The following is a 46,435-nucleotide window of genomic DNA, read 5'->3' on the forward strand; positions in this document are numbered from 1 at the left end:
TTGCTAAATCAAGGCGAATTAATTATTAAATGGCATCGCAAAGTCAAAAACAAAGGTAATGCTGTTATAGCAAGTTAAATGTGGAACAGCTTATCTGCTCAAAAATTAGAAGGTTTAGGAGAAGCGTTATTAGATTTTTCTAATATAACTGATTTAGAAGCATGGTTAAATCAGCAGGAAAGCGATTAACTTTTTTGTGAAAAATAACTTTTGATAACCAACCGCCCAGATGCAGAGAACGCAGAGAGAATAAAGAGAGTTGTACCTTCAATTGTGTATTGATTATCGCTAAATTCCCCTGCACAAAATATTCGCCAGCAACGATGCGGACAATAGGTGCAAGCGATCGCCCAATTATGATATCTACAGAACTAACCAGGGTTAAAAATAGGGCGTGGAGATATCTCCCTGTGAGAAACTATAGTGAAACGGGCGATTGAGGTAGCAAATTCAATCCTAAACTATGAGGCATACTTTCTCTTTTTGGTTGTAGACTGAGAGCTTCTTGACTCCACCGTAAACTCTGGAATTTCCTGGAGTTCAGCATCACTCAAACTATACTGTTCACAAACTAAACTTAAGCGATTTCCTGGGGTTTTCACAGCCTTAACCGAATGGGTTAAATCACCTTGAAAATAAAGTAAAGTATTGATTTGGGGCTTAATTTGCCCAAGTTGGCGTTTGTGCGATCGCAATACCAGTTCTCCCCCTTCCATATCTACTGGTACTCGCACATAAAGGACACTGACAACCGCAGGCGGTTCAATGGTTTTGGAGTAGGAACGTAAGGAGCGATCAATATGCGGATCGACACGCGAGCCTTCCTTTAGCTGTAAAGGATTGAGGTAAAAAGCATTACAATTTGGCTGGAGAGCCAAATCGAGGTAAGGCTTGAAGTACGGAAACTGCTGTTCTACTTTTGCTAATCCAGAACGTTGAAATACTACGGAGAATCCTTTAGTGGCGACAAAATCGCGGTTGAGGTTGTTGATAGCAAAGTAAGGACAAGCTTGGATTTCTCCCCACAAGTTGTTTAGGTAATCGTTGGGGAAGGCGTTGGTTTGTTGTTGATAGTGTTTCACAATGGATGTGGGGATGTGGGGAGCGTACAGAACTAATACCGTTTCACTTTAATAATGATACAAATACGTTGCTAGGGGCATAGAGATTGGGTACATCCTGGGGTTGCAGTGCTAAACCTGTAGGTGGGGGAAAAGAAACCCAAAGCGATCGCAGTAACACTAATGCTAACGCCAGCAAAAACATTATAGCTTTCACAGATGAGGCATGAATTGACTGAGCATTAAGCATCAAAAAGACAATACCTGCCAACAGAGCCAACGTTACAGCTAGAACCAAAAATATATATGCATAGCCCAAAGTAGCCAAAAAAGCAACGTGCAATTTATAAAGATGCGGTTGTTTATTAGCAAAAGCTTCTAACTTCTGAATTAGCGTATCAAAACGCTCTTGATTGAAAGTCATAGATATGTATTAGCGTCATCAACCTGTAATGTAATTGACACAATATATTTATGGGTTGCGTAAAAACTCGTAAGTCAATAGTCATTATTGAGAAGATGCGTCTTCTTTGGTAATGAGTGATTAAATTATTCGACCTGTCCCCTGATGCCAGAACCATGAGATAAAAAAATTCGATGCCTTAATTAAGTGCATATCAAGCTTCCATATAATAGTTGAAGAAGTGCAACAAAATGAAACATCAAATCAAATCCCTCTTCCCACAACCTTACTTTGGCTTGAGAAACAAGATAAATTGGGTCTAGTTGGCATCTGCGCGGTAGAATTCAATATTTTCACGAACGGAGAACACAAAATCTATGACCAGACTAGAAACCCGCACTGAACCAATGCTGCTAAACATGGGGCCACAACACCCCTCAATGCACGGGGTTCTGCGGCTAATTGTCACCCTGGATGGCGAGGATGTGGTTGACTGTGAACCGGTTATCGGCTACCTGCACCGGGGAATGGAAAAAATCGCCGAGAACCGGACTAATGTTATGTACGTCCCCTACGTCAGTCGCTGGGACTACGCTGCGGGAATGTTCAACGAAGCCGTCACTGTCAACGCCCCAGAAAAGCTTGCAGGTGTCGCTATTCCTAAACGCGCTAGCTACATCCGCGTTATCATGCTGGAGTTGAACCGCATCGCTAACCATTTATTGTGGTTTGGTCCTTTCCTCGCTGACGTGGGCGCTCAAACTCCCTTCTTCTACCAGTTCCGGGAACGGGAGATGATTTATGATTTGTGGGAAGCCGCTACAGGTTATCGGATGGTGAATAACAATTACTTCCGCGTTGGTGGAGTAGCAGCCGATTTGCCCTATGGTTGGGTAGATAAGTGTCTGGAATTCTGCGACTATTTCATACCCAAAGTTGATGAGTACGAACGCTTAGTAACCGATAACCCCATCTTCCGGCGACGTATTGAGGGTATTGGTACTATCACCCGTGAAGAAGCAATTAACTGGGGACTTTCTGGCCCAATGTTACGCGCATCTGGCGTGAAATGGGATTTGCGGAAAGTTGACCATTACGAATGCTATGACGATTTCGACTGGGATGTGCAGTGGGAAACTGCCGGTGATTGCTTTGCCCGTTACGTGGTGCGGATGCGGGAAATGCGCGAATCTGTGAAGATTCTTCGCCAAGCAATTAAAGGACTTCCTGGCGGCCCTTACGAAAATCTGGAAGCTAAACGTTTAGCCGCAGGTAAAAAATCAGAGTGGGACGCATTTGATTATCAATTCATCGGCAAAAAAGTTTCCCCTACATTCAAGATTCCCAAGGGTGAAATCTACTCTCGTGTAGAAAGTGGCAAAGGTGAATTGGGAATTTATTTGGTTGGCGATGATAATGTCTTCCCCTTAAGGTGGAAGATTCGCGCGGCGGATTTCAACAACCTTCAAATTCTCCCACATTTACTGCGCGGGATGAAGGTTGCAGATGTTGTGGTCATCCTGGGCAGTATTGACATAATCATGGGGTCTGTGGATAGGTAGATAATATCTATCCAAGTACTTTTTAGAGCAGTTGCACTGTCATACAACTGCTCTATTTTTTTAGCATTGGGTAAAACTGCTGATTTTATCACAATACGTTTGGGTTAAGGCTTTTTCCTTCCTAACCCTTCTTTTGAAGCTTGTTATTAGCAACATCTTTATAAATCTTCCGCTTCGTTGCCATCCAGCCTGGGAATAAATTCCCAGGCTAATAGCTAAAATCCTCTCAAGAGGACTAAATACAAGATTTTAAGCGATGTAGAATTTCAGTCCACGCTTAGTGGAGTTGAGCTATTAGCCCCGAACTTTAGTTCTGGGCGGGATTGCTTGTCTGTGCGACACTTTAACTGTTACAAAAATGTGGGTAAGAAGACGCCAGTAGGGACGCACAGCTAGCTGTGCGTCCCTACTGGCGTATCTGATTCAAATGAGAAACGCTATAACATAGGTACGAAATATTTAAAAATGTTCTCTTTTTAAGAGTTTTAAATAATGCCCCGGATTTTTGACAACATTGATTTACAACTGCTACCGATTTTGCGAGAAACTCTCAAAGTCTCTTATCGGGCAGATTTTTGCGTTGGCTACTTTAACCTTAGAGGTTGGCGAAAAATTGATGATTTGATTGAACAGTATGTTGGTAGTGAAAAGGCTTGTTGCCGTTTGCTAATCGGGATGTAAAGCTTACCCAGTGATGAAGTTCATGCGGCATTTACTCTTAGTAGTGGTGATAGAGGGATTGATAATAGTGCCATTGTGCGGTTGAAAAAACGCATGGCGGCGGAATTTCGCCAGCAGTTGACTATCGGTGCGCCGACTAATCAGGATGAAGCGGGGTTGCGGCGGTTAAGTCATCAGCTAAAAAGTCAGAAACTAATTATTAAACTGTTTCTGCGTCATGCTCTCCATGCTAAATTATATCTTGTGCATCGCAATGATGCCAATACTCCAACTGTGGGATTCTTGGGTAGTAGTAATTTAACTCTGCCAGGATTGGCGAAACAAGGGGAGTTAAATGTTGATATTTTAGACCATGATGCTTGCAATAAACTGCAAAAGTGGTTTAGCGATCGCTGGGAAGATTACGGTTGTGTAGATATATCTCAAGAATTGGCAGAGATTATTGATCGGAGTTGGGCTAGGCAAGAGTCAATCTCACCTTACTACATCTACCTGAAGATAGCTTATCACTTATCCCATGAAGCGATCGCAGGACTTTCAGAATTTCGTATCCCCCGCGAATTTAACAATTTATTTGAGTTCCAAAAAGCCGCCGTCCAGCTAGCAGCGCGTCATGTAACTAGGCGTGGTGGCGTGTTGGTGGGCGATGTGGTTGGTTTGGGTAAAACTTTAGTTGGAACCGCCCTTGCGAAGATATTACAAGAAGATTGTTATTTAGAAACATTGATTCTTTGCCCGAAAAACTTAGTACCAATGTGGCAAGAATATGTAAATAACTATCGGCTACTTGCCGAAGTTATGTCAATTAGTCAAGTACAATATAAGCTGCCAAAACTCCGCCGCTACCGAGTTGTGTTGATTGATGAAAGTCACAACTTACGCAACCGCGAAGGTAAACGTTATCGAGCCATTACCGAATATATTGCTGCTAACGAAAGCAAATGTATTTTATTATCTGCTACTCCTTACAATAAAAGTTATCTTGACCTTTCAGCCCAACTGCGGCTATTTGTTCCAGAAGACGAAGATTTGGGGTTAAGACCAGAAGCTTTAATTAATCAACTTGGTGGCAGTTCTATCGGCGAATTAGAGTTTATTAGAAAGCATCAATGTTCTGTGCGTTCTTTAGCTGCCTTTGAGAAAAGTGAACATCCTGATGACTGGCGAGAATTGATGAAGCGCTACATGGTGCGACGAACGCGCTCGTTTATTAAAGATAATTATGCCCACACAGATGAAACAGGGCGGAAATATTTAGAATTTGCTGATGGCAGGCATTCTTATTTTCCCCAGCGCATACCTCGGAGTCTCAAGTTTCCTTTACAAGCTTCTAACACTGACTCTTATTCTCATCTTTACTCGGAGTTAGTAGTAGGAGTCATTAATCAACTTAATTTACCTCGTTATGGGCTAGGAAATTATGTTGTTGCTAAACTAAAACAGCCGCCTACAGACACCGAACAACGTTTGATTAATAGTTTGTTTCGTGGCGGTAGGAGATTAATGGGTTTTTCTCGCACTAATTTGTTTAAACGTTTAGAAAGTAGTGGTGTTATTTTTATCCAATCAATTGAACGCCACATTTTACGGAACTTCATTTATTTATATGCTTTAGACCAGGGGCTTGATATTCCCATTGGAACTCAGGATGCTGAGTTATTAGATACAAGTAATAATGATGAAGATGCTGATTCTGTGGCAGAAATTTCATCATCAGATGAGTTGCGGGTTTTAATCGCCACTGATGTTTTGAGTGAAGGTCATAATTTGCAAGACTGTGCAATTATCGTCAATTGGGATTTACCTTGGGCGATTATTCGTTTAATTCAACGTGCCGGAAGAGTAGACCGCATTGGACAAAATGCTGACCAAATTCTTTGTTATTCTTTTTTACCAGCCGAGGGAGTAGAACGGATTATTAATTTGCGGGGACGACTCCGCAAACGACTGCAAGAAAATGCGGAAGTGGTGGGAACTGATGAAGCTTTTTTTGAAGATGATGATGCACGGGTAATTCTCGACCTCTACAACGAGAAATCTGGAGTTTTAGATGGTGAAGAAGATACAGAAGTTGATTTGACATCTGAAGCATTTCAAATCTGGAAAAAAGCCACTGATGGTAATCCGGGTTTGAAAAAAACGATTGAGGAAATGGAAAATGTAGTTTATTCTACTCGCGCCCATACTCCGCAACCTATGCAACCGGAGGGGGTATTGCTTTATATGAAAACCACTGAGGGGAATGATTCTTTGATTTATGTTGACCGTGATGGAAATAGCGTTACTCAATCACAATTAGCGGTTCTGCGGGTGGCGGCGTGTGAAGAATCTACCCCAGCGATATCCAAAGATAAACAGCATCACGAGTTAGTGCAAAAGGGTGCTGAATTGATTGCTGAAGAAGAGAAAAATGCCGGCGGTCAATTGGGGCGACCATCAGGGGCAAGGTTTCGCAGTTATGAACGACTTAAGGGTTATGTTCAAGATATGAAAGGAACAGTATTTGTTAGTGATGAACTTTTAAAAGCAATTGATGAAATTTACCGTTATCCTTTGCGACAGTCAGCTATTGATACTCTAAATCGTCAACTGAGAAGCGGCATTAATAATCAGCAGTTAGCTGAGTTAGTGGTGTCGCTACGGATAGATGACCGTTTGTGTATTGTGACTGAAGAAATGGATAAACGAGAACCTGAGATTATTTGTTCTTTGGGATTATTTCAAGGTTCGTAAGAGGATATTTTAAAAGTATTGGGCGAATAGAATTCGCTACTACTTTATCTCATTTATCTCGTTCCCATGCTCTGCATGGGAATGGCTTATTGGAGGCTCCGCCTCCAGTCAGACATTGAGCCAGAGACTCAATGAATGCATTCCCAGTCAGAGACTGGGAACGAGTCAAGGTTCGTAATTTGTCGTTAAGGCAATAGAAGCCATAAATCACCATCTCTACAATAATTAGCCTTTTGAAAAGACGCGATAAATCGCGTCTTTTGAGAAATATTTTACGTTGTTTGATTTGCTTCCAACCAATTAAGTAAATCCTCAATGGCTGTAAAATCCAATAAAGCCTCGCCAAGTGCTTCTAATTGCTCTAGGGAAAGAGTTTGAATGCGCTCCCGAAACTCTTGTGGTAACTCTCCTACCCGTTTTTGTAGTTGCCGTAACACGAGTGTTTGTCCTTGTTCTTGTTTTCCGCGCTCGTAACCAATGCGCTCGCCTGTGGTAATGTAGCTCATAGTCTGCTCCTGCTCAAATTGCTTAAACTCTTGCCAAAATTCTGCTTCCAAGGCTTTTGGTAAAATCATAACCCAATCAATAAATCGATAAAGATTACGAATATCTTTTTCTTGCAATCCTAATTCATACAATCGGCGAATCAAGCTAAATTTCCAAGCTTTACGTTCTCCTGGCTTTTTAGTTGTTTGCTGTGTCTTCAAATGCGCCATTACTACAGTTGCAAATGGGTTGTCGCTGGCTTCTAATTCTGTCCAACGATTTTGATAATCCAGCAGCTTGACAGTTCCAAATTCAAAGTTAAGTTTGGTATTGGGATAATTATAACTATATTGATTGGGTCGCCATTTCGGGTCTGTATCGCACAAAATTGCTAAACTTATGGCAGGTTTCCCAAATCTGTCAAAAATTCGCAGGTTGTAGGAAAACATTCTTTCTGCAAAGATGTCTTCTGATTTTGCTTGGATTTCTACATGGATTAATAGCCAAATTTCTTGTCCTTGGATTTGCCAGACTTTAACTAATTTATCTGCATATTTCCTACCAAGTTCTGCTGTGCGGGTTATTTGTTGAAATTCCTTATCGAGAAATTCGTGTGGACGTTCCCAATTAATTAGTTCTGCTGTTTGGGGAAAGAAAAATTGCATTGCTTGGGGAAAGTAAGCTTCTAAAATTTCTTTCCACGGGCTATCATTATCTACTCTTTCCAGTTCGTCGGTCATCAGTCTCAGATATAGTAGGTTGGGTGGAGCGGAGCGCAACCCAACATATATCAGGATGTTGGGTTACGCAAAGCCTCCACCCAACCTACAATTTTTTTACTGATTTTACTTGCGTAAAATACTCAAATGAGAAAGCAAAAGCTTCTTTTGAGTAAGTAAAAGCTTGTTTTGCTTGCGGAATATACCAAAATGAGTAAGCAAAAGCTTGTTTTGAATGAGCAAAAGCTTGTTTTGAATAAGCAAAAGCTTGTTTTGCTTGCGAAAAACACCAAAATGAGCAAGCAAAAACTTGTTTTGAGTAAGCAAAAGCTTGTTTTGCTTGTGGAAAACACTAAAATGAGCAAGCAAAAGCTTCTTTTGAATAAGCAAAAGCTTGTTTTGTGAAAGAATTTAAGTATTTTGAGAAAGTAATTAGGTAACGGATATTAACTTGTACAAACTTTTTTTAGAGCAATGTTTTAACTTATTAAAAACTGGTAGTGAATGCGGCATTGTTATTCCTAGTAGCTTTTATAATGACTTAGGAGCTAAACAATTACGTGAAATGTTGTTTAGTCAAAGTAAAATGACTGGGCTATTCTGCTTTGAAAACCGCAAAACAATTTTTGAAGGAGTTCATCGTAGTTTTAAATTTGTTGTTCTTACTTTTGAAAAAGGCGGTAACACTAAAAAATTTCCTGCTGCTTTTATGCGTCATGATGTTCTGGAATTACAAAGATTTCCAAATAGCGACAGTATATCAATAAGTCTTGAGCTTATACGCCGCCTATCACCTGATTCACTTTCAGTAGTGGAGTTTAAAAATGAAATAGACTTCCATATTTCTGAAAAAATGACAAAGTTCCCATTGTTGGGTGAAAAAATTGAGGATAAGTGGAATCTTTCTTTAAAGCGTGAATTCCACATGACTGATGATAAGAATTTATTTAAGTCATATTCAAAGAGTAGATTACCATTGTATGAAGGTAAAATGATTCATCAGTTCACTCATTTATATGCTAAACCTAAGTATTGGGTGGATGAACAAGAAGGAAGGAAAGCTTTATTAAAAAGGAATGAAAGCGATATTAGTCAATTATTAGACTATCAATGTTATCGGTTTTCATACCGTGCAATAGGAAGGAGTACGGATGCTAGAACTTTGATTGGAACAGTCCTACCCTCAAATGTTTTTTCTGGTAATTCTCTTAATATTGCATCACCAACTCAAGACAATAAATCTACAGTATTTATCAGTGCTGTGCTGAATAGCTTTTGTGTCGATTTTGCATTACGTCAACAGGTATCTGCAAACATTAATATGTTTTATATTTACCAACTACCAGTCCCACGTTTAACAAAAAACGATCGCTACTTCAATGATATTGTACAACGCGCTGCCAAACTCATCTGCACGACACCAGAATTTGACGAACTCGCGCAAGAAGTCGGTCTAGTTTCCCATCAACAAGGCGTTACCGATGAAACTGAACGCGCTAAGTTACGTGCTGAACTCGATGGGATGGTAGCACACCTTTACGGGTTAACTGAAGATGAATTTAGCTACATCCTCACTACTTTTCCGATTGTGAGTGCAACGGTTAAAGAAGCAGCTTTGTCAGCTTATCGTAACTTTGCGCCAATGTTTGGAGTCTCAGAAATATTAGCATCTATCTAATAGCGGAAGAAAACCTCACCCTGGTTATGCTACGCAAAACCTGTCCCTCTCCTTAGTAAGGAGAGGGATGTTTGTTAGGACGGGGTGAGGTTCAGTACTGCGTAGGTTTTGCCTCAACCCAACCTACGAATATTCTTAACCGAACAGTATTAGGGGCAATTCATGATATTACTGTATGAAAGAATCTCAACATATAGCAGTCTGCTTTGATTTTTGTTCGCGCAGCGTGGCGTAGCCATAATTATTTGCGTAGACAGGGAGTGGGGAGTAGGGAGTGGAGAAGAAGCCTTTTCGGGGTGTACTGATTTTTTTCAAAAATCAAATACGAGTCCTATAGTCCGATAACTACCATCAATGCTTGTCCAACGAGAAAGACCAAAATCCTCGATTAATGGAGATACCCATGAAAGAATTAATGAAACAGCCTTCATCTTGGCTACCAAATGGAATAAAACTTAATCTTTCTGATCAGTTTCGTCCTTTTTCTTTTACTGAAGAATTACAAATTCGTTTAGAGGAACTATTAGAAAAAAATAAAGAAAACTTACTCAATCCAGATGAACAAGCAGAATTAGCCGGTTTATTGGAATTAGAAAAAATCTTCAGTTTTATCAACGCTAAACTTGCTTCTTAATTGTGGTTATTAACAATTTTATTCGCTTAAACGTCCGTAAAAAGGCAAAATACTTGTGTGAATATTGTCACTCTCCAGAACGCTCAAATGCAACACCCTTTACCATTGATCACATTATTCCTCAATCTTTAGGAGGATCAGACGATCTCAATAATTTGGCTTTAGCTTGCCATCGTTGTAATCAAAGACGGTATAATTTTACAACCGGGATTGATCCAGAAACACAAACAGAAGTTGCATTATTTAATCCAAGAAATCAAAATTGGTCAGAGCATTGTATCTGGACAAAAAATGGGTTACAGATCATTGGAAGAACTCCTATAGGTCGTGCAACTTGCAGTCGTTTTGATTTTAATGATCAAGACCACGATGATGGGTTTATTCTAAATTCTCGTCAACTTTGGTTAACAGCAGGTTGGCATCCACCTACTGGTGATCTATGTCAATAATAAAGGAGAGGGATGTTTATTAGGACAAGGCAAGGTTTTAACGCCATAGTACTATGTTCCGTTAAAATGGAATTGCTGCTATGGATACAAGAATGTATTTAAATAAGGTCTAATAAATTAGTATATAAATTCAGCAGTATTTACTTAGTCGTAATTTAGAACCGTGCAAATTCATTCTCACTCAGATTTTAACCAGAACCGCGATCGCCACGAACAGGGTTTGCAACAATTGCTCGATCGCCTTGTTAGAACAATGCAGCGCGATGAGTTAGTCCGGGAAACAACGAATCAACTCCGAGAATCGCTTCAGGTTAATCGGGTGGTGTTGTATTATTTTTATGGACGGTGGCAAGGACAGGTAACTTTTGAATCTTTGAGTTCTAAAGAATTCTCAATACTTGGTTCCACTGGCCCAGATGATTGTTTTAATGATGAGTATGCTGCTTTATACTTGGCAGGACGGGCAAGAGCGATCGCGGATATTCAATTAGAGCCAATCGAGTCTTGTCACCGAGATTTTCTCAGCAATATGCAGGTTCGCGCTAACTTAGTTGTACCAATTTTGATTCCTAGAGGATTATGGGGATTGCTAGCAGCACATCACTGCCAAAGTCCTCATGATTGGTCGCCATCAGATATAGAAATGATGCAAATAGGGGCGCAAACTCTCGCAACAGCCCCTTACATATTAGAAAGCTAACCTGCTGTGTATTGAACTCGCATACAGCATAGAGTTTACAGCAATTTTCAGCTAAGTAGACCACGCGGTAGGGGCACAGCAATGCTGTGCCCCTACAATATATGTAGTTTAATTAAATGAAAGCTGCTGTAAGTAACTATTGTGCTTGTCTAATAAATAAGGAGAAAGAATTATGAAATTTGGTTACACGGTCATCTGGGTAGAGGATGTAGTTAAGACGGTTGAGTTTTATGAAAAAGCTTTTGGTTTGGTTCGTCGCACTCTCGAAGAACGGGGGCATTTTATCTGGGCGGAAATTGAAACCGGAAATACCACACTAGCTTTTTCCTCTAGTAGCGAAGCACAAAAGTTATTTCCTAGCGGCTTCCATGCTAACGAGGCTACACAACCACCAGCATTAATCCAGATATCATTTATCACTCCTGATGTTGGCAGCGCTTATATGAAAGCAATAGGAGCAGGCGCAAAAGCATTAGATGCCCCTAAAACTCAGCCTTGGGGACAAACAATTGCTCGTGTCCGCGATCATAATGGTGTGCTGGTGTCGTTGGTGAGTGGCTAGGTAGCAAATTGCTTTTTAGCAAATGTCTTGAGCTAGAGGACTGCTTCTAGATTTGGCTTCGGGACTCACAAATAAAAAAATACTCAACTACTTCTTGTGGGGCGGGCATCTTGCCCGCCCATAGCCAAAGGCGGGCAAGATGCCCACCCTACAAGATTGAATAATTTATTTGTTGGAAATCCCTTATCCTGAAGATAGGAAAACAGCACAGCCCAAATATTAAAATGCTACTTATTCCTACTGTTGCGCCGATTCCACTTGTAACTGATGCAAATGGCGTTGTTCGCATCAACAAAACTCGCGTCACTTTAGATACAGTCGTTACAGCTTTCCTTGAAGGGGCTACAGCAGAAGAGATTAAGGAACAGTACCCATCGCTTCATCTTTCTGATGTCTATTTCGTAATCGGTTATTACTTGCAACACCAAGCCGAAGTTAATGCCTACCTTCTAGAGCGTCAAAGACTTGCCACAGAGGTGCAACAGGAAGCTGAAAAGCGTTTTAACCCAATGGGAGTGCGCGATCGGCTATTAGCAAGACGCAACCCGCAAGGGTAAATTACTATGCTGCGTTTCTTGGCTGACGAAAACTTGAACAATCAGATTGTCCGTGGTGTTCTGCGTCGTAACAGTAATATTGATCTTGTCCGTGTTCAGGATGTTGGATTGACTGAAGTAGACGATGCAACTGTATTGGAATGGGCAGCGCAGAACGGGCGTGTGCTGCTAACTCATGATGTAGCAAAGATGACAAATTTTGCATACGAACGATTGCAAGGCAACCATCTTTTCCGCTTGAAAGAATTAAAAATAATTTTAAAGGTGATCCGGCAAAAAACCTCTCGTTTGATAATGACTTAATTGAAGTGTTATTAACAACACAAATGGATTTAGTAAACCGTTAGGGAAATTATGAATTTTGTTTTGCATCATTCATAATTCATTTATTTTCTCTACTCCCCAATTTCAAATTTTATGGATTCAAATCCAGCATTGTGTACAGCGATCGCAAATCACATTACCACCACTCCTCAACAACGAATTACTTTTGCCCAATTCATGGACATGGTATTATACCATCCTGAATACGGCTACTATTCCAGCGATGCAGTTAAAATTGGCTTTCAAGGTGGTGATTTTTTCACTTCTCCAAACCTCTGTGCTGACTTTGGTGAATTACTAGCAGAACAATTTTTGCAAATGTGGGAGATTTTAGGAAAACCTGTACCCTTTTCTCTGGTAGAAATGGGAGCAGGTCAAGGATTGCTGGCATTGCATATCCTCAAATATCATCAGCTACGCTACCCAGATTTTTTTACGGCGCTGGAGTACATCATTGTTGAAAAGTCTCCAACTTTAAGACAAGAACAACAGCAACGCTTGCAAGATTTCCCTGTACGTTGGTGCAATCTAGAGGATATACCACCGAATGCGATCGCAGGCTGCTTTTTTTCTAATGAGTTAGTAGATGCATTTCCCGTACATCAATTCATTCTAGAAACGGGAAAACTCCGAGAAATTTATGTAACCACAGATCAGAATGAGAAAGAAACCAATGCCCCATGCCCATCATTTGTAGAAGTCACAGGGGAACTTTCAACGCCCCAACTGGCTGAATATTTGGATTTAGTGCAAATCAAGTTTGCCCAAAATGCATATCCAGATGGTTATCGCAGTGAAATTAATTTAGCGGCTCTAGACTGGTTGAGTATAGTAGCAGACCGCTTGCAGCGCGGCTATGTGTTAACAATTGATTATGGCTACCCCGCAAGTCGTTACTATAATCCCAGGCGATCGCAAGGAACGCTACAGTGTTATTATCATCACCGTTTCCATGACAACCCCTATATCAATATTGGAAGCCAAGATATCACAGCCCATGTTGACTTTACAGCTTTAGAACGCTGGGGCGAGAAGTGCAATTTAAAGAATGTTGGTTTTATCCAGCAGGGATTATTTTTGATGGCGTTGGGGTTAGGCGATCGCATTGCAGCCCTTTCTGAGCAACAGCAATCCCTCTCGCAGTTACTAAAGCGGCGGGATGCACTACACCAACTTATAGATCCCACAGGACTGGGCGGCTTTGGAGTCCTAATTCAGAGCAAAGGTTTGGACAAGACAGAAGTTTCTCAACCACTAAAAGGATTGACTCTGCCAGAGTAAAGGTAAATTTTAAAAGTTAAAATAGCATACAGTGATTACTGTAAAGTTCAACAGACTACAAAAGTAATAATTATGACTACTCATGACCTGCTAATGCTAGTAACCTTACTTACTCCAGGTATTTTACTTTCAGTGATAATTATGGCCACTTTTGCTGCTGGTGGTTGATTGCCAAGAGTCAGGGAGTAGAGAAACTTAAATGACAAATCCAAAATCCAAAATCTAAAATCCAAAATTGTTTGACGCTGTACCAAAGGAACGTAAAAAATGAAGGTGGCATTTCTGGGAACTGGACTGATGGGACTACCAATGGCTCAAAGGTTATTAGCCGCAGATATACAGCTAGTTGCCTACAATCGCACCCCAGAAAAATTAGCACCACTAGAAGCAGCCGGGGCTGAAATTGTCACACATCCGCGCCACGCCATTCGTGCTGCTGAGTGCGTCATCCTCATGCTTACTAATGCCTCGGCTATTTATAATGTGTTGCTTTCGGATACGGCTTGGCAAACTCTGGAAGGACGCACGATCATCCAAATGGGAACAATTACTCCCACAGAAAGCCAGGAAATTAGAGATGCAGTTGTTGCAGGTGGTGGTGAGTATTTAGAAGCACCCGTATTAGGGAGTATCCCGGAAGCAAAGGCTGGCAAGTTGAGTGTTATGGTAGGTGCCGAACCAGAACAATATGAACGCCACTTCAAGTTACTCCAAAATTTTGGGACAGAACCTTTACTTATCGGGCCAGTGGGATCTGCGGCGGCGCTCAAATTGGCACTAAATCAACTAATAGCTTCCCTAGCAACTAGTTTTGCTCTCAGTCTAGCTTTTATCCAGCGTCAGGGTGTCGATGTGGATGTATTTATGCAAATATTGCGCGAGAGTTCATTCTACGCACCTACCTTTGACAAAAAGCTACAACGGATGTTGGATGGCAATTATGCTGATCCCAATTTCCCCACAAAACACTTGCTTAAGGATACAGAATTGTTTATTTCGGAAGCGAAATCCCAGAATTTGGATCTCAGCAGTATTAAAGGTGTGCGGCAAATCTTGCAAACAGCCGTGAAAATGTCATTTGCTGATGATGATTACTCATCACTATTTTCTGTAATTAAAGAATGGGGAGAAGCGATCGGGGAATAAATAGACTACGCGGTAGGGGCACAGCATTGCTGTGCCCCTACAAGATGTGTGGTTCAATTAAATGAAAACTGCTGTATATTATTGCCCATTAGTAGTAGTTGATGGAGGAAATGGTAGAGATTCCGGCTGAGGCTGAGGCTGAGGTTGCGGTTGAGGATTGAGAAATTGCTCCCAAGCCTTAATTTGCTCTTGCGCCGGACTGTAAGCAGCACTATTGCGTGGAATAGATTTGGCAATGTCAATCCCTCTGGCAATATCAGACTGACCTTGAGAGCGTGCTATTTCTAACAATTGCTGACTCCACTGGTCAATAGCCTGATTCGCATCCATACGTAAGATGCTATTGTTTGAAACCCGATCTGCCAGCCGTATTGCTTCAACCAAGGCTTCTGGCGTACCAGCCGCCCCCACTTCCTGGGCTTTTTTCCAGTTTTCTCTAGTGCGGATTTGACCTTCCCAGTCATTTATCGCAGCTTGTGCGTCTTGTGAAAGCGCCCTTCCCGACGAGGCAATTTGTTGAGCTGCGCTAATGGCGGCGGTGAGATTTCCACTCTGAGCCAGTTCTTGGGCTTGATCCAAGTAGGGCTGGTCTTGAATTCGCTGAATCTTTCCGATCCAAGTCCGAACTTTTTTCTGTGCTTCTGGATATAATGCACGACCTCTACGGATTTCGCTGGCCTGAGCGATCGCAGCTTGCAAGGAGTTAATATCCTCAAATACCGCGATCTGGTCGGCGCGATCTAAGTAAGGTTGGTCTTCAATTGTCTCCACTTGGGCACGCCAGCGACCCATCTCTTGTCTAGCCTCTGTGCCTCTGGGGTTACTAGCAGGGATGATCTGCACTTGGGCGATCGCTGCTGTTAAATTAGGGACTGTTCCCTGACTAGCTAATATTCTCGCTTTTTCTAGATTCGCAACATCTTCAATTTCCAACTGCCAACGAGCAATCAGTTGCTGTGCTTCGTTATACACTGGTCTGGAAGGATCAATTTGTTGTGCTTGGGCGATCGCAGCCTCCAAACCAGAAACATTACCGATCCAAGCACTCTTTTTCGCGTCAGCTATGGCGATAAAGTCATCTGTTTCGGCTTGTAGTTTTGCACTTTCCGGTATTTGTCTGGCAATATTCAGCGCCTCATCCGCATCCCGCTTATCTAGTTTTGACTGTGCCAATTCCAGCATTTGGCGTCCAAATACGGGAATCGCTGCCTGAGCTTTTTCGTAAATGTAACTTTCCTGCCCTATGGACTCAGCTAGATTAATTGCTTCTAGTAAATTATCGACTACTTTACTACTTGCTAAGTTTTCAGCTTTTCCTAACTTATCGCCATCTTCCCGCGCTGAGGCAATTAGACGATTCAATTGGTCGTATTTAGTACTTGCCCAGTATTGATTGTCTACGCGCAGCATTTTAGCGGATAACATGAACGCCGATTGCCAGTTTCGTTCCTTTACTTCGGCGATCGCACCGTTGTATGTCGCTTCTGCCTTTGACCAAATCGACTGCCATTTGCCAATTTGCTCATCGACTAATTTATAAGCCGCCACGTCTTGGGGTATTTTCTCAGCAGTAGCGATCGCTTCCTCTAAATTCCCTGTTTGGAAACTTTGATCAGCTAACTTCAAAATATCCCGTGACCATTCTTCGATGAAACGATCAATTTCTCCATGCAACGGGTGATTTTGTGGTAGTTGCTTCACCAGAGCGATCGCTTGCAATAAATCGTTCACTGTCTCTTTAGAAGCCGCCAACTGAGCGCAGTGTAGCCGCACAGAGGCACTAGCTAGAGGCCAGAAAATCGATGGACAGTTAGGGGCAGTTGGCAACTTCAGCAGCATTGCCATTGCCAATAATCCGACACTGCCGGGAATTAACATTAACAGTACTGACCACAATACCCAGCTTTTCATCCAGCGTGGCCATTTCCCAGAACTTTTACTGAGTTGGGTAGTTTCTTCTGAATGACTATTTATAGATAATCCTTCCGTATCGTTTTTTTTTCGCCGCTTCACTGACTTGGAGGTAGAACCAGTAGCTGGGACATCAAATGGTTGAGTTTCACCGAATTGTTCTGTTCGGGATAATCTTTTGTTTTGATCTGGCTTTTTTCCACTGGCTGAAGACCAACTGTCTGGAATATCCCGCTCTGTCATCTCTCACACCAAAATAATTGAATAGCGCTCTGTTTTAGCTTGATAATTCCATTCTTGCCATAGTAACTTTCTCGTAATTAAAAAGCTACTTTTTTGATTATCTCTCTCTACAGAATACCATTAACAATCTCAAAAATCAGTGCTATTTTATACTTTATCCTGAAACAGTAGATTCAGCTTGCAAATCGGCAATTAGTTGAGCTAACTGATCGCTACTTGCCTGGTAGACGTTGCCGCAAAACTCGCAAGTTGCTTCAGCCCCATCATCTTTAATAATCATATCTTGCAGTTCGGCTTCTCCCAAAATCTTCAGTGCCCCCAAAACGCGATCAAAAGAACAACCACAGTGGAAGCGCAGCATTTGCCGTTCGGGAAAGATTGCCAGCCCCATATCTCCCAACAAGTCGCTAAAGATTTCAGTCAAATTTTTCCCAGCTTGCAACAATGGCGTAAATCCTGCTAGACCAGCAACCCGTGATTCCAAAGTTTCTACTAGGGCTTCGTCTCTGGCAGCTTTGGGTAATATTTGCACCAGTAATCCTCCCGCCGCAGTTACTCCACCTGCTCCCACGAACACACCTAAAACTAAAGCTGAAGGTGTTTGTTCGGAATTCACCAGATAATGAGCCACATCATCCCCAATTTCGCCAGATACTAGTTCAACCGTACTAGAGTAGGGATAACCATAACCGATATCGCGCACAACATAGAGGTAGCCGCCACCAACTGCACCACCAACGTCTAGCTTACCTTTGGCATTGGGAGCCAATTCTACAGATGGATTCCCGACATACCCGCGTACCGTACCATCTAAGCCAGCGTCTACCAATATGCCACCCAAAGGCCCATCGCCCTTGACTCGGACATTAACCCTCGACCCAGTTCGCTTCATACTAGAAGCCATTAACAAGCCTGCTGCCATAGTCCGACCTAGTGCTGCTGTTGCCACATAGGAAAGCTTATGCCGTCTCCGTGCTTCTTCTGTTAAACGTGTGGTGATCACACCTACGGCACGAATTCCACCTTCGGCTGCTGTTGCACGAATTAACTGATCCGCCATGAATAACCTTACATTTCTTAACAAGTTCACTTTTTCTATTCTAAGTTCTCTGCTGCCAGAAAAGTAACGTAGTGGGGTGTTACGCAAATAAACGGCTGTCATTGGTCATTAGTGATTATTTATTTGCAAAGTCCAAAGGACTAATAACTAATGACAAAAACTATTTGCAATATTAGAAATAGCGATCGCTCACCTTTAGGTAATCCTATAAAAATGCTAGGTAATTTTCAACAAAGCCAACTGCGGATCGAAATCGAAGCATCAACAGATGCAATTCGTGACAGTCTGCTGCATCCGGTGAAACTAGAAAAATGGCTCTTAGGGCAACGCTTTGCGCCAGGAATGCCAGAAGAACTGCTTCCAGGATTCCAGTTTACTACCTGGACTGGGCCAGTCTCGATTCATCATCAAGTAGACGTTGTAAAATCCAACTGTCTCCGCTTAGTACTCAGCGGAGGTATTGACGGCTTCCACGAATGGTACTGGGGAGAAGGTTGGGTACAATCTCGCTTGGAAGGAGTTTCAATTTTGCCCTTGAATTTGGGTCAAACCCTGAGTTTGTTGAGCTTGCGTCAGTTTTTGGCAACTCAAGGACGTTGATTCGATTCATGTAAAGGGATTGGGGATTGAGGATTGGGCACTTGTACTGAGCGTTGTCGAAGTATTGGTTATTCTTTGCGTCCCCAGTCCCCAGTTTATGAACTAGAAATAATACCTACAAGAATTTTTACCAGCACAGATAAATCTTCTGGAACTTGATAGCGTTTTTGGTCTTGAGTCACCTGACGATTAGCACGATGGTAAACCCCAAAACGCCAGTCTTCACCAGTCGTAACTGCACCATATAGAAGTTCTGTAAGATTGAAAAGTGTCATCAGCTGGCGAAGAAAATAAATATCTATTCTAATTGATGCCTGCAATTTTTTGAGAAATAAAAACTTATTTGTAATTAAATTTGTATAAATACTAACTATGTAATATCTTTAGTGAAGAGGAAGAGGTGTAATATAGCGTTTCCTAATTACATGAGGCACATCATAGTCCCCTCCTCGCTTGCCTACGGTGTACACACAAGACTTGTGTGTACACCGTAGGTATGTATTGGGGAGGGAACTAGATTCCTGTTTCTCCCCAATAAATGGGGGGATTAAGGGGGGTAATTTGACTTGTGTGTACACCGTAGCCTCGCTTGCGGGGAGGGGGTTGGGGGTGGGGTTCTTGTATCTCACTCAACCGAGAACCGCTATATAGTTGCTAACCCATCCCTTGAAATCCGTTATGTCTCTAGAAAAGAGTTAATGCAGGGTTGGTCAGATAAACCTGCGTAGCGCATTCTAATAGAAATATCAAATTTTTATAATTTTCCTCTAAACTTTTACGCTTTCTTCATTTATTTGCAAAAAATTTGTATAATCTACCTAATAAAGCTTTTTTCAAATTAATAAATAATTAACCACAATTAAACTTTTTATATTAGAAAAAATTATACGCTTTGAGTTTTTGTTGTATTAAATAATTACAAAAAAACATTTTTTACATAAAAATACTTATTCAAAAATGCAGAATCCCAGTTTTGAGTTTGAGAAATTTATTTAAGTACAAATTAGTATAAAAAATATTGTTTGATTTGCTTGACTATATCTTTAATTCTGGTATTTTTCGTTACTTTATCAGTATTAACACGTAATGAGCTTCATTTATACGTTTTTTGACAAACAAAATTAAGCTTTGAGATCGCCATATTTATATCAATATATATTGACACCTGCGATTTTTTGGCAAATAAAACTTATTTTTAATTAAATTTGTATAAATGCTAACTATGTAATATCTTTGCTGAAGAGGAAGAGGTGTAATATATTTTTCTTTATTAAAAAAATAATTGCTTGACCTATTTAGCAAGAGCCGTATAATACTTCTAACGGCACAAACAAGTTACTAAATATACTCTTTTACGTTTATATCTATTGCTTTGAAGTGACGTAACTTTAATCACCACAATCAAACGATAACTAAGATTATGGAAAGCACATTGTTCACTACATTAACCGCCAACGAAGAAGCAAATTTCTCTGGTGGGAATAAAAGCTCCAAGAAGGCAACTGCTAAAGTCTCTTTAATTAAGTCTTTAATTAAGTTAATATTTCAACTTGCTGGCGGATCTAGCAGCGCTGGCATCATAAATATCGGCTCTGGCAATGTTGTTGTTAATGACAGCAATATTAATGTTGGAAATGGCGCAATTGTTACATCGCCCTCTTAACTATTCTGTTAGGGGAATAGGCAAAGTTATGAGGTTTAGTAGAAGGAAAAGAATAAACGTAAAGACACGATTAACCGCGTCTTTACTGGGATAAAGCCTCTTAAATAAACCACCCTGTTAGAGCAGGTTAATTTACTTTTGCGTCTGTCTTAATAGCTAATCTACTTAACTCTGACAAGCTATTAGCTATTTGTTTGATGGCAATTATCTTAGCATACGTTTATTGTTACCCACATACTTTTCTTCAACAAACTTAACAAAGTCTATCAACGGTTGCTAGTAGGCAACTGTTGATAAACTTAAGTGGTGCTTTTCCCTAAAGATACTGCTCACCTTGAGTAGGGAAGTAAGCGTTGCTATTTGATAAATCAACCAGATTCATCACAATCTAGTAATTTGTGAACGATAACGAAACTCTTTTTACAGAACTGCTTTGAAATTATTTTTAATGGCTCTCCTAGACTAGTTATAGAAAATTAATACTTGATATCAGGTTAAGTCCTTACATGGTAGGGGATTCAAGAATCAAAAAGCATATTTTTATTAAATCTTTGATTCTATTTTAGCGAAACCTAGTTATATCAGGTATTTTAGGGTTTTTTTAGTATTAATTTATCAAACGAAGTCTAGGAGAGCCTTTTTAATTATCGGCTGTTAACACTTGTTCAACTGTTAATTCTAACTCTGGAAAAATTTGAGATTGAATGCATTGAGTACCAATAAACTCTACTGGTTCGTATAATTCTTCAATCAATGTGAAAACAGTCACTTTGTTTGTTAATGGATCGACAATCCAATACTCTGGAATATTTAAAACGTTATACTCAACTCGCTTGGCTCGATAATCTACAATCTTTGTTGACTCACTGACGACTTCCACCACTAATAAAGGGGGTGGTTCGTTGAGTTCAATAACTGCCTCTCGGTTTCTCAACTCTCGCCACTGAGGTAATGGAATCACAACTACATCTGGAATCCTCGATGTATCCCATCTCCCAGCACGGGGGGAACGAACACCGATAACCATTTGTTTAGAAGTCCAATCCAACTTTAGCCGGAGAATTTCTGCTCGGAAACAAACATTGAGAAATTCTGTTACCGCGCCATGTTGCCCACTTCCTAGACTCATGGGAATTAGTTCTCCATTGACCAATTCGTAGCGGGTATCAGTGCCATCATCATATTTCAGGTATTCCTCAAAGGTTAATTTTGGGGTGGTTATAGTCATTGCTTCCCGTTGCAAATTTTTACCTTGGTTTTATGACTAACACTGAACAATTAGCCTCTTCTACAACTTGACTGCTAACAGAACCCTGGACAATTCGCTTCATCCCCATCAACCCACGACTGCCAATTATAATCAAGTCAGTTTTGTAAATATTGGCAAGGCGAATAATCTCTTCGGCAGGATCACCAGTTACCATCTCTAACTCACTTGTGACTGATAACTTTTCCTGATAGGATTGCAGCTGTTTTTCAATATGAAAATAAGAAAATGTTGGGGACTCTGGCTGAGGACGATCAGCAGGTAGTTCCATCTCTGACTTTGGCGTGGGAAACACATGACAGAGAATAACTTTGGCATCTTTTGACAACGCAAAATCATCTAAAGTCTCAATTACTCGTTCTGCAATTTCCGAACCGTCCAGAGCTACCAAAATATTCATTAGCACCGCTCTCGTCTCCTCAAGAGTAGACCCCTTACATAAGTATGTAGCAAAATTCGTTGGCAGCTACACTAAATTAATTGCGTAGCGTCTCCGAACAGGAGAAGATACTGTGATCGGCAATGCCTCAGTTGTAGACGCCCGCCAGAAGGCTTCCCTTAGAGTAGCAAAAGTCACCCATTAGTGTAGCTTACCGTAGGTATCGCTCTCCAAACTTTTAGTTTGAACCTATCGAGTGACTTTTGCCAACAGTATACATAGTAAAAAATTAAGCATTCCAAATCACTCTTCTTGCTGAATTCGGCGTCGTACTGAATCAGCATGGGAAGGTAAGCCCTCTGCTGTTGCTAGCACATCAATGGCACTAGCCACATTTTGCAGTGCGGTTTGGGAGTATTGAATAATACTCGAATGTTTGAGGAAAGTTTCAACTCCTAATGGCGAAGCATAGCGGGCAGCACCAGAAGTTGGCAAGGTATGGTTAGGGCCTGCCAAATAGTCTCCTACAGCTTCTGGTGTGGAGTAACCCAAAAATATTGCCCCAGCATGGCGAATCTGTGGTAATAGTGCCCAAGGGTCTTTGATTTCTAATTCCAGATGTTCGGGGGCAAATTCATTTGAAAATTCCGCTGCTGCTTGGAGAGATTCCACAACGACAATCAAGCCGTAGTGAGCGATCGCTTTTTCTGTGTCTATTCGCCGTGGGTGATCCACTAGCTGTCTTTCCAAGGCTACTTGCACGTTTTTCGCCAAAGCAGCATCCGTCGTCAGCAAAATTGCTGCCGCCATTGGATCGTGTTCGGCTTGGGCTAGCAAGTCAGCAGCTACATGCACCGGATTTGCGGTTTCATCGGCAATCACCAGCACTTCGCTGGGGCCTGCCAAAGAATCAATGCCGACGGTGCCATAGACAAGTTTTTTCGCTAGGGTGACATAAATGTTACCAGGACCAGTAATCACATTCACTTTTGGAATCGTTTCTGTCCCATAGGCTAAAGCAGCGATCGCTTGTGCGCCCCCAATGCGATAAATTTCTTGTACTCCTGCTTCTTGGGCAGCTACCAAGACTGCTGGATTAATTGCACCCCCTAAACCTGGTGGTGTCACCATTACCACATGGGGTACAGCAGCAACATGAGCCGGAATTGCATTCATCAGCACTGTGCTGGGATAGGCGGCGCGACCACCAGGGACATACAACCCCGCTCGGTCTACGGGGGTGTAGCGTTTGCCCAGTACTATTTCATCCTCGCCAAAGTGTACCCAGCTTTTCGGGACTCGCTGACGATGAAACGCTTCAATTTGGCGGCAAGCTACCCGAATTGCGCCCAACAACTCCTTTGACACCTGTTGATAGGCTGCATCTAGTTCCGAGCCTGTTACTCGGAGTTCTTCTGCTTTCAGGGTTTGTTTGTCAAATTCGGCTGTGTAATGCAATACAGCTTTGTCGCCTTGGCGCTTCACTGCTTGCAAAACTTCCCGCACCGTTGCTTCTTTGTGAAGCACCTGTTCGTCATGGGTGCGATCGCAGATCCGTTGTAGTTCTGCTCTGACGTCTGCCTGCTGAGTAATGATTCGCAGCATGGAGTAAAGACAATGCCAAAATTATAATATTCACACCTGAGATTTAGTATTGCTCTTGACCAACTGGGGTGTGGAAGCTGACTCTAATTCTCTTCTCTAGCTTAACCTGGATTTTTTTGATACTCTCAAGGCTGCCACCACATTGTTTGCTTGAGAAGGCGACTTAATTGCTCAGTCCGACAAGCCTCGGCAGGCTAGCGGTAGGAAGTGGGCGTGCCATTTCCCACTACCCCTTATACCCTGACCCTCACTCCTTGCTATAGTGCAAGTAGTGTATTTGCACATCTAGTCCCCCGGATTTACAGGGGGTAGGGTCTGAGTATAATTTTTACTTATCTTCCTAACTTCTTAGCAGCTAACATTTGTACAGACACGATATATCGGTTCTATACCTTAAAACCCCTGAAATTTAGCTGTTTACAGTTCCTTGGCTTTGACAATACATCCGTTTTCGGGACAGATTATATTGGCAATCACATTGCTTAACCAGGTGGTGAGTTAGGGCTACTATTTTATTTCATATGTCTCATTTTAACGCATTTCCGAAATTGACGACACACCAAATTAAGGACTAGGGATTAAGGAGCCGGGACTAGGGACTAAATTCTTCCCCAATCTCCAGTACCCAATCCCCAATGAGAGAATTTTTTTTAGTAAATTATAACATTGGCAATTTGGATGCTATATTAGTAAGTCTAGTAGTGTGTGTACATATTAATAGTATTTTTGGAATTGACTGTGGCGAATACAAAGTCTGCTCTCAAGCGTGCCGGAATCGCAGAACGTAACCGACTGCGTAATAAAGCTTACAAATCAGCAGTCAAGACGCTGATGAAGAAATACGTGAATGCTGTAGCTGTCTATGCAGCTAATCCTACCCCAGAATTAAAACAAGAAGTAGAGGCTCGGTTATCTGAGGCTTACGGCAAAATCGATAAAGCGATCAAACGGGGTGTGCTTCACCCCAACAATGGGGCAAGGAAAAAGTCGAGATTGGCTCATAAACTAAAACCCCTAACTCAAACAGGTGACTAGTCATTTGTCCTTAGTCATTGGTCATTGGTCACAAAACAAAGAGAGAAGTCTGAGCGCCCGTTTCCGGCGATAGCGCAGTTTCTTCTCTACAAGAGGCTGCGCCAACGATTTCGCAAGTATCTGGCTTCTCTACGAAGCGCTGTGCGTAGCTCACTTAATTAAAGGGTACGCCATCCCGGAGGGTACAGAACTTCGGGGACAAATGACGAAGGACAAACAACAAAGGACAAAGAATGCAACTGATAGACACACACGTTCATCTCAACTTTGATAGTTTCCAGCCGGATTTAGCAACAGTGCGATCGCGGTGGCAAGAAGCAGGTGTAGTGCGTCTAGTACATTCCTGTGTTCACCCTGAGGAGTTTGCCAGTATTCAATCCATAGCCCAAGAGTTTCCCGAAATCAGCTTTGCTGTGGGATTACATCCTTTAGATGCTGAAAAATGGAATAGCGAGACAGCCGATAAAATCAAAACTTTAGCGAGTTCTGACTCGAATGTGGTAGCAATTGGGGAAATGGGGCTGGATTTTTACAAAGCTGATAACTATGAGCAACAGTACATGGTGTTCGAGTCACAGTTAGCGATCGCATCTGAACTCAACTTACCAGTGATTATTCACTGCCGAGATGCGGCCGTGGCAACCAGAGAAGTGTTGCAAAAATGGCGGGAACTCAAGGGAGAAAGAGTGCGTGGTGTCATGCATTGCTGGGGAGGAACGCCAGAAGAAACTCAATGGTTTCTCGATTTAGGCTTCTATATTAGCTTTAGCGGGACGGTAACGTTCAAAAACGCCAAAGCAATCCAATCTTCAGCTGCGATGGTGAGTAGCGATCGCCTACTGATTGAAACAGACTGTCCATTTCTGGCTCCGGTTCCGAAACGGGGCGAGAAGCGCAACGAGCCTGCCTACGTGCTTTATGTCGCTGAGGAAGTAGCTAAACTGCGTCAGGAAACGGTAGAGGCGATCGCCCATCAAACCACCCAAAATGCCTGTGAATTGTTCGGTCTGTCAATATAAAGTCTGCCCTAGTATCTTTTGTTAAGTTGTGCTAAAAAAAATAAAACTTTAGGGGGACAAAAATATGCTAATATTATTCCCTCAAAAACATTTTGCTTGCGCCATAATGATAAAGGAAGGAACCTAAAACTTCTCGTCTGAATTTTCCGTACTGTTATGGCTTGGCCATCCTCCAAATCTCTACAAGCGGATGCTCTCCACACATGACTAACCGTGCCAACCTAAATTGAGCTAGACTTTTGCACAACATCGGCTTGGTGTCTATTGAACCTATTCAAAATCGTTAAACAAAATTGCCTTGTGAGTACAATTCAGCAAAATGAAGTGATTCTGATTCAAAGCCGACAAGGTACGGATCATTCCCTCAGTCTTAGGATATCTAGGATATCACTGAGAGTATAAACGCCGGGGTGGATTTAAGACACATGGTGTGGAGCTGCGTCAGCAAATTAACGCGCTTTTTGGAGGGGAAGTGAGGAAAGTAGATCAAACTCAGGAATATCTCAACTGTATATTCTTCTTGAATCAATACTATAGTTGGTTTTTGGCTTCTGAGTCACCGATTAGGGACGATTACTCCCTTGTCGAAATTGCTCATTACAACCAGCTTTAATCGCTGCGTTTGCCCACACCTGTAAATAGCAAGTGTGTAATCAAAAGTTCCCAAACAGCTAAGGACACTGGCTAGCAGTGGGAAGCGTCAAACAGCAGTGTCCAAGGGAAAATTTAACTAGGTTGACAAAGGTAGAGGCATGACTAAAGAAACATACATGGAACCCGCCTTTCTGTTGCCCGACTTGATTGAAATCCAGAGGTCTAGCTTTCGCTGGTTTTTGGAAGAAGGGCTGATAGAAGAACTTAACTCCTTTAGTCCGATCACAGATTATACGGGCAAATTAGAACTGCACTTTTTGGGTCATAACTACAAACTCAAAGAGCCAAAGTACAGCGTCGAAGAAGCCAAACGGCGGGATAGTACTTATGCCGTCCAAATGTATGTACCTACACGCCTGATTAACAAAGAAACAGGGGAAATCAAAGAGCAAGAGGTATTTATTGGGGATTTGCCTTTGATGACCGATCGCGGCACGTTTATTATTAACGGAGCCGAGCGGGTAATTGTCAACCAAATAGTGCGATCGCCAGGAGTTTATTACAAATCAGAAATAGACAAAAACGGGCGACGTACTTATTCAGCTAGCTTAATCCCCAACCGGGGAGCATGGCTGAAATTTGAAACAGACCGTAACGATTTGGTGTGGGTACGCATCGACAAAACCCGTAAACTATCAGCGCAAGTACTTCTAAAAGCTTTAGGGTTATCAGACAACGAAATCTTTGACGCCTTACGCCACCCAGAATATTTCCAAAAAACCATCGAAAAAGAAGGGCAATTCTCTGAAGAAGAAGCCCTGATGGAGTTATATCGCAAACTGCGTCCTGGTGAACCACCCACAGTATTAGGTGGACAGCAACTCCTAGACTCCCGTTTCTTTGACCCAAAACGTTATGACCTTGGTCGCGTCGGACGCTACAAACTCAACAAGAAATTACGCCTTTCTGTCCCCGACACAATGCGCGTGTTGACTGCTGGCGATATCTTAGCAGCCGTAGATTACCTGATCAACCTAGAATATGACATCGGTAATATCGACGACATTGACCATTTAGGCAATCGCCGGGTGAGAAGCGTCGGTGAATTGCTGCAAAACCAAGTACGGGTGGGCTTAAATCGCCTAGAGAGAATTATTCGGGAACGGATGACCGTATCTGATGCCGAAGTGCTGACCCCTGCTTCCTTGGTGAACCCCAAACCACTGGTAGCAGCAATTAAAGAATTTTTTGGTTCCAGCCAGTTAAGTCAGTTCATGGATCAAACAAATCCCCTAGCAGAACTGACCCACAAACGCCGTCTGAGTGCCCTTGGCCCTGGCGGTTTAACCCGCGAACGCGCTGGGTTTGCTGTGCGGGATATTCATCCTAGTCACTATGGACGTATTTGCCCCATTGAGACACCAGAAGGCCCCAACGCCGGATTGATTGGCTCCTTAGCAACCCATGCACGGGTGAACCTGTACGGCTTCTTAGAAACGCCATTTAGACCTGTAGAAAATGGGCGAGTTAGATTTGACGTGCCTCCAGCCTACATGACAGCCGATGAAGAAGACGACTTGCGGGTTGCTCCTGGAGATATTCCTGTAGATGAAACCGGGCACATTATTGGGCCGCAAGTCCCAGTACGCTATCGCCAGGAATTTTCCACCACAACACCAGAACAGGTGGACTACGTAGCAGTATCTCCCGTACAGATTGTGTCCGTAGCGACCAGCATGATTCCCTTCTTGGAGCATGATGACGCTAACCGAGCGCTGATGGGGTCAAACATGCAACGGCAAGCAGTACCCCTGCTCAAGCCAGAACGTCCTCTGGTGGGTACAGGTTTGGAAGCCCAAGGAGCAAGAGACTCCGGGATGGTAGTTGTATCGCGTACCGATGGCGATGTCACATACGTAGATGCCACAGAAATTCGCGTCCGTCCGAAACCTAACACCCCAGACATTAAGTACACCCTTTCCAAATACCAACGCTCAAACCAAGATACCTGTTTAAATCAGAAACCCCTCGTCCGCATTGGTGAGCGTGTTGTTGCTGGTCAGGTGCTGGCTGATGGCTCGTCCACCGAAGGCGGTGAATTGGCGCTAGGACAAAATATTGTAGTTGCCTATATGCCTTGGGAAGGCTACAACTACGAAGACGCAATTTTGATTTCGGAAAGACTGGTGCAGGATGATGTCTACACCTCAATTCACATTGAAAAATATGAAATTGAAGCTAGACAGACGAAACTGGGGCCAGAAGAAATCACCAGAGAAATTCCCAACGTCGGGGAAGATGCCTTGCGTCAGTTGGATGAACAGGGAATCATTCGCATTGGGGCGTGGGTAGAAGCTGGAGATATCTTGGTGGGTAAGGTAACACCCAAAGGTGAATCTGACCAACCGCCAGAAGAAAAACTGTTGCGGGCGATATTCGGTGAAAAAGCGCGGGATGTGCGCGACAATTCTCTGCGAGTACCAAATGGTGAAAAAGGTCGCGTAGTTGATGTGCGCTTGTTTACTCGTGAACAAGGCGATGAACTGCCACCAGGAGCCAACATGGTAGTTCGGGTATATGTTGCCCAAAAACGCAAAATCCAAGTTGGTGACAAAATGGCAGGACGCCACGGTAATAAAGGGATTATTTCTCGGATATTGCCAGCGGAAGATATGCCTTATTTGCCCGATGGTTCACCAGTGGACATCGTACTTAACCCCTTGGGCGTACCCAGTCGGATGAACGTCGGACAAGTATTTGAATGCCTTTTGGGTTGGGCTGGTCAAACCTTGGGAGTGCGATTTAAGATTACTCCCTTTGACGAAATGTATGGGGAAGAGTCATCCCGGCGAATCGTGCATGGCAAATTGCAAGAAGCACGAGACGAAACAGGCAAAGACTGGGTATATAACCCAGATAATCCAGGCAAAATCATGGTGTATGACGGTCGTACAGGTGAACCCTTTGACCGAGCAATCACTATCGGTGTGGCTTATATGCTGAAGCTGGTGCATTTGGTGGATGATAAGATCCACGCTCGTTCCACAGGGCCATACTCACTGGTGACTCAGCAACCCTTGGGTGGTAAAGCCCAACAAGGTGGTCAGAGGTTTGGGGAAATGGAAGTGTGGGCATTGGAAGCCTTTGGTGCAGCTTACACCTTACAGGAATTGCTGACAGTCAAATCTGACGATATGCAAGGACGGAATGAAGCATTAAATGCGATCGTTAAAGGTAAGGCAATTCCCCGACCGGGAACCCCAGAATCCTTTAAGGTGCTAATGCGCGAGTTGCAATCATTGGGGTTAGACATTGCCGTACACAAGGTAGAAACCCAAGCAGACGGCAGTTCCCTAGATGTGGAAGTCGATTTGATGGCAGACCAATCAGCCCGTCGTACACCTCCTCGACCCACCTACGAATCTCTTTCCCGCGAATCGCTGGAAGATGACGAATAGTTAGTCAGGAGTGAGGAGTTAGAAGTTAACAATTCATAACTCCTAACTCCTAACTTCTAACTGAAAACTAAATATACTCAAAACTCATAACTCAGTACTTAAGTATGAGACCTGCCCAAACTAATCAGTTTGACTACGTAAAAATCGGCTTGGCTTCCCCTGAACGCATTCGCCAGTGGGGCGAGAGAACATTGCCCAATGGTCAGGTAGTCGGTGAAGTTACCAAGCCAGAAACGATTAATTACCGAACTCTCAAGCCAGAAATGGATGGCTTATTTTGTGAGCGCATCTTTGGCCCCGCGAAAGATTGGGAATGCCATTGTGGCAAGTATAAAAGAGTTCGTCACAGAGGTATTGTCTGTGAGCGCTGTGGGGTAGAAGTCACCGAGTCACGGGTGCGTCGCCACCGCATGGGCTATATTAAACTCGCTGCACCAGTAGCTCACGTCTGGTATCTCAAAGGCATTCCTAGCTATATTTCCATCCTGTTGGATATGCCTTTACGGGATGTCGAGCAGATTGTCTATTTCAACTCTTATGTTGTCCTGAGTGCAGGTAATGCCGAAACATTAACTTACAAACAGCTACTGAGTGAAGACCAGTGGTTGGAAATTGAAGACCAAATTTATAGCGAAGATTCTCTTCTACAGGGCGTAGAGGTAGGTATTGGTGCTGAAGCACTGTTGCGCTTGCTTGCCGATATTAATTTAGAACAAGAAGCCGAAAGCCTACGCGAAGAAATTGGCAACGCCAAGGGACAAAAGAGAGCCAAGCTAATTAAACGACTGCGGGTGATTGACAACTTCATTGCTACTGGTTCCAAACCAGAGTGGATGGTAATGGCAGTTATTCCCGTGATTCCCCCCGACTTGCGCCCAATGGTGCAACTAGATGGCGGACGGTTTGCCACCAGCGATTTAAATGATTTGTATCGGCGGGTAATTAACCGCAACAATCGTTTGGCACGCTTGCAAGAAATTTTGGCACCAGAGATTATTGTGCGGAATGAAAAGCGGATGCTGCAAGAAGCAGTGGATGCTTTGATTGACAATGGTCGTCGGGGACGCACGGTGGTAGGGGCAAATAACCGACCCCTGAAATCTTTGTCCGACATTATTGAGGGTAAGCAAGGACGTTTCCGACAAAATTTGTTAGGTAAACGGGTTGATTACTCTGGACGTTCTGTAATTGTGGTCGGGCCAAAGCTGAAAATTCACCAGTGCGGTTTGCCTAGAGAAATGGCAATTGAGCTATTTCAACCATTTGTGATTAACCGCCTGATTCGTAGCGGCATGGTAAATAACATCAAAGCTGCGAAAAAGCTGATATCCCGCAATGACCCCAGTGTATGGGATGTGCTGGAAGAGGTAATTGAAGGACACCCTGTAATGCTAAATCGGGCACCAACCTTGCACCGCTTAGGTATTCAGTCTTTTGAACCGATTTTAGTAGAAGGTAGAGCGATTCAACTACATCCTCTGGTGTGTCCAGCGTTTAACGCCGACTTTGACGGCGACCAAATGGCGGTACATGTCCCTCTGTCTTTAGAAAGTCAGGCGGAAGCGCGGTTGCTGATGTTGGCTTCTAACAATATTTTGTCACCAGCCACAGGGAAACCGATCATTACGCCCAGCCAAGACATGGTGTTGGGAGCGTATTACTTAACAGCAGAAAATCCCGGTGCGACAAAAGGCGCAGGAAAATACTTTTATTCGCTAGATGACGTAATTATGGCTTACCAGCAAGATCAAGTTGACTTGCACGCCTATATTTACGTGCGATTTGACGGTGAAATAGAATCAGACCTACCGGATACGGAACCCGTGAAAGTAACGGAAAACGACGATGGTAGCCGGACATTACTCTATAAGTTCCGCCGAGTCAGACAAGACGCTAAGGGCAATGTAATTTCCCAGTATATATACACAACTCCTGGTCGCGTTATTTATAACAATGCCATTCAGGAAGCACTAGCAAGCTAAGGGAGTGATGAGTGGGGAGTGGGGAGTGGTGATGAATTCCCTACTCCCTACTCCCAACTCCCTACTCCCTACTCCCAATGACTCAGGACTAATGACTAATGACTAACGAAAAAATGATTTTTCGCAATCGTGTGGTTGACAAAGGCCAACTGAGAAATTTAATTTCTTGGGCTTTTACAAATTTTGGAACGGCGCGAACCGCAGTGATGGCGGACAAATTGAAAGATTTGGGATTTCGCTACGCTACCAAAGCAGGGGTTTCCATCAGTGTAGATGACTTGATGGTGCCACCAACTAAGCGATTGCTGCTAGAAGCAGCCGAAGAAGAAATTCGGGCTACTGAAATCCGTTACCAACGGGGAGAAATCACTGAAGTAGAGCGCTTCCAAAAGGTAATTGATACCTGGAACGGTACCAGTGAAGCCTTGAAAGATGAAGTAGTCGTCCACTTTAAGAAGACTAATCCCCTGAACTCCGTATACATGATGGCGTTCTCCGGGGCGCGGGGTAACATCTCCCAAGTCCGGCAATTGGTGGGGATGCGGGGACTGATGGCTGACCCTCAAGGGGAAATTATCGATTTGCCCATCAAAACCAACTTCCGTGAAGGATTAACTGTGACGGAATATATTATTTCGTCTTACGGTGCCAGAAAAGGATTGGTGGATACTGCCTTGCGAACGGCTGACTCTGGTTATCTCACTCGCCGGTTGGTGGATGTATCCCAGGATGTGATTATTCGGGAATTTGACTGCGGCACTACCAGAGGTCTTAGCATTCGACCAATGACAGAAGGTGCCAAAACTTTGATTCCTCTGGCAACCCGCTTGATGGGACGGGTAATTGGCGAAGATGTGGTGCATCCGGTAACAAAAGAAGTGATTGCAGCCCGCAATTCCCCAATTTCTGAGGACTTGGCGAAGAAAATTGAAAAATCTGGGGTGGGAGAAGTTGTTGTGCGATCGCCCCTAACTTGTGAAGCTGCACGTTCTGTCTGTCAACACTGCTACGGCTGGAGTTTGGCACACGCCAAAATGGTGGACTTGGGCGAAGCTGTGGGGATTATTGCTGCCCAAAGTATCGGCGAACCTGGCACCCAGTTAACCATGCGGACATTCCACACAGGTGGTGTGTTTACTGGAGAAGTAGCACAACAAGTTCGTTCTAAAATCGATGGAACTGTTAAGCTTCCCCGCAAACTGAAGACCAGAACCTATCGTACCCGCCACGGTGAAGATGCCCTGTATGTTGAGGCTAATGGTATCCTGCTTTTGGAGCCAACAAAAGTAGGTGATGTTATCCCAGACAACCAAGAGGTTCATCTGACTCAAGGTTCAACATTATATGTATTTGATGGAAATCAGGTAAAACAAGGTCAGTTGTTGGCAGAGGTTGCCCTCGGTGGACGCACAACTCGGACTAATACAGAAAAAGCTGTTAAAGATGTCGCCTCTGACTTGGCAGGGGAAGTGCAATTTGCCGAAGTAGTTCCAGAACAAAAAACCGACCGTCAGGGTAATACCACAACCACAGCCGCACGCGGTGGCTTGATTTGGGTTTTGTCTGGGGAAGTTTATAACTTGCCGCCCGGTGCAGAATTGGTTGTCAAAAATGGTGATGCGATCGCCTCGAATGGAGTTTTAGCAGAAACCAAGTTAAGCACTTTACACGGCGGTGTGGTGCGCTTGCCCGAAGTTAACCCAGGTAAAAGTACCAGGGAAATTGAGATTATCACCGCTTCTGTAGTCTTAGATCAGGCAACGGTAACAGTCCAAAGTTCCCAAGGTCGCAATAATTACTTAGTCTCCACTGGCAACAACCAGGTATTTAACCTACGAGCTACACCAAGCACAAAAGTGCAAAATGGTCAAGTAGTAGCCGAGTTAATTGATGACCGCTATCGCACAACCACTGGTGGATTCCTGAAATTCGCGGGTGTAGAAGTCCAGAAAAAAGGCAAAGCCAAGCTGGGTTATGAAGTGGTGCAGGGCGGTACCCTGTTGTGGATTCCCGAAGAAAGTCACGAAGTTAATAAAGATATCTCCTTGCTGTTGGTAGAAGACGGTCAGTTTGTGGAAGCTGGTACCGAGGTAGTAAAAGATATTTTCTGCCAAAACAGTGGTGTGGTAGAAGTGACCCAGAAAAACGACATCCTGCGGGAAGTTGTGGTTAAGCCTGGGGAACTACTAATGGTGGACGATCCAGAATCAGTTATCGGGCGAGATAACACCTTCATCCAACCAGGTGAAGAGTTTCAAGGTAGTGTCGCTACGGAATTGCGCTATATCCAGTATGTGGAGACACCAGAAGGACCTGCCCTGTTGAGTCGTCCAGTAGTTGAGTTTGCCGTACCGGATAATCCAGATGTGCCATCAACTACATCGGTAAGTCAACAAACCGGGCGATCGATTCAGTTACGGGCAGTGCAGCGACTACCTTACAAAGATTCGGAACGCGTCAAGTCCGTTGAAGGTGTGGAACTGCTGCGAACCCAGCTAGTGCTGGAAATTGAGCAAGAAGGAGAACAAGACCACAATGCTTCGCCCCTAGCAGCAGATATTGAATTGGTACAGGATACCGAAGACCCAGAAGTTCAACGCTTGCAACTGGTGATTTTGGAGTCCTTGGTAATTCGTCGAGACATTACCGCCGATGCCACCCAAGGTAGTACCGAGACGACACTTGAGGTAGAAGATGGGCTAACCATTGCCCCAGGTTCTGTGGTCGCACGTACCCAAATCTTGTCTAAAGAAGGGGGGATAGTTCGGGGCGTTCAAAAAGGAACCGAAAACGTGCGTCGCTGCTTGGTGTTGCGCCCCACTGATATGCTGACCATGAATACTAGTACTCAGCCTAAGGTGAAAGTGGGTGACTTGCTAGTAGAAGGTACAGAAGTTGCTCCGGGAGTTTTTGCCCCAGAATCAGGGCAAGTAGTGGATATTAAAAGTGCCACTGCTGCATCTGGTGAGGAATCAGCTTTGAGTACTAAAAACTACGTTATTACTACCCGCATCGGCCGCCCTTATCGAGTCAGCCCTGGTGCTGTGTTGCAGATAGAAGACAGCGATTTGGTACAACGGGGTGATAACTTGGTGTTGTTGGTGTTTGAACGCGCCAAAACCGGAGATATTATTCAAGGTTTGCCCCGGATTGAAGAACTGCTCGAAGCTCGTAAACCGAAAGAAGCTTGTATTTTATGTCGGCGGGCGGGTGAAATTAAGGTAGTTTACGCCGAGGGTGGTGATGAAGCGATCGCCATCAAGGTCGTAGAATCAAATGGCGTAATCACAGATTATCCTCTAGGCCCAGGACAAAATTTGATTGTGCCTGATGGATCAACTGTATTAGCCGGACAACCGTTGACAGATGGGCCATCCAACCCCCACGAAATTTTGGAAATCTTCTTTAGCCTGGGTTCCGAAGACGGAATCTATGCTTGTGCTAGCTATGCTTTGCAGAAGGTACAGACATTCTTGGTGAATGAAGTGCAAATGGTGTATCAATCTCAGGGGATTGATATTTCCGATAAGCACATTGAAGTAATTGTTCGCCAGATGACCAACAAAGTCAGGATTGATGATGGTGGTGATACCACTATGCTTCCGGGTGAATTGGTAGAACTGCGCCAAGTTGAGCAGGTGAACGAAGCTATGGCAATTACAGGCGGTGCTAGGGCACAGTACACCCCGGTATTGTTGGGGATCACTAAAGCATCGTTGAACACCGACAGCTTTATTTCCGCCGCATCATTCCAAGAGACAACACGGGTACTTACCGAAGCAGCTATTGAAGGCAAATCCGACTGGCTGCGCGGATTAAAGGAAAACGTGATTATCGGGCGATTGATTCCGGCTGGTACTGGGTACAATACCTATGATGAACCCGGTGCGATCGATGATTATGCTGCTGAGATTAGCAGTAGTGTGTTGGATGAAGTTGATGATCCCCTGGATATGGTCTTAGATGACCGCACAGCTCGCACCTATAATTTAGATTCTCCTACCCTTGGGGAATCTGGTTTTGGTAGCAGACGTGCAGAAAGGTCAATTCTAGAGGACGAAGATGAATTAATCGCCGATGAAGTACCAGACGACGACGATTTCGAGGAAGACGAGGAAGACGAGGAAGATGATTTCGACGAAGATTAGAGACTTAAGATTTCGCGTCTTTATTAAAAGCTAAAAAGTAAAAAGGCAAAAGAAGATTTTCTTTTGCCTTTTTCTTTTGCTAAAAACACATTTTTAAACCCTCCTCAAGATTCTGGTTTCTGGCTTTCGAGGTAGTAGTCTGTCAATTAGGGCTATTCAAAAGTAACATCCTCATAGAAATCTGCAACAGCACACCGAAAATCTACACTTGCCAGATGAATGATATCTTCTTGTCTATATGGATAAAGTACCCATTGTCTCTCTGGGTTGCGGCGAAAACACTCAACATTTAAGCGAGTTTGACTCACAAGTACATATTCCTGAAGTGACTCTATCTGTCGATAGTCGGCAAATTTATCGCCTCGGTCAAAGGCTTCTGTTGTCGGAGATAGCACTTCTACAATTAAGCAAGGGTAACGCAGAAAGTTGTCAAAAGCTCTATCTCATTGGTCACAACTTACTATAACATCGGGGTAGTAATAGATGTTAATCGACTCAATATCTGCTTTGGTGTCTGAGATATAAACCTGACAACCACTCCCGCGCAAATGATTTCTCAACATTGAAGCAATATTAAGAGAAATAATCACATGAGTATTATTTGCCCCTGCCATTGCATAAACCTGCCCCTGTCTATATTCATGCTTGATGGGACTGGTTTCTTCTCCTTTGAGATAGTCTTCTGGAGAAATATAGCTAGAATTTGGAGTTGCAACCATCTGTAATGACCTTGTGTGATCCCTTGTATCTAGTTTAAGAGAAGCTTGACGGCTCAATCTGCTAAATGTGCATCTCCATAAATCTAGCAATAGCTAGATGCTGTAATTCTCTCACAAGCTATAATCTACATCTGTTGCACCGAGAGATTAACTTGTGGATGTCATATTAGAACGATCGCACGAATTGAAACAAGCCTTAGTTGATTTTGTCCTTGATGCTGAAGGCGAACTGGCACAAGCGCTAGAAACCTATGCAGCAGCACAGTTGCGCCGTGGAAGTGGGGATAGTACACAGCAGGACTTAATCATCGATAGCTTTCTGACAGCCGGGAAAGTCGGCGATAAGTCACCATTGGAGTTGTTTATCGCCAGTCATCCAGATTTGTCAGAGAGCGATCGCAGCCTGATCAACAGTTGGCATCATACTTTTATTGGCTTATTTGCCATAACTAATATTCTACCTGATGGTTTTGAATTGACGAACTGGTTGACAGATAAACGCTACATCGTCAAGCCGAACAATACTCAAACATTACAGGCAATATCTCGGTTGAAACCAGGAGAAATCTTACTAACTCGCATTTCTCCTGTTACCGATAGCTACTGGATGTTTTCTGGCCCTTACACAGTGATGGGTAAATTGGGTAAACCAAAACTTGCTGTAGCAATTGGTAATTTCAAAGAGAACTATAAAAGTAATCTTTACAGCGATGCTCCCGACTTGCTAGAGGAAGCTTGGCAGTCAGTAGTACAATATCATCAGCAATTTGTGGACTTTTTTGGCACTGATGAAATCACACTATCTGGATACCAGCTTAATAAAAAAATAGCGGAATTTCAAGAATTAATTACTGAAAAAACCTTTGCAGCAGCAGGAATTGATACTTCTAAATCTCTGGCTGAAGTGGCAGAAGCGGCTGGCATTGGAGACGATGAAATAAAAGTAGCAGCACAAGAATTTGGTGCTGACTCAAACGTAGTCTCTCAGATGTTTAACAGCAAAAGCGGCAATAGCAAAATGGTTATGCCAAAGGTTGATTTACCTGCTGAATTAAAGAAAGCAGAACAGGTAACGGCTCTTTCTCATCCCCGTTGGGGACAAATGTTTTTACCAACATATAGTAAGGTACAAGCAATTTTATCGGCAGAAGACTGGCAAAGTGTTCAAGGGTCTGAAAAACTAATTCGCTACTACCTCGAAGATAAAAGTATTAATGCTTTTATTTGGCATCGATTAGCACAACAGTATCCAACTCAATTAGAAAATGTGTTGCAAACAGTTCTGCAACGTCCAGAGTTTCACCTTGAAAATGACTTGAATGCACTTTTGCAAGAATTTCACAAACCTATTGAGCCAGAATTACCAGAAATTGCTAGTGTACCCATACATTTGCATAACTTATTTCAGGAAGCTTTAGGAGATGTTAACAAATCTAAGCCCAAGGGTAAGGGGCAAAAAAAGCCAGGAAAAGGTTTTCAATAAGATTAACAAATATATCCAAGATTTCACCCATCCGTTTGTAGGGATGGGATGAAATCAACCTTAAAAACGAGATAAAGACTGCGTAGTTATATTTAAAGATCGATAGATAGTAGGTGAACAATCTCACTGACGATTTCCTCTGGACTCTCAAGCTTGACTAGAAATCGATTAAAGCCAGCATTCAAAGCCTTATGACTTGAAACCTCTCGTGTATAAGAAGTGATAGCGATCGCGGGCAACTCTCTTATAGATGAGCAAGAATGCACTCGAATTTGCTCAATTAACCAATTTCCATCATGATGAGGCAACTTCACATTGCACAGCAGAATATCGGGATGAAGCGATTCTACCAAAGCAAGGGCTGTTTCTGCATCAGTTAAAGCCATGACCTCTGCACCTGCTGCTGACAAAATGAAGATGAGCAAATCTGCCATATCTGGTTCATCCTCTACCAGTAAAATCAGGGTTCCAATAAGTTGCTGGAGCGAATTTAACTCAGTTTCTTGAGTGATTTTTTGATCCGTTGTCATGCCATCCCTTTATTGCTTGCTATAGTCTGCTTTTTCTATTCCAACGCATGGAGGGGAATAAGTATTCACCCTAAATATACAAACTTGGGGTGAAAAGCCTTATCAATATGAAAAAGTTAATTCACGGAGCAACATTAACTACCCTGTTAGGTAACATTTATCCGAAAATATAGTTTTTGGTAACAGGTAATTGGAGAAAAGCCCTTACCTATTACCCATGACTCATTACCGAGGTTCAGCTTGGGTTGAGACTGTTAATACCTGTGGTGGTGTAGCATCCGGCGGATAGAGAAAGTCTACTTCTACTAAGGAGCGATCGCCTGCTTTCATATTTAATAAAACTAACGGTTCCCCTGGTTGACCTCTCCTTTGCACTAAATGCACAAACTCTGTTTTTGGCTGACCTTGGTCATCTTTGTAACGTACCCGCACCGTTCCTCGGAAAAATACTTGAGGGGCTGGTGTACTCAAAAAGCGTAACCCCGGTTTTCCCAACTGATCCTCTTTGACTGGCGTTTGTATGGACACACTAACAGTTTGAGGATTTTGAGTATTGTTGTATAGCGGCAACTTCAGATTATATTGAATTCCATAGTTGCCATGAGCGCGATATGCCGTGTCAGGATAGCGCACCAGCATGGTAGCACTTTGAATTTGACCAGTTCCTAATGTACCGCCATGCAAGGTACTCAGAGCGTAGGAAAACACTTGACCAGGCTGGGGAATAGTTAGATAGCTGGCTTTAGGATTATCTACTAATAAGGCTCTCCATCGTGAACCACCAGCCACTCCAGCAACACGCCCATAAATTATAGGTTTGCCAGTTTCCTCAAGGGGAGTGGGCGCTTTATCTCGTGGGCCAGCTAAATCTCCATTATCTAGTAAATTTTGCCATTCTTCTAAAGTAGGCGATCGCTCACTACCATCGGGATTCACCCGTGCAAACATCGCAAGGCTAGCTGCATAGACAGTGCCATTACTCCACAGTCGGATCAATGTAGACCGACCATTCAGAGGTGGTGTCAGTCCCTGCACAGGAATTGGCAAATTTAATAACATCCGACTTTGCCCTGGTGGAATCTCAATTTGGGCAGGGAAAATCTCTTGTCGCACTCCCCGAAGCACATCAGACATGACGCGATCGCCAGGACCTGCAAAAACTTTACCTAAAAGATTTTGACTCAAGGATGGTAACTGAATAAATGGTGCATCCGGTTGACTCAAATAACTCGCCGCCTGCCAAATATTTACCTTCACTGCTTCAGAACCAGGGTTATGTAAAATTATCCCCAGATAGAGCGATGTCTCCGACGGGCTACGCCTACGCAAATTTTCTGGTGGTTCCGCCTTAGTAATGTGGTGGGCAAAAATATCAAATCGCCCCCGAAAGGGAAAATTCAAATGTGCCGTTGGCACTTTTTTACCATCTGGTGGAAAAGTTGAAAGTAAAATCCCTTCTTTCAATACCAACTCTGGACTATTACTGTTAAACGTTGGCACTGTATCCAGTTGTCCTGGTAAAGCACGTACTTCTTGTGGTTGGAACACTTCTTCAGGTGGTAGCGTGGCAGGAGTTGTTTGGCCAAGCAGAAAATTTAGTAACAATGACAACATAAATTTAAATATTTTCTCCACCATATAGACACCGACAAATTTATGAAAGTGCCAGTTTGTTAATAATTAATACGAAATTTGCAAGTATCTCGCTCAAATTTTCTTGATTGAGAACCGGAACGTGGACAAAGATACAACGAGCCTTGAGTTGTTTTTGGCTTAAGTAGTCCAACACTGAATAGTAAAGATTCTCACAGACAAATTTCCCGCAGTCGTGGCTAATCTGAATTGCCGCTATTCCCGCCACTAATTTCTCTAAATCAACTTCTGTGTGCAAAATACTTTCTCCACAGCTAGCACCTGCTTCCACACTTAATTGTGTACGGCTTGTAGCCTGGCCACAACAGATGATGTAATCAGGTTTGATTGCATTGATTTGTTCAATTACCTGAGTACTGGCAAGTTGCACATCTACGGGTAACTGGCGTAAAAAACTTAAGTTATGCGGTATCAGATCAAGTTTGGTCACTTCAAGTAATAAATCATCATCAGAATTCGACTGTTAATCCTTTAGTCAAATATCAAAAGAAGTTAATAGAATTCTTTTCTTCATAACAAATATTATTTAGAATAGAAAAACCCTCCATAATAAATTTACAAGGAGCAGGTAAATGCCAGTTATTGCGGTCGTAGACTACGAGATGGGAAATTTGCACTCAGTCTGCAAAGGCTTGGAAAAAGCTGGGGCAACTCCTAATGTTACTTATTCTCCAAAGGAATTAGAGCAGGCAGATGCAATAGTCCTGCCGGGAGTAGGAGCATTTGATCCAGCAGTGCAACACCTGCGATCGCGTGGTTTGGAACAACCAATTAAAGAAGCGATCGCATCTGGTAAACCTTTTTTGGGAATTTGTTTAGGATTGCAAATTCTCTTTGAATCAAGTGCAGAAGGTACCCAACCAGGGCTGGGAATTATCAAAGGAAAAGTGCGGCGGTTTCGTTCAGAACCTGACATCACTATTCCTCACATGGGTTGGAATCAGCTGGAAGTGACTCAGCCAAAAAGTATTTTATGGGAGCATTTACCGTCCGATCCTTGGGTGTATTTTGTCCATTCCTACTATGTTGACCCAATAGACCCGCTAATCCGTGCAGCAACCGTCACCCACGGTACTCAAACCGTCACAGCGGCGATCGCCCATAAAAACCTGATGGCAGTTCAATTTCACCCCGAAAAATCCTCTAATATCGGATTGCAAATCCTGTCTAATTTCGTTGCTCAAGTCCGCGAAAAAATTCCTGCCTAACACTATGTTTGTCATTTCTTCTTTGTCCTTTATCTAAGACTAATGACCAATGACCAATGACTAATGACTAATACCCAATGAGCCTGAGAATTTACGGCAATCGCCAGCTAAAAACTTTACCAGGAAAAGAAACTAGACCCACTAGTGCGCGAGTCAGGGAGGCAGTCTTTAATATTTGGCAGGGACAAATTGCAGGTTGCCACTGGCTAGATTTGTGCGCCGGTACAGGTTCAATGGGTGCAGAGGCTTTGTGTAGAGGAGCCAGCCTAGTAGTGGGAATTGAACAATCGAGCCGAGCCTGTGCCACCATCCAACAAAATTGGCAGCAGGTAGCTAATGCCGAGCAAGAACTTCGGGTATTGCGGGGAGATATTACCCAACAGTTAAAGACTTTATCAGGCAAGCAATTTGATAGAATCTACTTTGATCCACCTTATGCCAGTGGATTGTACCAGAGAGTATTAGAAGCGATCGCTCACTATCAACTTTTAGATCCTAGCGGTGAAATCGCAGTTGAACACGCCTCACAAGGTTGGACACCACCAGAGATTCCCGCTTGGGAAATTTGCCGCCAGAAAGTTTACGGCAACACATCACTTACTTTCTACAGAATTTGGAGTGAAGGAGCAGGGGGAGATAAGGGAGATGAGGAACAATATAACTCCTAACTCCTAACTCCTGTACAGACGCCATTAATCGCGTCTCTGCTCCTAACTCCTAACTCCTAACTCAGCAATACTCATCCCCCCAACTGATTAGGGCGCTTATATTGCTTATAGGCAGCGTAAAACAGTCCAGCGAGGGTGACGAAAACTAGACCAAGGACAATACCTGATAGCAGGGGTTCAACCACTGGAAATCTCCTCTTTGTAATTATTAAATATTCGTTGCCTGTTTTTGATTTTACCAAATTTGGTATGAATCCTGCGCCCTACAGCCTTTTTAAGGGCGATCGCCCACAAGAAAATAGTCTTCTGTGCTTGCAGACACAATCAAGAACTTTTAAGCTATGTGTAGGAAATGAAAACTTTTTAGTACACCTAGATTTTCACCGCAAACCTTTTGGATAACCAGATTACCAAACCTGAAATTTTGATTCAGCGCATCGTTTTATTGACGCTGGCCATACTGCTAGCAGTCCCTTTGGGCTTTTTTGGTGTTCAGTTGGTTCAAGCCTCCGATCCATACGTCAAGAGTGTTCTATCCCTAACAGGAAACCCAGTTCAAGGACACGCGATCTTTCAAATTAACTGTGCTGGTTGTCATGGTTTGGAAGCAGATGGGCGAGTGGGACCCAGTTTGCAAGCTGTTTCAAAGCACAAATCTCGGTATGGACTGATTCACCAAGTGATCAGTGGCGAAACACCGCCAATGCCAAAATTCCAACCTAGCGCCCAAGAAATGGCGGATCTTTTGAACTATTTAGAGTCATTGTAGAGGTTATAATTTTTGGTTGCGGAATACATAGATCGCTCATAGAAAAGGTAGCATTGGATGTGCTGCCTTTTTCCATCTTTGAGAACTCTTAATAGACGACGAGAATTTGTAAATGTTCAAAGCAAGCGCGGCTTGTCACTAGCAGTCCATGTGCGAGACCCACCTTCAGAATCAAACAAAGCTAGAGTTAGAGTTCATATGTGAGAGATTAAGATAAAGTGCCTTTTGTCAATCAGTTAAAATACTCAAAATAGCTTTAGTAATAATGATAATCGTGTGGAACTGAGGTGAAGGAGGCGAGGGACGTTTGCCTCCTCCACCGATTTTTGATTATTATTATCTTTGAAGTGTTTGACAGCTTAAACTTAAATAAGGGATGAAAAAGCATTGTAACGACAGAATAACTTTGTAAAAAGTGGGCTTCGTTTTTAGGTAAATTCAATTATCAAACGAGGTAATGAAAAGTTTGGTTTACCACTATGCCCAAGCGACCAAAAGTCAACTCTGACCAGGCACAACGACATAATACTCCTACTATAGATAATGAAGCGATTACCAATCACTTGGAAGCTTTATTAACCTCAGCTATTTTTGCTCAACAGAAATATTATAAGCAGTTAAGATTACGAGACAGAGTTCTCAATTTATCGTTAATGGTAGCAGCAGGATTTACGTTATTGTGGCGGCAGGTTCCTGGAGTAGAAGAATTAACTCGCTTATTGGCAAGAGAAGATTTATTATGGTGTCATGCCACTGGCATTACTCAACAATCTCTTTGAGAAAGATTTTTAGTTTTCCCTTCTGAATTATTTGAGTGAGTCTTTAAAGATTTACTATCTCAGTTACAAAGTCTTGACATTTGGTCGTATTTACGTAGAATCTTTGATAAAAAGTCATATAAACTGTATATATTAAAGTATGTTAGCAAGTCACTCTTTAATTATTGCGAAAGTGAGGTATGCTAACCTCACTCGTAGGATTAAGACAAAAGCTCCCAGTGAATGGGCTACGCTATAGCTTCTTTTACAAACTAGATATTCTTGAGATGCCCAAAAGCTAATGACTGAAGCGATCCAAATCGGTAATCGTACAATCACAGCTAGTGAACTGATTTCCTTACTGGCAAGTTATCAAATGCTGCCACAGTTGCAGCGCGAATTGATCATCGATGAGGCGATAGAGCAAAATTCACGCTCTGCGAAGGTAGCAATAGAGTGTACACCTGAGGAAGTAGCCCAAGCTAAACAGCAGTTTTACGCTGAAAAACAGTTCAAAAATGAAGAAGACATCCAGACTTGGATGGCACATCAAGGTCTGACTCTCGATCAACTAGAAGTGATTACCACTCGTAAGCTGAGAATTGAAAAATTTAAGCAAGCCACTTGGGGTAATAAACTCGAATCTTACTTTTTTCAGTCAAAGGCAAAACTGGACAAAGTAATTTATTCCCTACTGCGAACCCAGGATGTGGGAATTGCCCAAGAACTTTACTTCCGGATTCAGGCAAAAGAAAACTTTTTTGCTGACTTGGCGCGGGAATACTCACTTGGGCCAGAAGCCCAAACTGGTGGCTTAGTCGGTCCGATTGAACTGAATGCACTACATCCGGTAATGGTGCAAATGCTCTCTAGCAGTCAACCAGGTCAGATATTACCGCCTACCCGCATCGCTGACTGGTTTGTGATTTTGCGGCTGGAAAAATTTATCCCAGCACAATTGGATGAATTCATGAAAGTGCGCCTGCTGAATGAACTCTTTGAAACCTGGCTACAAGAACAGCAAAAGCAAATCATGTCTGCACCACAAGGGGAGAGGGACAGGGGACGACAGGGAGAGGTCGATAAACCTTTTACCTAAGCATGGGGTGACTCTCATGCTTGGCTTCAAATGCTTGGCTTCAAAACCGAAGGTACTGATCGCAGATGTATATGAAGATGTCACTTTTGAATCGCTTTCTACTGAACTTGGCTAAATTAAGAAGGTTGAGTTGGGATGTGTTAAAAATAGCGATCGCAGCGCGAGAAATACAGCGTCCAAGTTTTCAATCTCACGTTTTTAAACGTGGGTTCCCAAACCTGCAAACCTACCCCCTACACCCTCTGAAAGTAGTAATAGATGAAACAGGAGATAGAAAAAAAGGTAAAAAGACTGCGGCAAGTGCAAGACAATATTTAGGGTTTGCAGAATAAACGAAAAACCTAGATAAATCAAGAGATTCGGGGGGATAAAAGAGAATAAAGTGCAAGGAAAAAGGATAAAATAGGTAGAAAACCTTGTGCCGAGTTGCGTTGAGATGTATCGAAAAGCGCAAAAGCAAGAAACAACAGCAGAAAACTTTGAACTACCCGTTGGGGAAAAACTAGCCTCAGATAACCGTTGGGTAATCATGGCGAACATGATACCTTAGTCAGAATTTGAAGCAGAGTACGCAGCAATATTTTCAGAAGAAATGGGCGCGCCAGCCAAAAGATTTAGAATGGCGTTGGGAGCATTAATAATCAAAGAAAAACTAGGAATAAGCGATAGAGAGACAGTAGAGCAGATTAGGGAGAACCCTTATTTGCAATACTTTATAGGCTTGTCTTGCTATAGTAATAGTCCCCCATTTGATGCGTCAATGTTAGTTCACTTTAGAGAAAGAATAGATATAAACTTAGTTAACAAAGTGAATCGAGAAATTATCAAGAAGGGATTAGAAAAAAAAGAGGAAGAAGTAAACATCGTTCAGATACTCTGGCTTTACTCCTGCTCCTATTAAATGCTCACACGCGATAGTTTCAAAAAATTGAGGAAACATATACAAAGGTTTAGATACAAATCCTAATCCGTTCAAAATCATGGCTTTGACCACATGACCTGGACTGACTTTTTCTCCTTTCTCTTCACCTATTAAGTCATTTATTATTTCTACCAATCCTATAGCATCTATTATTCCTGCTACTATCCCTAAATGGTCTATGTTCTGAATTTTAATTTCTTTCGCATTTCACTTCCCTTCAGGATTCTCCACAACTTCTGTTGCAATTTTATCAAATAATTCTTGTTATCAATCAATCAATCAATTAATTTTTTCTTAACTCTTTCGTTGTCTCCTTGTTATCCCTTTCTTCTGTCTTTATCACAAAACTTAACTTTCTAGCCGATTACTAAACTTAATAGTAATTATTAGTATTAAGCTTCTTTACTCTTTTCCTATTTTAGTTCTTATGTACTACTGTCCGACTTTTTGTTGATGTGTGACAGTTGAGGGTGCGGAATGTGGGCTATAAATCAGAGCCTCTGCAAAAACTGTACCTTTTGTCAACTACTTCTACTGGACTGGCTCTCTAGATCATCGATATTTTTACCCATGCCCAAAGTTCAGGATAAACTAAAACCCCCAAGCTGTGATGTAAGCTTGGGGGTTTTAGTTTAAATTATAAAACCTGGCATCGAGCTATTTTTGCGTAGGGCTACCCCTAAACT

Annotated in this window: 39 protein-coding genes and 6 pseudogenes; 29 read left to right on the forward strand and 16 right to left on the reverse strand. The window is 42.8% G+C overall.

Translation table 11 applies throughout. From position 1 onward, the window contains the following. The first annotated feature begins 78 nt into the window (after nt 1-78). Nucleotides 79-189 carry a DUF4351 domain-containing protein gene (locus V7L05_RS08235; protein WP_442937844.1) on the forward strand — a complete coding sequence of 37 codons (111 nt, stop codon included), beginning with the start codon at nt 79-81 and terminating at the stop codon, nt 187-189. A 65-nt stretch (nt 190-254) separates the two neighbouring features. Here the strand turns inward: V7L05_RS08235 and V7L05_RS08240 are convergent. The 3 genes and pseudogenes from V7L05_RS08240 to V7L05_RS08250 form a co-directional block, all read right to left on the reverse strand. Then, nucleotides 255-347, reverse strand: a pseudogene (locus V7L05_RS08240) (CRISPR-associated protein Cas4); the annotation flags it as partial. A gap of 114 nt (nt 348-461) precedes the next feature. Then, a complete protein-coding gene (locus V7L05_RS08245; protein ID WP_335163543.1) occupies nt 462-1,082 on the reverse strand; it encodes a 2OG-Fe(II) oxygenase in 621 nt (206 codons plus the stop codon). Between the two features lie 43 nt (nt 1,083-1,125). Beyond that, entirely contained in the window at nt 1,126-1,485 is a 360-nt protein-coding gene (locus V7L05_RS08250; RefSeq protein ID WP_335163545.1) for a hypothetical protein, read from the reverse strand. A 356-nt stretch (nt 1,486-1,841) separates the two neighbouring features. On the opposite strand from V7L05_RS08250, the gene V7L05_RS08255 reads away from it, so the two are divergent. The 3 genes from V7L05_RS08255 to V7L05_RS08265 all read left to right on the forward strand — a co-directional run bounded on the left by V7L05_RS08255 (nt 1,842) and on the right by V7L05_RS08265 (nt 6,440). Further along, the gene (locus V7L05_RS08255) at nt 1,842-3,026 is read left to right on the forward strand and encodes an NAD(P)H-quinone oxidoreductase subunit H (protein ID WP_335163547.1); all 1,185 of its coding nucleotides are present in this window, start codon (nt 1,842-1,844) and stop codon (nt 3,024-3,026) included. Nucleotides 3,027-3,518: 492 nt separating this feature from the next. After that, nucleotides 3,519-3,707, forward strand: a complete 189-nt coding sequence (locus V7L05_RS08260) for a hypothetical protein (protein ID WP_335163549.1) — start codon at nt 3,519-3,521, stop codon at nt 3,705-3,707. 93 nt (nt 3,708-3,800) lie between these two features. Beyond that, nucleotides 3,801-6,440, forward strand: a complete 2,640-nt coding sequence (locus V7L05_RS08265) for a helicase-related protein (RefSeq protein WP_335163551.1) — start codon at nt 3,801-3,803, stop codon at nt 6,438-6,440. A 272-nt stretch (nt 6,441-6,712) separates the two neighbouring features. On the opposite strand, the gene V7L05_RS08270 is transcribed toward V7L05_RS08265, so the two are convergent. After that, a complete protein-coding gene (locus V7L05_RS08270) occupies nt 6,713-7,666 on the reverse strand; it encodes a DUF4351 domain-containing protein (RefSeq protein ID WP_335163553.1) in 954 nt (317 codons plus the stop codon). 189 nt (nt 7,667-7,855) lie between these two features. On the opposite strand from V7L05_RS08270, the gene V7L05_RS08275 reads away from it, so the two are divergent. The 10 genes from V7L05_RS08275 (at nt 7,856) to V7L05_RS08320 (ending at nt 14,976) form a co-directional block, all read left to right on the forward strand. Then, nucleotides 7,856-8,050, forward strand: coding sequence for a hypothetical protein (locus tag V7L05_RS08275; RefSeq protein ID WP_335163555.1), 195 nt, complete (start codon nt 7,856-7,858; stop codon nt 8,048-8,050). 46 nt (nt 8,051-8,096) lie between these two features. Further along, the gene (locus V7L05_RS08280; RefSeq protein WP_335163557.1) at nt 8,097-9,323 is read left to right on the forward strand and encodes an Eco57I restriction-modification methylase domain-containing protein; all 1,227 of its coding nucleotides are present in this window, start codon (nt 8,097-8,099) and stop codon (nt 9,321-9,323) included. Nucleotides 9,324-9,726: 403 nt separating this feature from the next. Then, nucleotides 9,727-9,957: a hypothetical protein gene (locus tag V7L05_RS08285; protein WP_104902270.1), complete on the forward strand. Its 231-nt coding sequence runs from the start codon at nt 9,727-9,729 to the stop codon at nt 9,955-9,957. A 2-nt stretch (nt 9,958-9,959) separates the two neighbouring features. Further along, nucleotides 9,960-10,406 (forward strand): HNH endonuclease, encoded by a 447-nt coding sequence (locus V7L05_RS08290; protein WP_335163559.1) that lies wholly within the window; start codon nt 9,960-9,962, stop codon nt 10,404-10,406. A 163-nt stretch (nt 10,407-10,569) separates the two neighbouring features. Then, entirely contained in the window at nt 10,570-11,106 is a 537-nt protein-coding gene (locus V7L05_RS08295; RefSeq protein WP_335163561.1) for a GAF domain-containing protein, read from the forward strand. Nucleotides 11,107-11,278: 172 nt separating this feature from the next. Next, nucleotides 11,279-11,668, forward strand: a complete 390-nt coding sequence (locus V7L05_RS08300) for a VOC family protein (RefSeq protein WP_335163563.1) — start codon at nt 11,279-11,281, stop codon at nt 11,666-11,668. Between the two features lie 224 nt (nt 11,669-11,892). Further along, nucleotides 11,893-12,225 carry a DUF433 domain-containing protein gene (locus V7L05_RS08305; protein WP_335163565.1) on the forward strand — a complete coding sequence of 111 codons (333 nt, stop codon included), beginning with the start codon at nt 11,893-11,895 and terminating at the stop codon, nt 12,223-12,225. Between the two features lie 6 nt (nt 12,226-12,231). Further along, on the forward strand, nt 12,232-12,528 hold the full coding sequence (locus V7L05_RS08310; protein WP_335163567.1) for a DUF5615 family PIN-like protein: 297 nt from the start codon (nt 12,232-12,234) through the stop codon (nt 12,526-12,528). 114 nt (nt 12,529-12,642) lie between these two features. Continuing rightward, nucleotides 12,643-13,830, forward strand: a complete 1,188-nt coding sequence (locus V7L05_RS08315; RefSeq protein WP_335163569.1) for a class I SAM-dependent methyltransferase — start codon at nt 12,643-12,645, stop codon at nt 13,828-13,830. A gap of 267 nt (nt 13,831-14,097) precedes the next feature. Beyond that, entirely contained in the window at nt 14,098-14,976 is an 879-nt protein-coding gene (locus V7L05_RS08320) for an NAD(P)-dependent oxidoreductase (RefSeq protein ID WP_335163571.1), read from the forward strand. 78 nt (nt 14,977-15,054) lie between these two features. On the opposite strand, the gene V7L05_RS08325 is transcribed toward V7L05_RS08320, so the two are convergent. Next, nucleotides 15,055-17,130, reverse strand: coding sequence for a chromosome segregation ATPase (locus V7L05_RS08325; protein ID WP_335163573.1), 2,076 nt, complete (start codon nt 17,128-17,130; stop codon nt 15,055-15,057). A gap of 154 nt (nt 17,131-17,284) precedes the next feature. Next, entirely contained in the window at nt 17,285-18,190 is a 906-nt protein-coding gene (hslO, locus tag V7L05_RS08330) for an Hsp33 family molecular chaperone HslO (protein ID WP_335163606.1), read from the reverse strand. A gap of 213 nt (nt 18,191-18,403) precedes the next feature. Between hslO and V7L05_RS08335 the strand changes: the two genes are divergently transcribed. After that, the gene (locus tag V7L05_RS08335; RefSeq protein ID WP_335163608.1) at nt 18,404-18,790 is read left to right on the forward strand and encodes a hypothetical protein; all 387 of its coding nucleotides are present in this window, start codon (nt 18,404-18,406) and stop codon (nt 18,788-18,790) included. Nucleotides 18,791-18,885: 95 nt separating this feature from the next. Here the strand turns inward: V7L05_RS08335 and V7L05_RS08340 are convergent, their stop codons facing one another. Next, nucleotides 18,886-19,065, reverse strand: a complete 180-nt coding sequence (locus tag V7L05_RS08340) for a hypothetical protein (protein WP_335163575.1) — start codon at nt 19,063-19,065, stop codon at nt 18,886-18,888. A gap of 1,145 nt (nt 19,066-20,210) precedes the next feature. On the opposite strand from V7L05_RS08340, the gene V7L05_RS08345 reads away from it, so the two are divergent. Beyond that, nucleotides 20,211-20,453: a hypothetical protein gene (locus V7L05_RS08345; RefSeq protein WP_335163576.1), complete on the forward strand. Its 243-nt coding sequence runs from the start codon at nt 20,211-20,213 to the stop codon at nt 20,451-20,453. A 640-nt stretch (nt 20,454-21,093) separates the two neighbouring features. On the opposite strand, the gene V7L05_RS08350 is transcribed toward V7L05_RS08345, so the two are convergent. From V7L05_RS08350 to hisD, 3 genes are all read right to left on the reverse strand, one after another. After that, nucleotides 21,094-21,681 carry a Uma2 family endonuclease gene (locus V7L05_RS08350; protein ID WP_335163577.1) on the reverse strand — a complete coding sequence of 196 codons (588 nt, stop codon included), beginning with the start codon at nt 21,679-21,681 and terminating at the stop codon, nt 21,094-21,096. A gap of 19 nt (nt 21,682-21,700) precedes the next feature. Further along, a complete protein-coding gene (locus V7L05_RS08355; protein WP_335163579.1) occupies nt 21,701-22,126 on the reverse strand; it encodes a universal stress protein in 426 nt (141 codons plus the stop codon). Nucleotides 22,127-22,402: 276 nt separating this feature from the next. After that, nucleotides 22,403-23,704 (reverse strand): histidinol dehydrogenase, encoded by a 1,302-nt coding sequence (hisD, locus tag V7L05_RS08360; protein WP_335163582.1) that lies wholly within the window; start codon nt 23,702-23,704, stop codon nt 22,403-22,405. Between the two features lie 738 nt (nt 23,705-24,442). Here hisD and rpsT point away from each other — a divergent pair. The 5 genes from rpsT to V7L05_RS08385 all read left to right on the forward strand — a co-directional run bounded on the left by rpsT (nt 24,443) and on the right by V7L05_RS08385 (nt 35,940). Beyond that, nucleotides 24,443-24,739 (forward strand): 30S ribosomal protein S20, encoded by a 297-nt coding sequence (gene rpsT / locus V7L05_RS08365; RefSeq protein WP_335163584.1) that lies wholly within the window; start codon nt 24,443-24,445, stop codon nt 24,737-24,739. Between the two features lie 233 nt (nt 24,740-24,972). Further along, the gene (locus V7L05_RS08370; protein ID WP_335163587.1) at nt 24,973-25,758 is read left to right on the forward strand and encodes a TatD family hydrolase; all 786 of its coding nucleotides are present in this window, start codon (nt 24,973-24,975) and stop codon (nt 25,756-25,758) included. A gap of 752 nt (nt 25,759-26,510) precedes the next feature. Further along, on the forward strand, nt 26,511-29,810 hold the full coding sequence (gene rpoB / locus V7L05_RS08375; protein WP_335163589.1) for a DNA-directed RNA polymerase subunit beta: 3,300 nt from the start codon (nt 26,511-26,513) through the stop codon (nt 29,808-29,810). Nucleotides 29,811-29,914: 104 nt separating this feature from the next. Beyond that, the gene (locus V7L05_RS08380) at nt 29,915-31,792 is read left to right on the forward strand and encodes a DNA-directed RNA polymerase subunit gamma (protein ID WP_335163591.1); all 1,878 of its coding nucleotides are present in this window, start codon (nt 29,915-29,917) and stop codon (nt 31,790-31,792) included. Between the two features lie 98 nt (nt 31,793-31,890). Beyond that, on the forward strand, nt 31,891-35,940 hold the full coding sequence (locus tag V7L05_RS08385; protein WP_335163593.1) for a DNA-directed RNA polymerase subunit beta'': 4,050 nt from the start codon (nt 31,891-31,893) through the stop codon (nt 35,938-35,940). Nucleotides 35,941-36,092: 152 nt separating this feature from the next. Here the strand turns inward: V7L05_RS08385 and V7L05_RS08390 are convergent. Continuing rightward, nucleotides 36,093-36,659: pseudogene (locus tag V7L05_RS08390) on the reverse strand (Uma2 family endonuclease). A gap of 154 nt (nt 36,660-36,813) precedes the next feature. Between V7L05_RS08390 and V7L05_RS08395 the strand changes: the two are divergent. Next, entirely contained in the window at nt 36,814-38,142 is a 1,329-nt protein-coding gene (locus V7L05_RS08395; RefSeq protein ID WP_335163595.1) for a hypothetical protein, read from the forward strand. Between the two features lie 92 nt (nt 38,143-38,234). Here the strand turns inward: V7L05_RS08395 and V7L05_RS08400 are convergent, their stop codons facing one another. The 3 genes and pseudogenes from V7L05_RS08400 to V7L05_RS08410 all read right to left on the reverse strand — a co-directional run bounded on the left by V7L05_RS08400 (nt 38,235) and on the right by V7L05_RS08410 (nt 40,839). Next, nucleotides 38,235-38,672, reverse strand: coding sequence for a response regulator (locus V7L05_RS08400; RefSeq protein WP_335163597.1), 438 nt, complete (start codon nt 38,670-38,672; stop codon nt 38,235-38,237). A 225-nt stretch (nt 38,673-38,897) separates the two neighbouring features. Beyond that, entirely contained in the window at nt 38,898-40,286 is a 1,389-nt protein-coding gene (locus tag V7L05_RS08405; protein WP_335163599.1) for a DUF3370 domain-containing protein, read from the reverse strand. A gap of 40 nt (nt 40,287-40,326) precedes the next feature. Beyond that, nucleotides 40,327-40,839 (reverse strand): annotated as a pseudogene (locus V7L05_RS08410) (pyroglutamyl-peptidase I family protein). A 58-nt stretch (nt 40,840-40,897) separates the two neighbouring features. Here V7L05_RS08410 and hisH point away from each other — a divergent pair. Next, on the forward strand, nt 40,898-41,533 hold the full coding sequence (hisH, locus tag V7L05_RS08415; protein ID WP_292800329.1) for an imidazole glycerol phosphate synthase subunit HisH: 636 nt from the start codon (nt 40,898-40,900) through the stop codon (nt 41,531-41,533). Nucleotides 41,534-41,610: 77 nt separating this feature from the next. Beyond that, nucleotides 41,611-42,201: a 16S rRNA (guanine(966)-N(2))-methyltransferase RsmD gene (gene rsmD / locus V7L05_RS08420; protein ID WP_335163602.1), complete on the forward strand. Its 591-nt coding sequence runs from the start codon at nt 41,611-41,613 to the stop codon at nt 42,199-42,201. Nucleotides 42,202-42,272: 71 nt separating this feature from the next. Here the strand turns inward: rsmD and petG are convergent, their stop codons facing one another. Next, entirely contained in the window at nt 42,273-42,386 is a 114-nt protein-coding gene (gene petG, locus V7L05_RS08425; RefSeq protein WP_063721252.1) for a cytochrome b6-f complex subunit V, read from the reverse strand. Between the two features lie 209 nt (nt 42,387-42,595). On the opposite strand from petG, the gene V7L05_RS08430 reads away from it, so the two are divergent. The 5 genes and pseudogenes from V7L05_RS08430 to V7L05_RS08450 form a co-directional block, all read left to right on the forward strand. After that, on the forward strand, nt 42,596-42,970 hold the full coding sequence (locus V7L05_RS08430) for a c-type cytochrome (protein ID WP_099100046.1): 375 nt from the start codon (nt 42,596-42,598) through the stop codon (nt 42,968-42,970). 536 nt (nt 42,971-43,506) lie between these two features. Next, nucleotides 43,507-43,785 (forward strand): annotated as a pseudogene (locus tag V7L05_RS08435) (IS4 family transposase); the annotation flags it as partial. A 244-nt stretch (nt 43,786-44,029) separates the two neighbouring features. Further along, complete coding sequence (locus V7L05_RS08440; protein ID WP_335163604.1) at nt 44,030-44,827, forward strand: peptidylprolyl isomerase; 798 nt, start codon at nt 44,030-44,032, stop codon at nt 44,825-44,827. Nucleotides 44,828-44,898: 71 nt separating this feature from the next. Further along, on the forward strand, nt 44,899-45,159 hold the full coding sequence (locus V7L05_RS08445; RefSeq protein ID WP_335163610.1) for a hypothetical protein: 261 nt from the start codon (nt 44,899-44,901) through the stop codon (nt 45,157-45,159). A 104-nt stretch (nt 45,160-45,263) separates the two neighbouring features. Then, nucleotides 45,264-45,686 (forward strand): annotated as a pseudogene (locus V7L05_RS08450) (transposase); the annotation flags it as partial. 3 nt (nt 45,687-45,689) lie between these two features. Here the strand turns inward: V7L05_RS08450 and V7L05_RS08455 are convergent. Then, nucleotides 45,690-45,944, reverse strand: a pseudogene (locus V7L05_RS08455) (DUF4277 domain-containing protein); the annotation flags it as partial. Nucleotides 45,945-46,435: the final 491 nt, after the last annotated feature.

The organism is Nostoc sp. (assembly GCF_036917755.1).
Lineage (GTDB): Bacteria > Cyanobacteriota > Cyanobacteriia > Cyanobacteriales > Nostocaceae > Nostoc.

Excerpts from the sequence above, each read along its gene's own strand:
- V7L05_RS08440 (WP_335163604.1), top strand. The coding sequence starts at position 44,030 with ATGACTGAAGCGATCCAAATCGGTAATCGTACAATCACAGCTAGTGAA.
- V7L05_RS08350 (WP_335163577.1), bottom strand. The coding sequence starts at position 21,681 with ATGACTATAACCACCCCAAAATTAACCTTTGAGGAATACCTGAAATAT.
- hslO (WP_335163606.1), bottom strand. The coding sequence starts at position 18,190 with ATGGCGGATCAGTTAATTCGTGCAACAGCAGCCGAAGGTGGAATTCGT.
- V7L05_RS08400 (WP_335163597.1), bottom strand. The coding sequence starts at position 38,672 with ATGACAACGGATCAAAAAATCACTCAAGAAACTGAGTTAAATTCGCTC.
- V7L05_RS08335 (WP_335163608.1), top strand. The coding sequence starts at position 18,404 with ATGCTAGGTAATTTTCAACAAAGCCAACTGCGGATCGAAATCGAAGCA.
- rsmD (WP_335163602.1), top strand. The coding sequence starts at position 41,611 with ATGAGCCTGAGAATTTACGGCAATCGCCAGCTAAAAACTTTACCAGGA.
- V7L05_RS08380 (WP_335163591.1), top strand. The coding sequence starts at position 29,915 with ATGAGACCTGCCCAAACTAATCAGTTTGACTACGTAAAAATCGGCTTG.
- V7L05_RS08315 (WP_335163569.1), top strand. The coding sequence starts at position 12,643 with ATGGATTCAAATCCAGCATTGTGTACAGCGATCGCAAATCACATTACC.
- V7L05_RS08325 (WP_335163573.1), bottom strand. The coding sequence starts at position 17,130 with ATGACAGAGCGGGATATTCCAGACAGTTGGTCTTCAGCCAGTGGAAAA.
- hisH (WP_292800329.1), top strand. The coding sequence starts at position 40,898 with ATGCCAGTTATTGCGGTCGTAGACTACGAGATGGGAAATTTGCACTCA.
- V7L05_RS08275 (WP_335163555.1), top strand. The coding sequence starts at position 7,856 with ATGAGTAAGCAAAAGCTTGTTTTGAATGAGCAAAAGCTTGTTTTGAAT.
- V7L05_RS08445 (WP_335163610.1), top strand. The coding sequence starts at position 44,899 with ATGAAGATGTCACTTTTGAATCGCTTTCTACTGAACTTGGCTAAATTA.
- hisD (WP_335163582.1), bottom strand. The coding sequence starts at position 23,704 with ATGCTGCGAATCATTACTCAGCAGGCAGACGTCAGAGCAGAACTACAA.
- V7L05_RS08255 (WP_335163547.1), top strand. The coding sequence starts at position 1,842 with ATGACCAGACTAGAAACCCGCACTGAACCAATGCTGCTAAACATGGGG.
- rpoB (WP_335163589.1), top strand. The coding sequence starts at position 26,511 with ATGACTAAAGAAACATACATGGAACCCGCCTTTCTGTTGCCCGACTTG.
- V7L05_RS08270 (WP_335163553.1), bottom strand. The coding sequence starts at position 7,666 with ATGACCGACGAACTGGAAAGAGTAGATAATGATAGCCCGTGGAAAGAA.
- V7L05_RS08405 (WP_335163599.1), bottom strand. The coding sequence starts at position 40,286 with ATGTTGTCATTGTTACTAAATTTTCTGCTTGGCCAAACAACTCCTGCC.
- V7L05_RS08265 (WP_335163551.1), top strand. The coding sequence starts at position 3,801 with ATGGCGGCGGAATTTCGCCAGCAGTTGACTATCGGTGCGCCGACTAAT.
- V7L05_RS08305 (WP_335163565.1), top strand. The coding sequence starts at position 11,893 with ATGCTACTTATTCCTACTGTTGCGCCGATTCCACTTGTAACTGATGCA.
- V7L05_RS08260 (WP_335163549.1), top strand. The coding sequence starts at position 3,519 with ATGCCCCGGATTTTTGACAACATTGATTTACAACTGCTACCGATTTTG.
- V7L05_RS08370 (WP_335163587.1), top strand. The coding sequence starts at position 24,973 with ATGCAACTGATAGACACACACGTTCATCTCAACTTTGATAGTTTCCAG.
- V7L05_RS08385 (WP_335163593.1), top strand. The coding sequence starts at position 31,891 with ATGACTAACGAAAAAATGATTTTTCGCAATCGTGTGGTTGACAAAGGC.
- V7L05_RS08235 (WP_442937844.1), top strand. The coding sequence starts at position 79 with ATGTGGAACAGCTTATCTGCTCAAAAATTAGAAGGTTTAGGAGAAGCG.
- V7L05_RS08320 (WP_335163571.1), top strand. The coding sequence starts at position 14,098 with ATGAAGGTGGCATTTCTGGGAACTGGACTGATGGGACTACCAATGGCT.
- V7L05_RS08300 (WP_335163563.1), top strand. The coding sequence starts at position 11,279 with ATGAAATTTGGTTACACGGTCATCTGGGTAGAGGATGTAGTTAAGACG.
- V7L05_RS08340 (WP_335163575.1), bottom strand. The coding sequence starts at position 19,065 with ATGACACTTTTCAATCTTACAGAACTTCTATATGGTGCAGTTACGACT.
- V7L05_RS08310 (WP_335163567.1), top strand. The coding sequence starts at position 12,232 with ATGCTGCGTTTCTTGGCTGACGAAAACTTGAACAATCAGATTGTCCGT.
- V7L05_RS08250 (WP_335163545.1), bottom strand. The coding sequence starts at position 1,485 with ATGACTTTCAATCAAGAGCGTTTTGATACGCTAATTCAGAAGTTAGAA.
- V7L05_RS08345 (WP_335163576.1), top strand. The coding sequence starts at position 20,211 with ATGGAAAGCACATTGTTCACTACATTAACCGCCAACGAAGAAGCAAAT.
- V7L05_RS08285 (WP_104902270.1), top strand. The coding sequence starts at position 9,727 with ATGAAAGAATTAATGAAACAGCCTTCATCTTGGCTACCAAATGGAATA.